Raw genomic sequence first — 57,671 nt, 5'->3', positions numbered from 1 at the left:
GTAAAGACCACCTGGAATTTTGTAGATAATAAAAAAAATTCGCTGTTACTTTTTGATGGAGTTTTAAATGGTATCAAAAACATAAACACCCCTGTAAGATTATCTTTTTTGCCCTACTTTTCTACTTATTTAAATAATTACAACCACAAAAATACAGCAAGTGTGAATGGTGGAATGGATGTAAAATATGGTCTTAATGACGCTTTTACGTTAGACACGACCTTAATACCTGATTTTGGACAAACCGCTTTTGACGATAATGTTTTAAATCTCGGACCTTTTGAACAGCAATTTTCTGAAAAAAGATCTTTTTTTACTGAAGGCACAGAATTATTCAGTAAAGGAAACTTATTTTATTCCAGGCGTGTGGGAGATTATCCTTCGAGAAATCCCAATTTAAGTAATAATGAAAGTGTAGTTGGAGGTATTCAAAAAGTAAAACTTTTAAATGCAACGAAAATCTCTGGAAGAACAAATAAAGGCTTGGGAATTGGTTTTTTTAATGGAATTACGAAAAAAACAGATGTGGATATCACTAACAATATTACTGGAGCAATCCGGACAGAAACTTTAGAACCGCTTGCAAATTACAACGTTATTGTTCTCGACCAACGTTTTAATGGAAATTCTTCAGTTTCTTTTATAAACACAAATGTAACGCGTGCGGGAAATTTTCGTGATGCGAATGCAACAGCGCTTTTAGTAAATTTAACAGATAAAAAAAATGAGTACAACGTTTATGGGGATTTAAAAGGCAGTTATGTGAAAGATGGCAGCAAAATATTTGGAACAGACATTTCTACAGGTGCGGGAAAAATATTTGGTAAAAGTCAATACTCATTTGATTTTGAGTCCATATCAAAAAATTATAATATTGATGATTTAGGCTATACCGGAGCTACCAATTTTTATAACTTTCATGGTTATTACGGTTATCACCTTTTGCAACCTAATAAAAGTTTTAATAACATCAACTGGAATAACAATATTAATTACTCAAGAAGAATAGATACAGATCTTTTTAAATCTCTGGATTATCAAAGTAATCTTAATTTACAGGATAAAAAATTTAGAAATTATACTTTTGGGCTTCACGTATATCCAATTGGTGCAAATGATCTTTATGAGCCTAGACAATTTGGAAAATATCTTTTTATTCCGGCAAATATAAATCCATATGTCTATTTTAATTCTGACAACCGCAAAAAATTGACGTATAATTTTGGAATAGATTACTATATGTACGACCAAACGGGAAGAAATAGGATGTATAATGAACTGGGTTTTAAATATCGTTTTTCAGACCATTTTTCACTCGGTTATCAAGGAACTTCAAACATCAGCAATCAAGAAAAAGGTTTTGCGGGAAATCAAAATTCTAACATTTATATAGGCACCAGAGATAGAAATACTTTTACAAACAGCCTTACTTCGCAATACACTTTAAATAACAAAATGTCTCTTAGTTTTACTTTGCGCCATTATTACACGGAGGTTAATTACAAAAGTTTTGGAATTTTACAGGATAATGGTCGCGTTTCTGAAATTGATAATTACACTAAAAATAACCAAACTTACAATTCCTGGAATATAGATCTTCGTTATTCATGGTATTTCGCACCGGGAAGCCAGCTTACTTTGCTTTATCAAAATGCAGTTCAAAATGATTTAGATTATTCTAGAATTAATCTTAGAAATAATTTTAAAGATTTATTTAATGAGCCGATCAATAATACTTTGAGTTTGAAAATTACTTATTATATTGATTATAATTCGGTTAAAAAGTTACTGAAAAAAGGTTGATCCCAATTTAAGACAAAATATTCCCGCGCTTAAAAATATTGTTACTGGCAATAGCAAAAAGAATTAATATTCAAAAAGAATACTTCCCCAAGTAAAACCGCTGCCAAAAGCTGATAAACAGACAAGATCGCCCCGCTTTACTTTTCCTTGTTCTATCGCCTCACTTAAAGCTAAAGGAATTGAAGCGGCAGTTGTGTTACCATATTTTTGAATATTATTAAATATTTTTTCTTCTGGTAGGTTTAATTTCTTCTGAACGAACTGAGCAATTCTAAGGTTTGCCTGATGTGGAATAAACATATCTAAATCTTCCAAAGTTTTTCCTGCTTTGCCTAAAACCTCCATAATTGTTTCTGGGAAGCGCGTTACGGCATGTTTGAAGACAAAGTTACCGTTCATTACAGGATAAATTTCTTCAGGAGTTATGACGCCAGGTTCCAATAGTGTTCTGTCACTCCATCCAAATTTTGAACCTGGGAATTTCGTACATAATTCTTCGGCGTATTTTCCTTCAGAATGTAAATTTGTAGCCAAAATTCCGTTCTTATTTTCGTCATTTGAAGCAGATAATATAACAGCGCCAGCTCCGTCGCCAAAAATAATAGAAACACCTCTGCCAGCATCAGAAAAATCCAGACCAAAAGAATGAACTTCGGCGCCTACAACCAATATATTTTTATATTCGCCTGCTTTTATAAAGGCATTTGCAACACTCATCGCATAAACAAACCCAGAACATTGGTTTCTAACATCTAACGCACCAATAGTATCACAACCCAACAATTCCTGAATTAAAACGCCACAACCGGGAAAAAAATAATCTGGACTTAAGGTTGCGAACACAATAAAATCTAAATCCTTTGCGGTTAAATTTGCATTTTTTAAAGCATTTTCTGCGGCTTTAAAACCTAGAAACGCCGTCGTTTCTTCGGAATCATTTCTGTTTTTGCGGTGGTGTCTTTGTTTTATTCCGGTTCTTTCTGTGATCCATTCATCATTTGTAGACATTAATTTTGACAAATCATCGTTGGTTACTATATTTTCTGGCACATAATGTCCGATCCCGGCTATAAGACTTTTAAGCATTCCTTTTCAATTTATAGCAAAATTAAGTTTTTTGGATTTACAATAAAAAATTTATGCCTTAAAAAAATAAAATTTTACCAAATTTTACATGTAAAAACTAGATTTATTAATAGCTGAAAACTACAGCCCGACCTGAGTGAAGCTCTTTTTGTAAGGAGGAACGGCGAACAAAAAAGCGGGAACGGAGGGCGGAAAAGCTGCCCAATAAAAAATAGATTTTAAATTAGGCAAATGTCGACTACAAAAAATTATACGAAAGCATTCTGCAAAGTCAAAAAACTACCTAAAAATAATTATTTTAAAGAAGACTTTTTATATTAAATTTGCGAAATGGCGATAGAAATTTTTCTCAAAAACGAACACTGTGAATGGATCGACGTTGTAGCACCAACTTCTGAGGATCTAAAATTTATCCACGAACGCTATTCAATAAACCACTTACTTTTAGAAGATACGATAGACGCCAATCATCTTCCAAAATTTGAAAAGGTAGATGATGTGATGTTTTATCTGATGCGTGAGAATACGGAACTTGAACGCACAAATCTCAACAGCATCAGCGACGTAAGTACTAAACTTGGTATGTTTATTTTTGAAAAAACAATTATCACCGTTCATAGGATGAAAAACCGAAGTGTGCAGGAAACGAAAGTGGAAGCCGGAAAAAGATCAGAGGCGATAAGGAAGGAAGATATTGCACTTCTCTTGGGTATGAAAGTCCTTAAATCTTATGATAATGAAGGCAGTCATTTGCTGGAAATTCTGGAGACAATGGAAGACCAAATTTTTCTTAGAAATTCCCACGACTCAAACCAGATCCGCAGACTTTATAAATTAAAAAGAAAAGCCGGACTCAATACCAGAATTCTAAATATTTCTGCTGACTGGGTTGATAAGTTTAAATTATTAGATCTGATGGATTCTGAAGTAGTTGATCTTAAAGACAAACACAAAGATGTGATTGCAGATTTTGATCATCTGAATGCGCAGGTTACCAATTTAATTTCAATGTTTATTGCACTTTCAGATCAAAAGGCCAATCAGGTTATGAAGCTTTTGGCAATATTTTCTGTGTATTTTTTACCCATCACCTTCATTGCGGGAGTTTATGGAATGAATTTTGAAATAATGCCGGAACTTCATCTAAAACATGGCTATTATTATGTTTTAGGACTAATGCTCACGATTGAGATCATCATTTTTATGTATATGCGAAGTAAAAAATGGTAATGTCAACGAATTACAAAGAATTATGTCGGTACTTGAAATCTTCTCAAATCTACTTCCTCCATCAATGGTTGAGCAATTTCAATAAAATTAAAGAGATCTTTTGCAAAATAATTTCCATTTAAAATCCCACGCGCACCCAAACCATTTAAAACGTACAGCGTTTTATATTTCTCATGTCTACCCAAGATCGGTCTTCTGTCTTCCACAGTTGCCCGAAAGGCGAAATTTATACCTGTCACTTCGTACTTATTTTCATAAAAGTCCTCGAGAGATTTTTTTAAATCATTTAATGAATCCTGATTGATTTTATTTTCGAGATGGTCGCGGTCATGCGTCCCGCCGTAATAATATTTACCTTTAGACATTGGGAAAAGAAAATACTTCTTCTTAAAAGTTTTATTACCCAAAGATTCTGATAGTTTAAGATTTAACTGATGACCTTTGTTAGGAATTAAAGGAATATCTTTAAAAAACGGATTATTTCTAACTGCGATTCCCTCAGCAAAAACGATTTGTTTAAATTTTATATTCTGATAAATATTGTCTTCTAAATTAACCTCTTCATACTTAAAAAATTCATTTATAAAAGAATTGGTAGATTTTAAATAAGAGAAAATATCTGAAAAAAAACCTTCAACATTTAATCTTCCCGATTGTAAAACTTCACCAGTTTTAAAAGGATTTTTTACAGTTTCTAAAGTGTCAAAATTAGGGCTAAGAAAAGGAATAAGATCTTCTCTTTTACTTTTATTTAACCAAACTTCCCGTTCCATCTCATCATGTAAAATTCTATGAATTGGTTCATTTATCCAATAATTTTTACCTGTGTAATTTTCAATTTCCTTTAAAGTTTCCTGCAAAGCATTAATCTGTTCCTGCGCCAACCAAAACCGCGTAAAACGTTTTAAAACCAAAGGATTTATTATACCCGCGGAAATGTGTGAGGCAGCCTTTTCACCGCCGGAGAAAAGCAAAAAAGTTTTCTTATTTCTTATGAGTTGATGCGCAAAGAACAAAGCAGCATAACCATCGCCGACGATTATGTAATCTATATTTCGTATAAGGGAATTATTACCGATTTCAAAAGTCATAAATGATGTACACTTGGTTTAGTTTAATAAAGTTTGCTAAGCGCTATTTTATACAAAGAAAAAAACCTGAGCAAATTTACTCAGGTTTTTTTTAAATAATTTTACTTGTTTTTAATAAGACCACATATCGTTCTCCATCTGTAAAATCTGGTTTTTGATACGGTCACTTTCATCCAATTGTGCCTGCGCATCCTTTGGAATATAATCTTTTATAACTCCATTTCCTAGACCATTATCAACTTTATAGATAATTGAGGAGAAACGGCGCGCATTCAGAATATCGTCATAGCTCACATTTGTAGACAAGTTTTTATTGTTGAACACTATGTTATTAGCTAAAACTTGACGTGCGGCGGGATAATATACCCAAAATAGATCAATCAATTCATCTTTGGAAGCTATAGGTTTACCATCAGGTCCGTATTGACCCATGGTAGAAGGATCCTGGCCCATAGCACAAATACCTAGAAGACGGTATTTCATTTCACCATCTCTTTTGTCTATGTACCACATTCCTTTAATTTTTAAAAGCTTTACATTTTCAGTTTTAGTTTCATAAATGTTGGTATTTTCTTTTAGCTGATCAGCAGTAAGTTTACCATTTTGATTAATTAAATCTGTTCCCGCATCGCTTAGCTGGGAATGACTGGTTCTCGCCTTAATTGCTTCTGCACTCAATCTTGTAGTGAAAAGCTCATCATCATAAACTTCTTTAATTGATCCATCATTTATGGCATCTAAAAGAATTTGATACAAAGATTTATTTTGAGATACTAAACCATCTTCATTATGATAAAAAGGTTGATTCAGTTTTTCATTTAAATCTAAAATCTCCCACGTAACCATACTTTTTAGAATGTCTTTGTCTTCAATGAAACCGTATTTTAACGGATCAATTTTTGTGGAAACCATCGAGTCCCCGCGTTTTATCATACCTAAATCTCTATACTTTCTGAAAGATTCCGGCGATTTTGCATTTAATATGGACATTGAATTGATGGGCTCATCCGGAACTACCGCCGCTGCGGGAGTTACATCAACATTAGCTGCAGCCTGAGCATTACCCGTATCTGCACTCATGTCAACTTTTGGCTGAACAGCCTTCGTAGTTTTTACCTTTCTCTTCGACGTTTTTTTTCTTTTTTGGGCATTTAACCCTAAAAAACTTAAAGCTAAAAGCAGAAATAATATCTTTCTCATTTTTTAGAAACTTATATTTTTATTTAAAACGCAATTACTGTACGTTTATTACAACAGGTGGAATTTGTTTTAATACTTGACTTCCCAAACCTGTAGCGGTTGCTGAAATATTATAAATATATGCAACGTCCCCATTTCTTAAATTCTTGGTTAAACCTGCTACTCCACTAAGTGAATTTCCATTCACCAATAAAGCTGCCCGACCAGGAACTTTAAACATAAAACTGTTCACTGTAAAACTCACCGGGAAATCAAAATCAGGCATCACTGCACTCACTTTTTGATTTGGGATTGAGCTCGCAGGCATCGAAACCACAGATTTACCCTGAACTTCACCAACTGGCGGCGGAATATTTTTAATTCTGAAAGGGAATGACTGCGATATAGTTTTGCCCTTAGAATCTTTACCAGAAATTGTAAGACTAACCGTTGAACCACCTCCTGGCGTTACCGTCCATTTCCCTTTTCCACCACTTACAGAAGCACCTGGCGCTGAAAGTGAAAGTCCAGATGTGTCAGCACCTAATATAGATCCAGTAATTGGATTTCCTAAACCTCTGTATAAGACATTCATCTTGTCAGCAGATAATAAGGCTCCTGCTTGTGCTTTTAATTCATTAACACCAGAAACCACATTATAAATTTGGCTGTAAGGCAGATTATGAATTACCCCTTTAACATCAGTAAATGAAATATTTCCGGAAAAATTTCTTTGTCCAATTTCTCCTGTTGGTAAATTTGTAACACCCTGACCATTCGTAACTGTTAAACCTGGCATTGATAAACCAGGAACAGAATTAGAATAATTACCTATAGACACTTTTGCAACTGCAGTTTCACCTTGTACTACTTGTGTTGGTGCTGAGACTATTGCTTGATAAGCATCAAATTTAATATCTGCATCAATTTTTTCCTGCAACATTAAAGATAATGCATCACCCTGAATACCTCTTACAGACGATTGAATCACTTCCATATTAGAGAGGGCAGCAATTAATGGCTGATTATAAAATTTATACTGAATCCAGTTTTTACCTTTAATTTTAGCAGGTAACACTGTTAACATTTGTGCATTAGCTCTCTGAACAACACTACTCATACTCTTATTACCACCGAAAGTTTGATTTACAAAAGTTCTAAAATCATTGATCTGATCCTGAACTTCTTTTGCTTTTTTCGAAGGAGAATTTTCATCACCATCTGAAAAAAACATCTTGGTAGAAGGTTCCGTATTGTTTAATGCTGTGAAATTCTCTTCCACCGTTTGATTTGGATCGGAATTAAATTCAGCATCTTTTTTTAACTCCAGTTTTATCCCCTCTAAATTACTCACTAATAAATCAGCTTTAGCTTTCAATTTAAGATAATTTTCCTGAGGAATCTGAAAATTTTCAGGAGAATTTTGAGCTTTTGCTTTTAAAGTTGTCTCAAAAATTTTATTATTATTCTGAGTTAAAGTTCTTGTATCTTGTAAAGACTGATTCGTATCCTGATAGGATCTGATGATTTCCTGATCGATTGTCATTGCTAACATTGCAATGAAAACCAAATACATCAGGTTGATCATCTTCTGACGAGGGGTTTGTTTTCCTTGAGCCATTTAAATAAAGATTATACGTTACTAATTAAAAATAAGGGAAAACTAAGCTTTCATTGCGTTTAACATACCGCCGTAAACTCTATTAAGATTGTTTAGATTAGAAGTAAGGCCTTGTAATTCAGTATTGAAGTTATCAGAATGCTGCGCAGACTTTTCCATATCTTCAATGTATTTTTTGCTATATTCAGACTGCGTTCTTCCGTGTTCTAATTGTAGTGCATAAAGGGCATTCATACTTTCCAAATGAGAAGAAGCTAAAACTAGTTGGTCATTGTATTTTTGAGTGGATGCAGAAACATCTACAGTTTCATTAATTTTCTGAACAGAATCTGAAAATTTATCTAAACCGGATTTTAATCTTTCAAATAATGAAACATCTAAATTAGCGTCGGCTAACATTTTATCTAATTTATCAGAAAGTGAAACATTCAAATCATTATCAGAATAGGCAACATTTTTACGAGGGGCGGCAGCTGCGTCAGCGTCCAATAATTCTGGATAAACATTTTCCCAAGCATATGACTCTTCAGAGCGTGGAGTATCAAATGCAAATACAACGAAAATAATGGCCTCAGTTATCAAACCAATTGCTAAAGTCACATTACCGGAAAGAGGACCTAAATGCCAGTGAGTCATCTTAAATAATGCACCAACAATAACGATTGCAGCCCCAATAGAGTAGATAAAGTTATATAAAGCTTCCTTTGTTTTGAACATATTCTAAAAAGTTTATTTAGTTATTTTAATTATTTGGTTTTCTTTCTATATTTAGCAGTTCCCTCGGGGATATCTTGTACCGTTCTAAATCCTATATAACTTCTTGCAGAATCTTTTCTTTCCCAATCTCTGTATCCTGTCATTAATAGATAAGAAACATCCTTCCACGATCCACCTCTTACTGATTTTTTAACATCTCTATACGCTTGATTGGATAAATAAGGATTTAGAGTTGAAGAAAACTGGTAGGTAGAATTGCTGTAAGGTGACTCTGTCCACTCGGAAACGTTTCCAGCCATATCGAACAAGCCGAAGTTATTTTTTGCAAACGATTTTACTGGCGCAGTGTAGGTATAACCTTTTGTTTTGCCATCTGTCGACTCTAAATAATCACCACGTTTCGGTTTAAAATTAGCTAAATAACAACCTCGATCATCCTGCAGATAAGGACCACCCCACGGATAAGTTGCATTTTCTATACCTCCTTTTGCGGCATATTCCCATTCAGCTTCTGTTGGTAATCGAAAAGCCATTGCTTTTTGTTTTTTCTTTTTTAAACTTTCGTTATAATCAGATTTCAATTTAGATTTAAAATTACAGAAAGCTCTTGCCTGATCCCAAGTAATACCAACTACCGGATAATTTTTATAAGCATTGTGCCAAAAATAACCATCATAAAGCGGTTCATTATAAGCGTAGTTGAAGTCTTTCACCCACACAGTTGTATCTGGGTAAATTGCAATACTTTCTTTCTTTAAATATTTGGTCCCACGGCCCTTATCTTTAATGGCAGCTTCTACATCTTCCCACTGATAAGCATATTTAAGTTTACTGGCATCAATAACTCTTTCGTTATTTACTCTTTTTGCCAGTGGCAAATACATTGACTCCATTACCTCGGCATATTTAGCATCCGGGTAACTTGATGTATTGTAAGTTAGAGGCACGCTCCAATCTAGTCTCTTAGATTCATTATAACCATCTCTACCACCTTGAGATTCCAAAAATTCTTGATAAGGTGTAGCTGTATTACCAACTTTCTTTGCTAAATAAGCATAATCACCAATACCCGTTCCATTTCCGGTTCCACCACCATCACCAGCAGCTTCAGCTAGTAAACTGCGTGCAATAGAATCCTTCACATAGTTTATAAACACCCGGTATTCAGAATTTGTGATCTCCGTCTCATCCATAAAAAAGGAAGATACTGTTACGGTTTTTAAAGGGGCTTTTTCTGGTGAGTTGGTAAAATCTTGATCAGCCATACCCATCACGAATGAACCTGCTGGAATTGCGACCATTCCATAGGGTCTTTCTGCAACGAAACTTTTAGATTTTTCACGCGATACAAGTTCACCCTTAGTTTTGGAACCAGGTTTGCCGGCACGGGAGTTTCCGCCTTTGCCGCACGAAATTATTATCGTTGTAGTTAATAGTAAAAGAAATATTCTTTTCATGCTATTCTTTGAAATTAAGCGGTAAATATATAATTTTTTTAAAAACAATTTAGAATTTTTAAAAGGAACGAAAAAAACAAATTAATATTTTGTAATTCGCTTGTTTTTTATTCAACTGTGACAGATTTTGCTAAATTTCTTGGTTGATCAACATTTGCACCACGATAAACTGCAATATAATACGCGAGCAATTGTAACGGAACCGAAGCAATAATTGGCGAAAAACATTCTGATGTTTCTGGAAACTCTATTACATAATCTGCCATTCGTGCTACCTGCACATCACCTTTATTTACTAAAGCAATTACTTTGCCTTTTCTTGCTTTTATTTCTTGTACATTGCTAACCACCTTGTCATAATGACCCGGTTTAGGTGCAATAATCACAATCGGCATGTTTTCATCAATCAAAGCGATGGGCCCATGTTTCATTTCTGCTGCGGGATAGCCCTCTGCATGAATGTATGAGATTTCCTTTAATTTTAATGCGCCCTCTAATGCTGCAGGAAAATTATACCCTCTTCCAAGATACAAGAAATTTTGAGCTTTTACGAAATCTTTCGCAATTTCTTTTACTAAATCATTCGTTGTGCTTAGCACTTCTTCTACTTTTTTAGGTAGCGCATCAAGCTCAGTAATTAGTCGCATAAATTCAACATTGCTCAAATTGCCATTATGCTTGCCTAATTTTAAAGCAATTAAGGAAAGAATAGTAAGCTGGGAAGTGAAGGCTTTTGTGGAAGCTACACCAATTTCTGGACCTGCGTGCGTATAAGCACCGGCATCCGTAAATCTCGAGATAGAAGAATCCACAACGTTGCAAATTCCAAAAACGAAAGCGCCTTTTTCTTTTGCCAATTTTATTGCGGCCATCGTATCAGCAGTCTCACCTGATTGTGAGATGGCAATAACCACATCTTTACTAGTTATGATCGGGTTTCTATATCTAAATTCTGACGCATACTCTACCTCAACAGGGATTCTTGCGAATTCTTCAATTAAATATTCACCAATTAAACCGGCATGCCAAGAAGTGCCGCAGGCAATAATAATAATTCTTTCTGCTTTATTTAATCTTTCTAAATTATCCCATATTCCAGCCATTTTTATAATACCTTCATCAACAAGCAATCTACCACGTAAAGTATCATGAATTGATTTTGGTTGTTCAAAAATTTCTTTTAGCATGAAATGTTCATAGCCTCCTTTTTCGATTTGCTCTAAACTTAATTTTAATTCCTGAATTGCCGGTGTGATCTTAACGTTGTCTTTAATATTTCTAATGTCAACACCGTTTTCTAAAGAAATAATGGCCATATGACCCTCTTCTAAATAAACAGCTTCTTTTGTAAATTCAACAAATGGGGAGGCATCAGATGCTATAAAATATTCACCATCACCTAAACCAATAGCTAAAGGAGAACCAAGTCTTCCGACAACTAAAACACCTGGATAATCTTCATGCATTACAGTAATTGCATAAGCCCCGTAAACTTCGTTGAGAGCATATCTTACCGCTGTAGGAAAATCTAAAGAGCTATCATTATTCATGAAATACTCAATTAAATTAACCAAAATTTCAGTATCAGTTTCAGATTTAAAAGTAAAGCCTTTTCCCGATAGCATTGTTTTTATAGTATCATAATTCTCAATAATACCATTATGAACTAGGGCTATTTTATTATTGTTGGAATTGTGTGGATGAGAATTTCTATCACTCGGCACACCATGTGTGGCCCATCTGGTATGTCCCATACCTGTATGTGAAACTCCTTTTAAATTACCAGAAATTTTAACTAAATCTTCTACTTTTCCTTTAGTTTTAGATGTGTGAAGTTTGTGTTGATCATCTTCCACAACTATTCCAGCACTGTCGTATCCTCTATATTCTAGTCGGCGCAAACCATTAATTACTATATTATAAGAATCCTGAAATCCTGTGTATCCTACAATTCCACACATATTATTCTGTTTTTATTGTTTTTTTGCGTAAATTATTCTTAACTGCGCACGTTTATCTGATGAAGGATCGGTTCCTACCAAAACTACTGCGTTTGGCGTATAAGAGCGGCCGTTAAAATTTTGACCAAAGTTTGCAATTATGGGAGATAATCCTAAATAAGCACCAGTCGGATCTATGGTATAATTTCCCACATTTATCACGATATCTTTATTTGCTGCCTCTGTTTCAATCATATCCTTCACTGTTTTCGTGAGATCTATGTCATAATACGAGGGATTTGTATAAAGATTATTAATTGTTATTAAGTTATAACTCGGATTAGTATTATAAGAACTAAATTCTTTTAAAAAAGTACCAACATCTTTTTGCTGTACTAAAAAAGAACCTGGTTTTTTAAAATTATTCATCCATGACGCATCAGTGTATAATCTAATTTTAGCAGATAATATACCAGCTTTTTGGTTTTTATATAGATCTCTTAATGTAGCCAAGGTTACTCCGGAAATTTTTAAACCTACGCCGGGACCACCCATTCCCTGAGGATATAATTTCATATCACCTATTACAGAATTAGAAATTGCTAAACCAGATTCAGCAGTTGTTCCCGCTCTATTATAATCAATTTTTTGATAGTGAACATTGTTTGTTCCCAAGTCAAACATCAAAATAGTTTGTGGTCTTGTGGTAACTCCACTTGCTACAACATCATTTTTATAATATAAAAGTAGCGAGACATCATTTGGTTTGAACTTAAATATGTAACCATCATTTTCTGCTACTGAAATTTTTAATCCTTTAAAATAACGTATAAACGTAGAAACATCACTTAACTCAGGCATTCCTGCTTTTGCAATTATTTTACTTTGAAAAAATGCCCCGTCTAAAGGAATTCTAATATTCGCATCTCTATTAAATAGTTCGCTATTATCGCCATTTTTTTTGATATTCACCGAAGTGATATTGCCATTAAATGTCTTTGATCCCAGTAAAGCACCTTGAGCAAAATCTTGATTAGAATATAATTTGGTAACTGTAGAACCCATGAAGTCATTCACTTCATTCACATTTATGGTCAAACTTGTCTTGCTTCCTATTTTTGTTCTGCCATATTTATAAATAATTGGATAGGAATTTACAACTTTTGTTGAAGCTATATTTCCATCAGGATAGATAAAATTGCTATTGGTAGTTGTTTGTATAGAGTCGGTAGCAAATCTTGGTTTAATGACGATTACGGCAGAATCTGCAACAGCATTTATACCGAAATCCGGCGCATAAGAATTAAGTCTGATCTGTGTAAAATAGGAAGCTTTTTGCAAACCAAACTGTGGCACATTAAATGCCCCGATCGCAGCAGAGTCAAGCTTCGCACCATCTGTTCTGATCGTATCACTGTGTGAAATGTTATAAGCAACTAAATCTTTTAAAACTAAACCGTCTTGCGCTGCATTAGCCTGAAAAAATTGTGATCCCAGATTATCTGCATTAGATTCACAATTTATTAGCAATAGACTGCCCATGGTCGCAAAAAACATAATTTGCAACAGTCTTTGAATTTTTTTTGTCATTTATATAAATTCTAGTAGTAAATTTTATTGAAAGATTCAGAATCTAAATATTCTGATTTTTGAATAGTTGTAGAGTTAAATTTTTTGTCTAAATCTCCTTCCAGAAATTCATCACCTTTTAAAACAAAGTCAACAAAGTCAACACTTTCCAGCAGAAAGGCTTCCGAACTGGGATCTTGCAGTGACGTAAAATTAGAAATATTATCAAATTTTAATTTTTCTTCTATATTGTTAGCAAAAGGAACTTTTTCCTCATTATAAATAGACATTACAATTTTTGTGTCATTAAAATAAGAATCTTTTTTGTAAAAAGTTTTTAAATAAATTGGTATAAAAGCAGACATCCAGCCATTTAGGTGGATAACGTCTGGCACCCAATTTAATTTCTTAATAGTTTCAATTACTCCTCTAGCAAAAAATATTGCCCGTTCATCATTGTCATCAAAAAACTGTGTTTCCTCATCACCGTAGTAATGTTTCCTTTTAAAATACTCATCATTATCGATGAAGTATACTTGCAATCTCTCGCCAGGCAAAGATGCTACTTTAATAATGAGGGGTTGATCTAAATCGTTAATGATAATATTCATCCCAGAAAGCCTAATAACTTCATGAAGTTGAAATTTTCTCTCACTGATACTTCCAAAGCGTGGCATAAAAACACGCACGTCATTTCCACTCTGGTGCATTTTTAACGCCATTTTATTTACCATAGTGCCCATATTGCTGTCTTCCTGATAAGGGTGCAACTCCGTGGTGACGTATAGTATCTTCTTATTCTGCATATTAATTTTATAGTTACTTCATAGCTAGAGAGTCCTCCTGCTTTAGTTTGCAAAATTACGAAAATTTAGAATAATAAATTTTATTTAACATTTATTTAATACATAAGGGGTTTAGCGGCTTTTTACCAATTATAAACACTTAAAATATCACACAAATTATCCTATTTTTATTTATTAATTTTTTTTAAATTTACAAAAAACAAAAATTCATGGAGATTTTAAAAAACAAAAGCACGCTTCAGAATTATATTGAAAGGCAGAAAGAAATGGGTAAAAAAATTGGCTTCGCACCAACAATGGGCGCATTACACGAAGGTCACTTATCTATTTATAAAGTTGCGAAAGACGAGAATGACTTAGTAGTTTCATCCATCTTTGTAAACCCCACGCAGTTTAATAACTCTAATGATTTGGCAAAATATCCCCGAACATTAGATTTTGATATTAAAAAACTTGAAGATTGTGGCAACGTCGATGCGCTTTACATACCGCAGATCAAAGATATTTATCCTGAACAAACTGAAAGCAAACATTATGACTTTGATGGTCTTGAGGTTGAAATGGAAGGGAAATTTCGCGCTGGGCATTTTGATGGAGTTGCAACCGTTGTAGAAGAACTTTTTAAGCAAGTAAGACCGGACCAAGCTTATTTTGGGGAAAAAGATTTTCAGCAACTGGCTATCATTAAAAAATTGGTAGAAAAATTGAAATCACCTATAAAAATTCACGGTGTTCCTATTTTTAGAAATGATAAAGGTCTAGCATTAAGTTCCCGCAATGAAAGGTTAACTTCCCATCAAAAATTAGAAGCAACCCTTTTGCACGATACTTTGGTGAAAGTGAATAATTGGTTTAGAATAGTAGATGTGCAAGAAATTTATAAAAGAGTTGAAGAAATATTTAAAGAAGCGGGCGGTATGGAGCTGGAATATTTTATCATTGCGAATGAAGAAACATTGAAAGAAACTGATTTTTTTTATAAAGATAATTCTTACCGGGCATTTTTGGTGGTCAATCTAGGCGAAGTAAGATTGATTGATAATATTCATTTGTATTAATTTATATTTATAAAATTCAAAAGCTTTCCTTATTGGGGAAAGCTTTTAATAACCAAATCACTAAATATTAATATGAAAATTCACCTATGGTAAATTTGTGACCCGGCTGGGATTCGAACCCAGGACCCATACATTAAAAGTGTATTGCTCTACCAGCTGAGCTACCGAGTCGGTCTAAAAAAAAATAATGTCAAATTTGTAATAATTAATACCGTTATCACTCATAAATCAATTACTCGTTGCTAATGTTCTGCGTGCCTGCGACTGGACTCGAACCAGCACATCCTTTAGGAAACCACCCCCTCAAGATGGCGTGTCTACCAATTTCACCACACAGGCAAAAAAAAACCGTATTGTCTACGGAACTTTTTTGTAATTGTGACCCGGCTGGGATTCGAACCCAGGACCCATACATTAAAAGTGTATTGCTCTACCAGCTGAGCTACCGAGTCTTTATCGTCTGGCATTAGATGCCCTTAATAAAGTGGTGCAAAGATAAGAGTTTTTTTAAAATCTCAAAATTTTTTAAGTAATTTGTGCAAAATAAAAATATGATTATTTCCCTACTTGGTTACATGGGCTCTGGTAAAACGCACATTGCCAAAAATTTAAGTCAAAAAATCAATTATAAATTTATTGATTTAGACAGCGAAATTGTGCAAAAAAATCAAAAAAGTATTGCAGAAATCTTCTCAAAAAAGGGTGAAATCTACTTTCGGAAGCAAGAAAAAGAAATTTTAACACAAATTTTGGCCTTACCCGATAATATTATTTTAGGTCTGGGTGGCGGCACGCCTGCTTATTACAATAATATCGAAATGATCAATCAAAAATCCAGAAGTATTTTTCTGCGCACAAACATCTCAACTTTAACCAAAAGATTACTTTCGGAAAAAGGTAGCCGGCCATTAATTGCAAAAATTCCCGAAAATGATTTACCAGAATATATTGCAAAACATTTATTTGAAAGAAATTATTTTTACAATCAAGCAGAGTTTACCATCAGCACGGATAATAAATCTGCCGCTGAAATTACACTTGAAATTAAAAAATTAATTTTCTTCTGAACCCTTAATTTTGAAAAACTGATCCCAATCATCCTCTGGTACATCATCAGTTTCTAAATAGTCTTCCATATCACGGCGGTCTCTTTTAGTTGGACGTCCTTCCCCCTTATTTCGATAATAATTTTGAGTTTCTTGTCTTACCGTTAATAACTCAAGTTGCTCTTTCGCTGTAATATCTTTAATGTGAAGTGAAACTAATTTTGCCCCCATCCTACTTTTCGGGATTTCCAAAACCTTAATTTTATAGTCAATCTGGTTCTTTCGAATTGTGATTTCGTCACCAATTTTTACTTCTTTAGAAGTTTTCACCTTCTGTTCACCTATAGAAACACGATTTTTCTTTATTTCTTCCGACGCTAAAGTGCGGGTTTTGTAAAATCTAATGCTCCATAAAAATTTATCTATTCTCATATCTTTTTTTTACTTTTGCTGAATTAAAATAATTAAGCAATTTAAGTATTAAATTAAAATGAAAAAAATAATATTCGGTTTTGCAATTCTTAGTTTAGCACTGTCATCCTGCAAAAATAATTCAACAGATACCGTACCTGTCGCAATAGTCTATGACGCAGCTACTCAGAATAAGTATGATGACCAAGCTGCCGTGCAATTTTTAAACGATAATTTTTTGGATGCCCGTGGCAATATAAAACCATTTACAGCAACTGATGTCCCTAGCGCGACTAATGTTAAACTAGCAAGTTTAAATCCTGTAACATTACCTTCCGGCGTAATTTATATTACAAGAACTGGTGCCCAACCGAGTCCAGGAAATACTATAGGAAGCACCGATGTCATTAGATTAATGTCTAATACAATGTATTACCATGCTACAAACACTAATAATTTAGTTTCATTTACTACTCCGCAGTCATTTAGAAATGGTGTCTCAGGAACAGGTGTGCCAGAAATAGATCCTGGTTATTATTACACGAAACAGTCTGTTATTGATGCAGATCTTACTAAAACCCGAAGTTATTATCAGATAGAAGGTTTTGCAGAAGGATTACAATATTTTAAAGCTTTTAATATTCCAGATTCTGATAATTATAATCTTCAAGGGATTATAATTGTACCATCTAGAGCCGCATTTGGAAAAGATCCTCATTTTAATTATACTGGCTTCAGCTTAAACGATAAATGTTTTGTATTTAATTTCCAAGTTTATAAAACAAGTGTAAGACCAACACCTTAAAATTATTGGAAAATTTCTTTTACGATTTCTAAAGAAATAGGAATTTTGAAATTTTCGAAGTGGTATTGAAAATAAACAAGCAGAGAATTTAACAATTCTCTGTTTTTATTTTTAGGAAATTTAAAATTATAGTTATCATTGTTTTCCAAAATATTTTTCCAAATTTGAGAGATATCTTCTGTAAAAAGCTGATGGGAAATCTGATCTGAAAAATCACCTTTTTCTAAATCTAAAAATTTTCCATTGCCCGTGAGGGGAGCAAAACCTAAGAGTTCTATAATTTTAAATATAAAAACAAGATGTGCCTGTAGATTTCCAGCTTTCAACTGGATAATAAAAAACTCTATTTCCGAATAAATTTTACTTTGAGTATTTTCACTTTTCAAAACCTGATGAAGAAAGTCTGCAATAAAAAATAGGACCGAACTTGTTTTTACATCAAAATTGTGATTTTCTACATCAGCGCTTTCTATATTATTGAGCAGCGGAAGTGCCGATGATCTTCTTTTTAAATTTACATCCAAAAGAATCTCAGACAAGGGGGTTAGTAAGGCTTTTTTTTTATTTTTCGCAGCATAAATACCGCGAATATAAAAACTCTCAAAACCTTCATCATTTGTGAAACAATGCAGAATTGCATCGTTATCGCCATATTTTAAATAAGATAAAAGAAAACCTTTCTTTTTTGTCATACGCGATTAATTCACCACTGCAATCTTTGCTGTAGCAGTATCAGTTCCGTCCTCATTCGTCATTAAAACAAAATAAATACCAGAAGCCACTCTTCGACCGCGTTGGTTGCTTAGATCCCATTCATAAAATCCACCTCTTGCAATATCTTGATGTACTAAGTTACCGGCTGCATCTGTAATTCTAATATTTGTTTTTTGTGCTAAACCTTTTATTTTTACATTGCCCTTATAATTAGCATATACCACGGGATTCGGATAAACCAAAACATCTCCAAAATTTGAAGTTACGTTGGCTGACATCTCCCGAGATAGACTAACTTCATCCGAAGTACGAATAAACTTTACCGGTTTTTCTCATCAACTTTGATATCGGGAATATTATTGGTTGGAATTGGTGAATTGGCTTTTGTAAATGCTCAATCGTTCTTGCTCGTCTGTACTTAAATAATAAGCTGTATCATCATTCAACAGAAACCCATTTTTGGTTTCCAGATCGATAGGAATTCTGTAAATTCGCACGATCTCTGAAAAGTTCTTCAGGCAATCCATTTTGAACAATTACAATATTTTTAGTCTGTGGTGATGTTGCAGAGATTACATCTATCTCAGGATTCTTGAATAGTTCTGAGTCCTTTTTCAGAACCCATCCATAAAAAATCATCCTTATTGAATGCCTGAGAAATTACCTGCTTGTGAAGGGATATTATTTTTTGTGTAAAACATTATAGCTATCATCGCTCAATGAACTTGGGGTGTTATTATAATTATAAAGCAAAATTCCCCCACCGGTTCGTGGTGAAAAAACATACAAAATTCCAGAATTTGCAAATGGTTTCTGAACATGAAATCCATTAACCACTAAAACTTGAGTAAAAGTATCATTTGCGGAATTAAAATAATAAAATCCAAATTTGCTGACATCAGTTGCAGAAGCAAAAAGCTGATTATTTTCGTCAAAAGTTAAACCAGCGATTCGATTGTAATAGGTTCCTGTACTGGCGTACTGTTTTGCAAACACATTGGATTCCATCCTATAGATTCCCATATTACCATCTGTGTAGGTAAAATTATTAAAAAATATTTCATCTGGTTTTGAAGGATTTATAACCGCATCCATCACATTTAACTCTCCAACAAATGTTTTAAAAAATTCAGGATATTTCCACTGTGTTCCATCAAAATGATAATATCCCAGATTTCGAATTATTGGATTATTGTAAGATGTTCTGCCCCCAGTAGAAATTAAAATTTGTTTTCCTGATATGTCAATTTTAGAAGAGACGTTAGAATAGGGTCCATTTCTGGTCTTGTAAGGTTTGTAAACTTTCATCAAAAATTCCCGATAAATTTGTACCTGTGTAAATTTGATTTTTAAATTGTAAAGCCGTATTAATATTCTGGCCAATATTTATATTTTTTTGGAGCGTTCCACTAGGATCGAAACGAGAGACGTTTTGGGTATCCGCGACTAAAACCGGTAAGAATTATTTTTGTGATAATATCTTTTATGCCAGTGAATCCAGTTTTAAAAGAAGAGAATGCCGCACCACTTCCTTTGAATACTTCCGTAGACGTTCCTGCGTAGATAAAATCATTAGAAGAAATTTGTGTGAAATTACCTTCAACTGACTTCGCCCAACTACTATAGATGGGAAATGAAACATTCATCTCATGAGATCTTACACCATCAGCTGTTGCGGTATAAACAATGTTATCTTTTATGACAGATTCATTTGCCGCGGTGTAAGCTCCATCTGTTTTAAAAAAAGCTGTATCACCAAATTCTTTTTTATCTAATTTAAATATTGAAACGCCATATCCTACAGAAATTACCGCATTGTTACCAGAAATAGAGATATGATTAATCTTTTTACTTCCAGTATAACCTGTAGCAATCGGAATATCTACAACTAAGATTATTCCATCCGGAGTAATGACATCTAACGCACCTGAAATATACCCGATTAAACCGACCTTTGTAACTGGATCATAATCGAATGCGGAAATTTTCACATCATGTAAACCGTTAGCTTTAGACAATTTAGTAATCTCTCCCGTTGAGGGCGTATAATAGAAGATACCATTTTCCGTAGCCGCAATAATCCTATCCGTATCCGCACGTAAAACCAAAACATTATTGTAGGAAAATAAATCACTCCATTTTCCGGAAGCAATATTTTGACTTTTAAAAGAACTAAATCCGAAGATCAAGAAAAAAAGGATTAATTTTTTATTCATAAATTTTATACCAAAATCCGTTCATCTATAACTTGGTTATTCCAAGCGATATTCTGTATTTTACTGTTTTCATCAAAAAAATAATCTAATCTTCCCAAAAGCAAACCCGCCCAACCAACTTGGTTGACAAGCACATTTTTACCATTTTTGTTTTTAAAAATTTCTGGTTCTTTAAAAAAAGTGTGCGTGTGACCGCCTAATATTAAATCTATGTTTTCAGTTTGTCCCACTAATTTTTTATCACAAATTTTATCTGCATCATTTTCATATTCATAACCAATGTGCGAAAGACAAATTACCAAATCGCATTTTTTTTCCTTCTTTAAAAAATCCGCGTAATGATTAGAAATTTCTACGGGATCTAAATATTTGGTTTCGCCATAATTTTTTTTACCAACCAAACCTTCCAGTTCTACCCCCAAACCGAAAAGACCTACTTTAACTCCGTTTTTATCTAAAATTTTGTACGGCATTGTTTGTCCATCTAAAATGGTATTTTTAAAATCATAATTAGAGCAGATAAACGGAAATTTTGCGTTAGGCTGCACTTTTAAAAACCCTTCTAAACCATTGTCAAAATCGTGATTTCCCAAAGTAGAAGCTTCATAACCCATCATCGTCATTAAACGAAACTCTATTTCTCCCCCAAAGAAATTAAAATAAGGCGTTCCCTGAAATGTATCTCCAGAATCTACTAAAAGAACATTGCTTTCTTTATTTCTGATACTTTGTATTAAACTGGCACGTCTCGCAAAACCGCCTTGGTTAGGATTTTTCGTGTAAGAAGCATCAAACGGTTCTATTCTGCTATGTTGATCGTTGGTGTGCAGAATAGTTAATTTTTTAGCAGATTTCACTGCGGCAGTTTTATAACTTTCAGCAAATAAAATATTCGGTGTGAGAGCGGCTGCTAAGGTTCCGCCAGAAAGTGCTTTTAAAAAAGTTTTTCTATTCATTTCCTACTGCTTTTTTATTTTTAAACAAAATTCTCACATCATCTGGCGCAGAAACTTCTGGTTTTGCTTTAAATTTTTCTATAAATAAATCCCTTAATTTTATTCCCGTGGAAATCATTTCTCCTTTTTTAAAAAAATTCATATTGTCGCCACCTAAAGCCAGATAATCTGAAGTCGCAATATAATAATCTCTCGTAAGATCTATTTTTTCACTGTTAATAGTTTCCTTAGTTAATTTTCCACCATCTGTTTCTACATAAAGATGAGAAACCGGATTATTTTTTTGAGTTGTTGCATAATAATTAAATAATCCCTGTAAATCTGAACCTTTCAATTTTACGATCATCACCTCATTTTCAAAAGGCATCACTTCATAAACATGTCGCAACAAAACATTTCCTTTTCCAATTGTAGAACGAATTCCACCAATATTTATTACTGCTGCATCAACTACAGATTTATTATTTTTTTTCGCCCATTCCGAAGCACCTTCAAATGTGTAATCTGCCAATAAATTCCCGAGATTGCTATTATCACCATTTTTTGTGAGATCTACGTTTGTGTGTGAAATTACAGAATTCATTGTTTCTGCTAATTTTTCTTTGTAGGGCTTTATAACTTTGTCGAATGCGGGATCATCTTTTAATTCAGAAGAAATCACCTGATTTGTTTCTGAGTGCACTTTTGCAACTTTCAATCTTGAAGTACAAGCGCTAAAAAGTAAAGCTGAGAAAAAAATTATAAAAATTTTGGACTTCATTTTTTAAAATTAATTTAAAAGCAAATATAAAATAAGTTGAACAAATAAATGTAATCCGAATCTTTTGATTAAAAGTAATTATTTAAAAATAAAAATTGAAGAATAATGGTGAATTATAAAAATTGACTAATTTTGAGAAAATTTTTAAATAAAATGAATACTTTAAAAGGTTTGGGTGTAGCGCTTATAACACCATTCAATGAGGATTTATCCGTTGATTTTAATTCATTGACAAAATTAATCAACTTTAATATAGAAAACGGCACAAATTATCTGGTAGTTTTAGGCACAACAGCAGAAGCCGCAACTTTAAATCCTGAAGAAAAAACCGCAGTAATTACCCATATCATTAAAATTAACGACAAGAGAATTCCTTTAGTTTTAGGAATTGGCGGTAATAACACGATGGAAGTAAAACACCAAATTGAGACTGCTGATCTATCTCATTTTGATGCCGTTCTTTCTGTTTCACCTTATTATAACAAACCCAATCAGGAAGGGCTTTATCAGCATTATAAAATGCTTGCGAGTACAGGAAAAAATATAATTATTTATAATGTTCCCGGTAGAACAGGTCAAAATGTGGAAGCTTCAACTACTTTAAGATTGGCAAAAGAATTCAAAAATTTGATTATGATAAAAGAAGCGGCGCCAAATATCTTGCAGTATTTTGATATTTTAAGACAAAAAGATTCTAAATTTAATTTAGTTTCTGGTGATGATGAATACACACTTCCTGTCACTTTAGCTGGCGGAAATGGTGTAATCTCAGTAATTGGCCAGGCTTATCCAAAAGAATTTTCATCAATGGTTCAGTTGGCATTTGAAAGAAAAGTGGATGAAGCTTATAAAATCCATAATTCTTTGGTAGAAATTACCCGTTTAATTTTTGCAGAAGGAAATCCTTGCGGCGTGAAAACTATTTTAGCAGAAAAAGGAATTATCAAAAATTATTTAAGATTACCATTGGTAAAAGCTTCTGAAGGATTACAAGATAAAATTAAATCAGAAATGAAAAAATTAAAATAAAAATCAGATTTTGTTCAGCATAAAAAAAGCATCTCAATGAGATGCTTTTTTAAATTTTAAAACCTTTACACCGTCACTTCTTCAATTGAATCAATCGGTTTGCTTTTTTCATCCTTTTTGTTGCTAAACATTAAACCGATCATCATAATTACAGTTGTCATTAAAATCACCTGGATGATAATCGACTGATTGATAAAGGGAATTTTATCCTCAGGGATAATTGCTAGAAAAAGTAAAATGGTAATCAAACCACGAGGCGCAATAAAAACCAAGGGTGTAATTTCCATTTTTGTAATTTTAAGTAAAATAAAACGCACAACAAAAATTAATCCCACGATTGCCAGAGACCATTGAAGAGAATTCACATTAATGATATCATCAGTCTCTAAGACAAATCCTAAAACTAAAAAGAAAAGCGACCGAACCACAAAAGTAGCTTCTATCACAACATCTTTAAATAAACTTACTTCCTTATTTAACTTCGTGAAACGGACATTTTTTAAAAATTTCACACCCCGCAACTCATCTATATTTCCTAAAACCAATCCGAAAAACAAGATAAAAATCAATGCGGGAAGATGATAAATTTTTGAAATTTCGTAGATTAGAATAATTGAAATAATGATTGGGCCGTATTTAATATGGTGGTCAATTTTTCCTAGTAAAATAGCTAAAACTAAAGATGCAACTACCGAGATAACAATCATTAATGCGAACTGGCCTATAAAATGAACTCCGCCAGAAATTGTAATTGCTGTCCCAAAAGTAACGAAATTGAAAAATATTACACCGATAATATCGGAAATACTGCTTTCATAAATTATAAATTCTCGCTTGGCACTTGTTAAATTTATTGCGCTCGGAATAGCTATTGAACTGCTGATTATGCAAAAGGGTGTAACATTTATCAAGCCTTCACGAAAACTGATTCCCCACTCATAATTTAGCCACGCCGCAGAAGCGAAAGTCATAATCAAAACTGAGGCAGTAGAAATAAGTAAAGTTCTGATTACAAGACTTTTCTTCGATCGGTTTAGCTCAAGTTCAAGCGAACCTTCAAGCACGATCAATATCAAACCAACTGTTCCTAAAATAGGTAAAATAGCATTTAAGTCGGGGATATTGAAACCAGAAAGTCCGCTGATCTGGTTTAACAACCAGCCAATGGCTAAGAGTAAAATTACGGACGGAATTTTTGTGAATTTAGACGTGATATCAAAAAAATAAGATATCAATAAAAGTACGCAAATAGAGATGATTACTGTTTCTGCCATAGCGCAAATATAAACAAAAAGAACCTTTTAATTATACCGGAATTTTTAAAAATTTTCACTTGAGAATGGCATTTGCAGCTTATCTTTTTCAGATAGAATAATATCTTGTAATGGCAATTTCCAGTCGATTGCTAAACCTTCATCATTATATAAAACGCCACCTTCTGACTCTTTAAAATAAAAATTATCACATTTGTAAGAAAAAACTGCAGTTTCACTTAAAACGGAAAAGCCGTGACCAAATCCACGCGGAACATAAAACTGTAATTTATTTTCAGCAGAAAGTTCTACTCCAAACCATTGACCAAAAGTAGTCGAAGTTTTTCGCAAATCTACGGCCACATCCCAAACCTTTCCTTCTAAACAGGAAACTAATTTTGCCTGCGCATCATGTCCCTTTTGCAAATGAAGGCCGCGTAAAACGCCGTAACTGGATTTAGAAATATTATCCTGTACAAAGTGTCCATTCATTCCAGTTGAGTCTTCAAAAGTTTTTTCATTATATTTTTCAAAAAAATAGCCGCGGTCGTCTTCAAAAATCGTCGGTTCTAAGATATAGCAGTCTTTTAAAGGTGTTTCTTTTATTTTCATTTTTAATTTATCTTAATTATCATAAATATTCTCGATCATTTTTATAACCTCAATACTTTCATATGGTGTAATTTGAGCAGTTTTTCCATAATGCATCACATCCACGATGTTTTCATATAAATAATGGTGGTTTTGCGCGGAGCCTTTAAAACCTCCATAATCGTTCGCACTATTTGTTGCGGGTAAAATTGGTAATTGATAATCTTTTATGATACATTTTTCAACTTCGTTCATATATTGACCGCCAATTTTGATAGAGCCATTTTCAGCAATAATAGTAAGTGAGCTTTCTAAATTTTCATTCCATACAGAAGTAGAAAAATTGAAACTTCCTATACCTCCTGAAACAAAATCGAAAGTAACGATCCCGCTGTCTTCAAATTCCGTTAAATCTTTATGGTTAAAATCCGCAAATTTAGATTTAATGTTGGTAATGTCACCAAAAAGCCAGAACATAATATCTAAGTAATGAGAGAACTGCGTGAATAAAGTGCCTCCGTCAAGTTTTTTAGTACCGCGCCAAGAATCTTTAATATAATACTGCTCACTACGGTTCCAATAGCAAGAAATCTGAACCATAAAAATTTTACCTAAAACAGCAGAGTCTATTATGTTTTTCAGCCATATAGAAGGGGGCGAAAAGCGGTTTTGCATAACTGGGAAAATCATTAATTTTTTTTCCAAGGCGAGTTTTTCTAACAATGCCGCATCATCTGAATTTAAAGCAATAGGTTTCTCAATGATAACATTGATACCATTTTCTATGATGATTTTTGCTTGCTCAAAATGTAAACCGTTTGGGGTACAAACTGCAATAATGTCTGCCGACAAACCATTATCTAAAAAAATTTGCAAAGAGGAAAAAAGAGGGACCGATCTGTCATCATTAAAATCAGCGGATGAAAATTTCGTATCGATTAATGCAACGAGTTCACATTCTTTATTTTGAATGATTATCTCGGCATGTTTTCTACCAATATGTCCGTAACCTAATACCGCAATTTTTATTTTATTTTCCATCAAAAACCTTAAGAAATAATAGATAGAAAATTTGAGAAGAAAATAGACATTTGGATTTTAAAAGTTAAAGATATTAATTTTTATTTAATTTTCACCTCTACCAGTAAACTTTCTACAACTTCTTTTATTCTATTTCTGTCTTCATCTGTAAGATTGGAGCCTGAGGGAAGACAAAGTCCATTAATAAATAGATTTTCTGCTACCTTATTTCCATAATATTCGCAATCTGCAAAAACAGGCTGTAAGTGCATAGGTTTCCAAAGTGGACGGGATTCTATATTTTCTTTTTCTAATTTCAAACGTAAATCTTCTCTGCTGAAACCGGCAACATCGCTATCAATTGTAATAGCAGAAAGCCAATGATTTGAAAAATAGTCTTCAGAAGGTTCTGTAAAAACTTCTACACCTTCAACGTTTTTGAAAAGTTCCTCATAAAAGCGATTATTTTCTCTGCGCGCCGCAATACGATCATCTAAAACTTCCATCTGTCCACGACCAATTCCTGCAGAAATATTACTCATTCTATAATTGTACCCTATTTCAGAATGTTGGTAATGTGGTGCATCATCTCTTGCTTGTGTGGAAAGAAAAACCGCTTTATCTTTTTCGTGTTTTGTTTTACAAACCAACGCGCCACCTCCGGAGGTGGTAATTATTTTATTTCCATTAAAACTCAGGATTGACATTTCACCAAAAGTGCCACAATTTTGCCCTTTATATGTTGAACCTAGAGCTTCGGCCGCATCTTCTATAAGTGGAATTTCATAGCGATTAGCAATTTCCACGATTTCGTTCATTTTTGCAGGCATTCCATAAAGATGAACAACAATAATTGCCTTTGGCTTTTTACCTTTCGCAATTCTATCTTTGATGGCTTCTTCAAGTGCAATTGGACACATATTCCAGGTTTCCGGTTCACTGTCTATAAAAACCGGTTTTGCGCCTAGATAAGCAATCGGATTTGCTGAGGCAGAAAAAGTGAATGTTTGGCAAATAACTTCATCGTCAATTTTTACACCTAAAATTATTAAAGCTAAATGTAAAGCGGCAGTACCAGAAGATAATGCACCAACTTCAACATTTTGATTTAAATATTTTTTTAAATCTTCTTCAAAATTATTAACGTTGGGACCAAGTGGTGCTACCCAATTTTCGGCGAAAGCTTCATGAATATAATTTAATTCAGTTCCACCCATATGTGGGGAAGAAAGCCAGATTTTTGACATAGTCATAATTTAATTTTAGTTGTTGCAAATTTAAGCAAAAGATCGTTTACAGATTTTAAATCAGAAAAAATATTCTCGGAAAATTGTTTTGAAGATAATTTTAATATCCAGCCATAAAGTCCTCTTATAATAGTAATCTAAATTCATTTTCACCTTATCTGGAAATATCACAGTATCATTATAAACTAATGGATTTTCCTGCTTTGCCAAGAATTCTTCTTCTTCTGCATATTTTAATGAGGCTTCAGAAGTTAGCCCAGGTTTTAAATTTAAGATTTTACGATTCTCACCTTCTAATTTATCATAATATCCAGAAATATCTGGTCTTGGACCCACGAAACTCATCTTACCACTTAGTATATTTAGAAGTTGTGGAAGTTCATCAAGTTTTGATTTCTTTAAAAATGAACCAATTTTTGAAACTTTGTAAGATTTAGAATCGATGCTTTGTAATTTATAAATAGTAAAAAGTTCACCAAACTGCCCAATCCTAATTTGTTGAAAAATTCCTTTTGAAGAAGTGTTTATGGCCGATATAAGAATTAAAACTAAAATAATGGGACTTAATAAAAAGAGTCCAACTAAAGAAAATACTATGTCAAAAAAACGCTTAATTAACATTTCTATAATCTTTTCTTTGACCTGTAATAATCTATACAGATTTTCGGATACCTTTCTATTTCCATTTGGTTTATAACCTTATCAATATCGTGAACGAAATTTTTAAGTTCAACTGTTTTTTTATCCGTATCAACTTTAAGGTAACAAGATAAATTAATTAAACTTCTATTTTGCCCGATGCTGCCTGTGTTATAAATTTCGAATAAATCTTTTGTTTTTCTAAATTGCTGGTGTGAGTGTCCAATGATATAATTTTGATCAATTTTTAAATCTTCGATGTCCGTATCTTCAAAAATGTATTGATCCCCGATTGTGTGTTGGATTGTAAAATTTGGTATTTTAGTTTTATCTTCATAATCTGAAAGTTTACTAAGTAAATCTGGATTAAATTTCTCATAGCAAAAATTAAAAAACGCATTTGCGACTTCATTCTTCCCTTCATAATGACCTTTAATATAAAAACTTTCGTGATTTCCTTTTAAAAGTTTGATATTTTGAACAGAATCTAAAAGCAGAACACACTCGTTTGACCAAGGTCCATAATTTACAACATCACCGTGGGAAATAAAAAGGTCCGTATCTTGCGTTTCAATTTTTAAAAGTTTTTCGAGTGCGAAAATATTCCCGTGTACATCACCAAAAATAGTTATAATCATAAATCAATCAATTTTTCAATCCCAGCAGATATATTAATAAATCGTGAGGTATCAATTATATTATTTAACTTATCTACATTAATTAAAGCTCTGTTTTCAATAAAGTTCTCATCTTCGTGGTTTACCACTTCTATGTCTTTTCCAACTTTTGACGAAATGATATTCGCAAGTTCAAGAAGTGACAATTCATTTCCAGAAGCTGCATTTAAAGTTCCCTCAAAATCGCTACCGATTAAAGCCAAAATTAATTGCGCGGCATCGTCAACATGAATAAAATCTGCAGAAACCTTTGAACCATTTTTTAATGTAATTCTTTTGTCATTTTTTGCTTGATTAATAAAATGATGAATAATACCTTCTTTTGGCATTTCTTCCCCATAAAGTGCAGAAAATCTCACTTGGCAAATTTTGATTTCTTTTTCATTTGAAAAAGTTTTAAAAATGAGTTCTTGCGTCAATTTTGAACTGCAGTACAAAACATGATTACCAATTGGATAAGTTTTTTCAGTTTCTGTTAAATTTAGTGGCCAAGGTTTATCAACGACCACTAAAGTTGAGCAGTTTATAATTTTTTTTATTTTAGATTGCCCCTTGATCCATTTGCATATATTCTGCGTGCCCAAAATATTTGTATTAAATATTTTTTTAAGATAATCGTTGTCTAAATAATTTCCACCAGGCAAAACAGTCGCACAATTGATAACAGTATCAAAAAAATCAACAGGTAATTTTGAAAATTGCTCATAATAACTGATATCAACTTGCCAATTCGATTTTTTGTCTGAACGGGAAACCGTGTAAAATTCAAGACCTTTCCTCCTAAAAAGACTTGTAATAGATTTACCTAAAAAACCGGTTGCACCAATAATCAATATTTTCATTCTATCAATTATTGGTAAGTTTAAAATTAAAAATATGTGCTTTAGGATCTTCTAAAACACCATTTGTATTTAGTTTTTTGAATTGGTCTTCGTCAACAAATATATCCGACCAAACTCTCATTACGATACCGTTTTTTAGTTCAGGTTTTTTAATGTTTTCACCATAGAGATAAAATTTCAACAGAGCTTCCACTTCATTAAAACCAAAAAAATGTCTCAACGGGGTAGTCCCACTAAATCTGCCATTTATTTCAAATATAACAGGTTTGTCATCTAAAATTCTAAACTGAAAATTTACAGGACCATCTGCGTTAAGTTTTTCTGCGATAGGGATAATGAACTCATCATATTTTGAAGTTTCAGAATCTCTATAAGCCCTGTAAGTATTACCGTCCCTCAAATCTCTTTTTAATGTTACAATCGCTACACATTTACCTTTTACAACTAGACATCCACAGGTAAATTCACCTTCGTCTTCAGGTAAAAATTGTTGTACTACTAAGTTGGAATTTGGATCATAAATCTCCATCAATTCCTTATGATTAGAAATTTTTTTGATTCCTAAAGAGCGTGCGCCATCGAATGGCTTTGCAAACAAGGGGAATCCCAATCTGTCTTCAATTTCAATCAATTTATGTTCATCGTTCGCCATCACGGAAAACGGAAAGGGAAAATTATTTTTTTCAAGAAATTCAGCGGTTAAAAATTTATCGTTTGCAATATTTATGACCGTTTCGTCACTCACTATAATTTTACAATTATATTTAGATGTAAATTCCTCCTTATATTTTGCGAGTATCGGCAACTCTACATCTGTACCTACTAATACCGCATCAATTTTAAAATCTGTCACAATTTTTCTAATTGCTTCGATGTAGTTTTCATCAGTGGCTTTCGGTATCGTAACAGCATAATCACCCAACCAATGACCTGTTGATCTAGGATCCGGATCTGCAGTATAAATTTTCTTAGCGAAATTAGAAATCTGCAATAGTCTTAAAATACCTTGTCCTAAAAGCGCTCCTGCTCCTGTTACTAATATATTTTTTTTCATGAAATTTTATCTTGTTATTATTTAAAAAGTTCATCAAAACGAGGCATAGTTGCATGACCATCGGATGCAATATTTTCTGTTTTTAAAATTTTTTTTATGGTAAGAAAAAAAATTTTTAAATCTAAAAAAAAATTGCAATGATCTACATACCATACATCAAGTTGAAATTTTTTCTCCCAAGGAATTGCATTTCTACCATTTACTTGTGCCCATCCAGTTATTCCAGGTTTTACTTCGTTTCTTCTTTTTTGAAAATCATTATAATATTTCACGTATTCTGGAAGAAGAGGTCTTGGTCCGATCAAAGACATCTCCCCCTTCATTACGTTAAATAATTGTGGCAACTCATCTAATGAAGTTTTTCTCACAAATGAACCTATTATAGTTAATCTTTCAGCATCAGGCAGAAGATTTCCGTCATTATCTTTCTTATCATTCATAGTTTTAAATTTGATAATACTAAAAATTTTTCCATTCTTACCAGGTCTTCGCTGAAAAAAAAAAGGTTTTCTTTGGTTGGCAAAGAAAAGGCCAATTGTTAATATAAGCAAAAGAGGACTTAAAATTAACAATCCTAAAAAAGAGATTGTAAAATCTAAAAACCTCTTAAAAATATTTGTATACATTAGTGAATTTTCATTTTAAAATAATTGCAAATTTAATAAAATAAGCTGTTTATAATTAATTTCAATTTATTCCTATTAAAAGTTTTAAAAAAACTTATTCATAATTTTTTTATAAGAATCAGAAACTAAGAAATTTTCATCTAAGTATTTTCGTGCATTTTTTCGAAATTTTTCAAATTCTTCATCGTTAAGCGAACAGAAATTATTTATAGCATTATTCATTTCAGCTAAATTACCTGCCAATACGGAAAGTCCACAATTATAATTTTCAACTTCAGTACCGATATCTGTGTTCGGGTCTGCAGCCACTAAAACAGGAAGTTTAAATTCAAGATAAGATAATAGCCGTGAAGGGAAGTTAGGTATAGTGAAATTTTTATCAAGAAAAATCATCCCGATATCGCATGCTTTCATTAAATCATCATATTCTTTTTTAGGTAGACCTGAAATTAGTTTTGCGTTTTGAGGTTGCTTTTTGTTAAACCAATTTCTTATTTTTTCAAATTCTGTACCTGAACCAACGATCAAGAAAAAAATTTTTGCGTTTTCTTTTGAAGTTTCAATTGTTTCTAATAAAAAATCTAAACCTTGCGGAATCCCTAAATTCCCCCCATATATAAATATCTTTTTATCCACTGGTAGATTATTTTTTAACCTAATATTTTCTTTTTCTTCGTTCGATAATTCTACGAAAGGGACCGGTTCGATGGAATTCGGATTTACTTCTACTTTTTTTGGATCGATTGTAGAATTATGATGAAGAACGTATTGCCTGTTTGCTTCAGACATACAACCAATAGTTTCTGAAACTTTGTATAATTTTTTTTCTTTACTTCTAAAAAAACGGTAAATCAATCCGTTTTTTAGCATCATTTTCATGTCCACTGCATTCTGGGGGAAAATATCTTTCAGCAAAAGATAGGATTTCGCTCCATCTTTCTTTTTAATATAATTGATAACTTTCGTAAATGTAATAGGCGGCGTAGAGTAAATAACCAGATCAAATTTAACATCATTAAAATATTTTTTAACTCCTCTTAAAAAAATATGTTCAATACTTAGCGTTGCAAATCCTTTTTCTACTATATTTGTCTTCTGCACATTTAAAGTCCTCAAATTAAGAAAATACACATTTCCTTCAGAACTTAAACAGGAAGGTTTTTTTTCCCGTCTTTCCGTAGGACTTATAATATAAATTTTATGCTCATGATTTGCAAATTCACGCATTAAATCATGATAAATTCCTCTAGTTTTTAAGGTGTCAATTTTAAGTAAAGTAAGAAATAATATATTCATTTTTTAATTTAATATTTACTCCAAACTACTCTATTAACATAGTCGGTATAGCTTAAAATTATGCGTACAACTTTTTGCGAAACATTCGGCATGGAATAATCTGAAACCGGTCTATAATTTCTTTCGTCGGAAGTCCTCTGCTCTTGTACTTGTACCAAAGCCTGCAATATTCGTTCAGGTGAAAGGCCAACCATCATCACGCTTGCTTCTTCCATTGCTTCGGGTCTTTCATGAGCATCCCGAATATTTAAAGCCCGAAAATTTAATATTGATGATTCTTCGGAAATAGTACCAGAATCTGATAAAACGGCATAACTCCGCATTTGAAGTGCGTTGTAATCGTGAAAACCTAGAGGTTTCAAGAGTTGAATGTTTTTATGCAATTGAATGTTCATTTTCTCCATCATGTTCCTAGTTCTGGGATGGGTAGAAATAATGACTGGAAATTGATATTCTTCAGCAATGGTATTTAAACTTTCCATTAAACCTAAAAAATTCTTTTCAGAATTGATGTTTTCTTCGCGATGAGCTGAAACAATAAAATATTTTCTTTCTTCTAAGTTTAATCTTGAAAGAACATCCGATTTTTTTATTTGGGGCAAATAATGATTTAAAACCTCAAACATAGGTGAACCAGTTTTGATGATTCTATCTGCTGGAAGACCTTCTCTTAAAAGATATTCTCGCGCAATATCGCTGTAAGTCAAATTAATATCAGAAGTGTGATCTACAATTTTTCGATTGGTTTCTTCAGGAACTCTTTGGTCAAAACATCTGTTTCCGGCTTCCATATGAAAAATAGGGATTTGTCTTTTTTTCGCTGGAATGGCGCAAAGACAAGAATTGGTATCACCTAAAACTAAGAATGCTTCGGGTTTTAATTCCTCTAAAAGCGGATCGATTTTAATTAAAATATTTCCAATGGTTTCTGTGGCAGTTATTCCCGCTGCATCTAAGAAATAATCTGGTTTACGAATACCTAAGTCTTCAAAAAATATTTGGTTTAATTCGTAATCGTAGTTTTGACCTGTGTGAACAATAATATGTTCTACTGCATCAGATTCATCAAGCGCAGAAAGAACTCTTGCTAATCTGATGATTTCCGGACGTGTTCCTACGACCGTCATTACTTTAAGTTTCTTCATTTATTTTAATAATTTACAAAAATAAGACTTTTCGTTCACTTTAAAAGACATTTTCTTTAAGTTAAAAAGCGAATTTTTATATAAATCGTAATCTGTCATATGTTTTAAACTTCCACAAAATAAGTGTCAGCATTTGCTGCATTGTAAGGCTCATTAATCCAAAAAATTGTTACTAATTCTTCTTCTCCGATATTTTTAATATTATGCGTGTACCAAATCGGCATATCGACATAAGCCGGTTCTGTTCCATCTAGATAAAAATCAAGGATTTCATTACTATCAATTTTTCTTAACTGAATTAAGGCTTTTCCTCTAATAACAGCAAATCTTTCAATTTTTCTCGTGTGAAAATGGTTTCCGCGTGTAATTCCGGGAACGGTGGTTGAAAAAGAACATTGACCGCCAATTCCTAATCTGATCACTTCTACGAAAGCGCCTCGAGAATCAATATTTTGTGTGAATTTTACGGGATAAAACGTTTTTATATCAAAATAACATCGAAATGTATTAAAAAGTTGATAGTCAAAATTAGATTTCAATTCTGGAATTTCTCCACCTTCAAAATACAATTTTTTGTAATTTTCCAATTTAGATAAAACTTCTGAAACCTTGATTTCAGTGGTAAAGGGAACCGTAAACTGTTCAATAGTTTCTCCCGAATTTATTTTCTTGATGATTTCCTGAACTAATTCTCCTACGTAAATTAAACGAACTTCGCCATCAACATCGATGATTGGATATTCACCATGGGTTAACTTGTGGCAAAAAGTTGCGATGAAGGAATTATAATCTGGTTTACCAAAAGGTCCGAAGACATTTGGAATAATCATCCCCGTAAATTCGCCACCATTGGTTTTCGCCCAATTTGCTAAAAGTGATCGCCCTTCTTTTTTAGATTTTCCGTATAAATTGTCTCTTTCTTCCTGAGAAGAAGAAGAAAATAAAATATGCGCTTTGGACTTGGTTCTTTCTAAAGATGCGACCAGATTTTTAACCAATTCAACATTTTTATGATAAATTACTTCCGGATCTGGATGGCGGTTCATTGCAGCAAGATGGACAATCACGTCGCATTGTTTTACAAAATCATCAAGTTTATCGGCATCTTTAAAATAATCTTTTTGGAAATCGATTCGTTTAAATTGTTCTGGATTTAATCCTAAAGTGTTATATAAACTAGAACCAACAAAACCGTTTTGTCCGGTAATTCCTACTGTTTTCATATATGATTTATTTTTCTATAAAAAATAATTAAGTGCAAATCTATATTCATCGTTAATTTCTCCTAACTGATAATCTGCAAACAGTAATAATTTCGAATTTACTTCTAAAGACTGTATTGAACTTATATAGCCACCTGGAATGTGTAAAATATCCAGTTCATCAGATTGTAAAATAAATTCAAAGGAGGGAAGGTTTTTGGAAGGATTTTCCCAATTATCAATTTTTATTAAAATAATTTTAAAAGAACCTGCAACCGCAGAAAACCACCTTTACTCAATCTTATGACCTTGCCACGCGCGAATAAACTCTGTAGAATTATTTTCAATTGTATAGATTCTCTTTATCCCAAGTGCATTAAAATTAATAATTCCGCGTTCATCCTGAAATTCACCTCCTTTAATAAGACTAGGTTTCATATGATAAGTTAGTATGGATATTGCATGACGTCTTCTCCAAAAATTTCTTTACGAATTAAGGGAAGCGTGGAAATTAATTTTTTTAAACCTTCGATACCCTCTTGTTTTGTATTATGAGAATGATAATCTTCGATTTTAGAAATATCCTGTTCTCCTTCGGAGAAATATTTCGCGTAGTTTAAATCTCTATTGTCCGCGGGGATTCGATAGAAATCACCCATATCTTCTGCTTTCATCATCTCTTCTCTTGTGCAAAGAGTTTCGTACAATTTTTCTCCATGTCTTGTCCCAATTACTTTCACATTTGTTTCCTTGCCTGAAAGTTCTATCAGTGCTTTTGCCAAATCGCCAATACTGCCTGCTGGTGCTTTGTTTACAAATAAATCGCCTGCATTTCCGTTTTCAAAAGCAAATAATACTAGATCTACGGCGTCGTCTAAGGACATAAAAAAACGCGACATATTTGGATCTGTAATTGTGATATCTTCACCTTTATAAATTTGGTTTAAAAACAAAGGAATTACAGAACCTCGCGAAGCCATAACATTCCCATAACGCGTTAGACAGACTACTGTTTCACTCATATTTCTAGATTCAGCTACTGCCACTTTTTCCATCATTGCTTTAGATATTCCCATCGCATTAATCGGATAAGCTGCCTTATCGGTCGAAAGACAAATTACTTTTTTAACTTTATTTTGTGCTGCAGCTCTAATTAAATTTTGAGTACCCTCGACATTTGTTTTCACGGCCTGCATGGGAAAAAATTCACATGATGGCACTTGCTTTAAAGCTGCTGCATGGAACACATAATCAACGCCGCGGGTTGCCGGTTCTACACTTGTAAAATCTCTTACATCACCGATGTAATATTTAATCTTATCATCTTTGTAAAGGGTTCGCATATCATCTTGCTTTTTCTCATCGCGGGAGAAAATTCTGATTTCTTTGAAGTGAGCTGTTTTTAGAAAACGGTTTAGAACAGCAGTTCCGAATGAACCGGTTCCACCTGTAATGAGAAGGACTTTATCTTTGATTTCCATGTTACACGTAACTTTTTATTTTCATTAGTAAATTACTGAAGTCGCACTTAATTTGTAAATCTATAGTAGCTAAGTGGCGAAATAAGTAACAATTTTTTAAGCATCGCAAAAATACAATTTTTTAAGCTATATTTATACCAATAAATGACTGTTATTATGAAAAAACCATTAATTTTTGTGTCCCTTAATCTGGGTCTATTTTTTCAATCTCAAGTTATTAATTTAAAAACTTACATAATGGATGAAGGAAGCAATACTTTAAAAAAAGCAATTTCAGATATTAAAAGAGATTATTCAAGCCAAAAAAAACATGTGGTGCTTTTTATTCCAGCAGGAACTTATACACTATCCGAACCTATCGTTTTGAATAAATACATTAGTTTAGAAGGTGAAGCAGAAAATTCCACCGTTTTGCAAGTGAAAAATCCTAATCAAGAAGCAATCATTTTAGAAGATAATAAAAATGAAATAGATATCAATAATACTTATAATACTATTCGAAATTTAACAATAACGGGACCTGACTTTAATAAAAATCCATTTGAGTGGAAAGATTTGAAGCAAAATAATACCAGAAGCGTGGGAATAAAAATACTGGGACTGCGCAACCGAATTAATAATTGCACTATTGCAGGTTTTCTATGGAGCGGCATTGAGATTTCTTCCAGTTATTATAATTTTATCACCTATAGTTTTATTAAAAATAATAGGATTGGGATTACTATTGATAAGAATTCTACAAGTACTTATTTTAATAATAATGAACTTCGAACGAATGCGATAGGAATTTTGATTCAAAATAATTCTTACGCCAATTTTATCAATAATAATATGATTGAAAATAATATCGGCAATATGCTAGCAATTTCCGAAAATGATGATGATCCCACAATTTTAACAAAAGGTAATGGCATCATCATTAACAATGCTATGAATAATTTTATTCAAAATAATTACTTTGAGCAACAAGTCAATAATATTTTTCTGAACAACGCGAATGATAACGAAATATCATCTAACTTTTTTGCATTGAACATTTTGGATAATAAAGCCCAGAATATTTTGAAGATAGCTGGAAATTCTAAAAATAACAGTATAACACGAAACAGTACAATGGGTTCAAAACCCGAAGTAGATGTTACCAAAATGATTTTTTTGGGGAAAAATGATTACTCTACAAATACAATTGATTTTGGTAAAGAAAAAAACGAAGAAATTAAAGGCAAATTGCGAAATAATAAAAATCTAAAACGAATGCCCGATTTACCTTAAATAATTTGCAATTAAAACAAATTTATTATATGATCAATGTGCTTATCAGCAGTGAAATTATTCAAATAATAATTTATACCGGCTTCAGAATGCTTGGCATATTCTAGCGGATTATCTATCATTTTATTAATAACTGCTGCAATTTCTTCGGGAGATTTCGCATTTACAAAAAAGCCATTTTCATTATTTACCATATCGGGAATTAGTCGGTATTTGGTAACGACTGGGACACAACCGTAAGCCAGAGCCTCTATAATGGAAACAGGTTGTCCTTCATTAATATAATAACTTGGTAATAGGAAAAAGTATGATTCCCGAAATGCTTTCGCTTTATTTTCACCAAAAAGTCCTTCGAAATATTCTATTTTACTCGTAAGTTTATTTTCTTCTATAAACTTAAAAAATTCTTTTCGAGCGAGTTCAGGTGAGGCGAAAGTTTGGTCATCTACACCACCCAAAAATTTGCCAGAAAATATGGCTTCAATATTTCTCTTATCCCTATTTACCAAAAGATTAAATGCTTCTAAAACATCCCAATAACCCTTAGATTCTATAAGATTGCTGAGATAAATGATTTTCAATGGTTTCAGTAGATCTATTTTCTTAGCTACAATATTTTGGCTATCCACTTTTTCTGGAAGACCGTTTGGTATTGATATTACTTTTTCTCGATAATCTTTTAAAAAACTAAAATGATTTTTCGTGAAATCGCCTTCCACAATAATTTTCTCAAATTTCTCAAAAGTATTTATTATTTTTTTTTGAAAAGAAGGCGTTTGTGAATTAAAAAATTTATCATAGTTTGAACCAAACTGATGTGCAACCACTTTCCTACCAAAAAATTTAGCAATTTTAATAAAGATATAATCTCTCACAAAACCCACTTTTGATTGCGAAGTTGTCATGTATATTGGTGTTCCGAAATTGGTAAGTAAAACAAATACATATCTAAAAACTAGTAGAAAATTATCAATTAATTTTGTATAACTAAACTCACCTGAAACTCTTTTATTAGTAGGATCTTGTCTTATTGACTTACCAAAATCCACAATAACAGCTTTAATTTGTTTTTCCTTGAGTTTATCCACAAAAAGCTGAAACATCATAGATTGTCCATTCACCATTTTATTATTCTGCGTTGTACAGCCAACCAAAATCAATTTTTTAATCATTTTTAATTTCTTTTATCCATTCCCAAACTTCTTTCAGACCTTCCTCTACTTCAATTTTTGGTTTCCAATTTAGGTCATTTTTAATGTGTTCGAAACTCAAAACATTATACTCACAATCGAAATTTCGGGACAATTTTCGAGTCGTGACTACATCCCTACCTGCAACTTTTCCTATTTTAAAAATCATTTCTTTAATGCTAAATGGTTTTCCGTTGCCGACATTATAAATATGGGTTTTGGAAGGTTTTTGTGGTGCATTTATACATTTTAAAACGGCTTCTGCAACGTCGGTTACAAATACAAAATCTCTTATTACCTTACCATCATCATACAGATCTATAGCTGTATTATTAATTAAAGATTTGAAAGCAAAACCGATAATGCCTTGTGGCTTATTTAAGTTTTGATACTTGCCATAAACATTAGAAGGCCTCAAAATATAACTTTCATAATTTGAAGATTGGGTGATAAACTGTATATAATTTTCGGTTACTAATTTAGAAAGTCCATATTCTGAAATAGGATTTTTAGAATGGTTTTCATCTAAAGGTATAAGTTCTGAAGTATCCCCATATACGGTTCCGCCAGAAGATAAATAAACAAATTTCTTAAGCACAGAATTATTCGTTTTTTCGAGAAATGCAATTACCGGTTTTATGTTCGTTTCAAAATCTGCTTGCAAAGAGGCTTCATGAGAACCCGGAATAAGTGAACTTGCTAACCAAATTACGATTTCTGCATCTTTTACTGCCTCGATAATAGATTTGGTATTTTGAATATCTGCAATAATTGATTGTACAGAGTTTGGAAAATTATCGTTTCCAGAATTTTTACCGACTAAAATTATAGTAAAGTCAAAATTCAGAAAAAATTCAGTAAAATTTTTACCGATGAAACCATGACCTCCTATAATTGCTATTTTTTTCAATGTTGTATATTATTTTTTAAAAATATTTTTAATTTGAAGCACTTCATTTTTAAATTTATTAAGTCTGTTTTGGTCTTTTAGGATTTTCGCTACAAAGATTTTAAATTTATATTCTGCAAGGTAATTATTAATGATTCTTTTTTCATTAAAATTAAATTTTTGTAGGTAATATTTCAGTGATTTTATTTCACTACCAAAAGCTTTTTCAGACCAATCTGTTCTATTTCCCACTAAATGAAGATAGGTTTTTGAATTATCATAACAAACCGTATATTTTTTTTCTCTAATTCTCTTCGCAATATCGGGTTCTTCGAAATACATAAAAATATTTTCATCAAAAAAACCAATTTCCATAAATTTGTTTCGGTCTATAAAGAAAAAAGCACCTGAGAGATAAAAATACTTTTGTGAAAATACATCAATTTTATTTGTGATTTTTGTGATAAAACCTGTGAAACTATTTCGGTATTCAGGTTTCAGATAGAAAGAAAAATCAAAACCACCTTTTTGTTTATAGCCCAATAAAGCGAGATTTTTATTTTTAAATTTTTCAAAAACATCTTTTAACAACGAACTTTCAAACCTCACATCTGGATTCATTATAGCGATAATTGATCCTCTTGAGTTTTCAATGCCGATATTATTTCCAGATCCGTAACCTACATTTACACTTTTCACGAAAATTATTTTACTTCTGAAATGCTCCTCCAGAAGCACATGCATTTTTCTACCCTCCTCTTCACTACTGTTATCAACTACAATTATTTCTAATTCATTTACAGGGATGTCTGTATATTTATAAATAGATTTGATGCAGTCTATTATAAGATCTCGCGAATTATAAGTTACAATAATTAGTGATATTTTTATATTATTCATAAAATATACTTAAATATAGGATTAGAAAGAAACATATTATGAATGACTTCTAACCAGTCATTTGGTTTAATTAATTGCGGAAGTAAATAAAAATAGAATAAATTAAACACAAATAATAATATGAATATCGTAATTGAAATTCTTTTCTCATTTGAAGGTAATTTGTTGATTAACATAAAGAAGGCAATTATTGGAAATAAAATACCTGTTACAATAAGCCGGTGGCCAATCACCTGAATAAAAAACGCAATATATAAATAACAAAAAGGGAAAATCGACATTTTCAATAAGAAATTAAAAAGGGTTTGGTCTTTCTCATCGATAAGATATTTATATTTAGAAATCCAAAATTTAAAAATAACTATATTAATTATGAAAATCGCGAAGTAGAAAATCCCACCAGAAAATGAGGCAATAAATTCAGAGTCGAAGTATGTTTTAAAACCACCTAATATAGTAGCACTAAAAATGTAAATCACTAGAAATAAAATTGCATTAAAAGCGGCTGAATACACGAAAAATTTCTTCAAAGGAATCTTGTCAATAGATTTTATAAATAAAATCGGAATGAATAGTATGACCCCACTATGGGCAAGAGAGGCAATTACAAAAAAAATAAGCGCCAGATAAATTCTCTTTTTTACGAAATATTGATATAATGCAATAACTGCTATTGGATAGGCTAAAAAATAGCGAATTTGTGTAACATAAAAGATATATAATATTGAGAAATACAAAAGAGCGATAATCAAAGTGTTTTTTTTAAAAAGACTTATAAAATAAACAAAGAAAAAAGTTATCAAAAAACTGTAAAAAATAATGAAACTTTCAAATGATAAATTATTTGTTTTGAAGAAAACTGCAAGAATATTGAAGATATAATCTTTTTTGACATCCTTATCAAAGAAGTATTGATAGGAATCCCAATCATTAGTTTTAGTAACAAAAGCACTTGACACAAATAATATAGCAAATGCTAAAAAAAAAAGAAAAGTTCTACCAAAAGGAAATTTTGACAAGGGTAGACTAGTCAATATTAAAAAAATAAAAAAAATTATTAAAAAAATCATCTTCTAATGCTTTCCCATGTGAAATTAGTAAAATTATATCGTTTAATTATTTTTAGAGGATTTCCCGAACAAATTGTAAATTCTTCTAGGTCTCTAAAAACAACTGAATTTGCACCTATCACAGAACCTCTTCCAATTTTAACATTAGGTAAAACAATTACACCGTCACCAATCCAAACATTTTCCTCAATAATAACCGGACGAGAAGAAAATAATGGTCTTTTACTAGGATTACCTAAAGGATTGCATTGATTATCTTCAGAATATTTACCGTGATTATGATCAATAATTAATATTCTAGACCCAAGAAGAACATTATCCCCTATTGTAATTTTATTTATAGCGCCAATATGAACATTTTCACCAAAAGAAACATTTTTTCCGATAACAATCTTCTCCTCATTTTCCATACCAAATGCTTCCATCCTTAAAAATCTATTACTACCAAAATTTTCGCCTAGAATTATATTTTGAGCACCAATTATCTTACAGAATTTATCTAAATAAAAAATTTTGGGTGCTTTTAAAAAAAGCCATTTGTACCTTAAATAATTGAATATAAATGTAAAATATTGAGTCATTACTTACTTATAAAAATATTTTTGAAATGCAAGAAATCCTTTTTGAAAAAAAATATAAAAAAAACTATGTAGGCTCCAAAAAATATAGTACGTAAAACCAGACAAAAAATAAAATATCCCATTTTAAAAAGCCTATCTCCAAGATAATCATAATTGAAAACCCCAAACATTAAGAAGAAAACTATAACTAAATAACTTGTCAATTTGTTTTGTTTTTAAAAAATAAGCTTTTCATTAATAATAATTTATCTCTAAAAAAGAAAAAATAGAATGAGCTATAAATTATCGCAAATATAATTATTTTGAAAAATGTGTTAATCAATACTGTAGAGGAAAAATTTGGTAGAACAGACATTACAGCATACAAAAATATAACAAAAATAGTATGTTTAAATAATATTTTTGTTTGGGTAATAAATGTTTTTTTTAAAAAAATATTTACGAAGAGAGATGAAATTATAAATTGTAATATACTTTGAAGAAGTAAACCCAATGTTAGAATTTTAAGATCTTTATAAATTATTGAAACAAACAAGATTATCACTCCCGTAATTTTCGTTAAAACTTCTACCAATAAAAACAGATTACCATTTCCTTTAGCTTGAAAAATCATCATATTATTATTGATCAGAGGAAATGATATATACGAAAGTGCCAATATGCGTAAAATAGGAACCAATTCGATCCATTTTTCGGATAATAAAAGTATAACTATATCTTTTGAAAAAATTGCTATAAAGATAAATAACGGAAAAAAGAGTAGCATTGTAATTTCACTGTACAAAATATTTGTCTTGTGAATTTTTTCATCATCATCCTTATGTCTAGCCATATAAGGAAATAACACCCTTTGTATAGTGCCTGTGATTACTGATGAAGGCATTAAAGTAAATTGATTTCCTTTTGAAAATAAACCTAAATCTTTAATTGGTAATTGTTTACCAATAACCAAAGTATATAGATTGATATATAAAGATTGAACAATTGCTGCTAAGGTTAATTTTGAGCCGAAGTTAAAAAATTCTTTGAAGATATATTTGTCAAATCCAAAAGAAGGTTTCCATTTTACAGCGATGAAATAAAGAATAACACTTATTACATTTTGAATTAAAAATTGAAGTACCAAAGCCCAAACGCCATAGCCGTTTTCAGCTAAATATATTGCAACTATACCCGATATAATTAATGAAATTACTGAGATTTTTGCAACTGTCTTAAAATTAAGATCTAACTGCAAAACAGCTTTTTGAACTACCATAAAAGCATTCAAGATCACCGAGATGCCAATCACTCTGATTGTTACAGTTAAAATTGGTATGTCGTAAAAATCTGCGATATAAGGTGCTCCGAAAAATAAGAGCAGATACATAAAAATTGAAAGCACAAGGTTTGTGTAAAAAACTGTATTGAATACAATTTTAGCTCTACTTTGCTTATGAATCAGAGCATTAATAAATCCACCGTCTGCTATAGCTTGTGCAAGACTAATTCCTACTAATAAAATTCCAAATACGCCGTAATCTTTTGGAAGTAAGATTCTTGCAATAATTATCTCTAAAACTATCTGCACTACGATAACTCCTATTTTATCTACAGCACTCCATAAAAAACCATTTAGCATGGCTTTTTTATCATATTTCATTTAAAATTAATTTTTTATTTAAGAGCACAAAAAGATTTATTTGTTTTTCTTTAAAAGCATGGTTAACTCGTCTCACCGTTGGGAACACCATAAATCCAGTTTGTTCGTACTATTTCAAGCGTAAGTTGGTATTAATTGTTATAAAACAAAAGGTTTGCACGTGGATCTAAAATCTTGGATAGATTTATAATCTTTATTTTCATCTTTTTTGTATATAAATTATATAAATATTCATCATGCGCACTTTTCTCAAACATCTACTAATTTTTAAAAGAATTTTTAATTAAATTCAAAATAAAGCAACTTCAACATGACATTTAAAAAAAACCAATATGTCGATTTTTAATTAAATTTTAAACATCATTACTAAATTTTCCACGTTTTAAAGTATAACATTTATAAATTATGAATTGCTAAAATTTATCCTTAAGCTTTTGCAGAAAACTTTTATCTTCTTGCGTATAACCATAACCATACTTATTGCCGTAGGCAAAGTTTCCTTTATTTACATCATTTAAAACAAATCCAACATTTTTGATTTTACTACTTCCTATGATTTTATTAGCGAATTCTATGAGAGATTTCTCAGTGTAAAGTGATCTTGTAACATATAAGGTACAATCTGCTGAATTCCCAATTAAAAATGTATCCGTCACGAGCATCAGTGGCGCAGTATCAACAACTATATAATCATATTTTTTCCTTAATTTTTCTATAAGATCTTCAAATCTACCATTGGAAAGTAAATCTGTAGGATTTGGCGGAATATCACCAGAATAAATGACATCACAGTGTGGATTTATTGAAGAGGCATGTATAATAGAATCAATAGTCCTATTTGAATCATATAAATATTCTGTAAGACCGTCGAGACCCTTTCGCGAAGTATTGTATCGCTGAAGTTGCGGATTTCTTATATCTGCACCAATAATAATCACCTTTTTTGTGGGGCTAGCTAAGGTTAAAACTAGATTTACAGAAACAAAAGTTTTACCCTCTCCTTTGGCGGCAGATGTCACGTAGATTACGCTGCATTGAGAACTATAAGGTAAAATAAAATTAGTGTTAGTTATCAAAATCCTAAAAGCTTCTGCTAAAGGTGAAGAATCATTCATTTGAACAATATCTTCCTGGCCCTTTAAAACTGTAGGAATTTCTGCAAGTACTGGGAACGGTGATAATGTTTCTAAATCGTGTCTACTTTTAATTGTATTATTGAATAATTCAGAAATATATACTAAAACGAACGGTATAAGAATACCTAAAATAAGCGCCGCTAATAAAACGATAATCTTCTTTGGAGATACCGGCTTTACATCACTATATGCATAATCTACAATTCGGGCTTTATTTGCAGTAACCGCTAAAGATATCGCGGTTTCTTCCCTTTTCTGTAGCAAAAGCAAATAAAGATTTTCTTTGATCTGCTGCTGTCTTTCAATGCTGCGAAACATTTTCTCCTGCTCTGGGATTTTGGTGATTTTTCCGGAAATTTTTGACTGCTCACCTAAGTACTGGTTTTTTGCAAGCTGCAAACCGGTTCTGTTTTTTTGTAAACTTTCCATTACAGAAGTTTTCATAGAAGATATCTGTTTTGTCAAATCTACAACAAGTGGATTTTTTGCAGTAGCATTTTCTAAAAGCCTATTTCTTTCCAAAACCAACTGATTATATGCAGAAATATTTGCTGCTGCCGTCGAGTTATTAAGGCCAACATTAGAAGGTAGTACATCTGAAATACCTTGCTTTTCCATGGAACTTATCAAATAATTAGAAAGTTCTAGTTGCGATTCTAATTGTAATTGATTTTGACGTGCCTCTGCGGAAGCCTGAAGGTTGATTTTAGCCTCAGTTTCAATATCTGTTATTTTATTAGTAGACTTAAAATTTTCCTTTTGATTCTCAACATTACTTAACTCTTTTGAAATAAGAGTTATACGGTTATCAATAAAATCTTTGGTTTTTTTGGACTCAGAATTTTTATCTGTAATAGCATCTTCATTATAAACACGCACTAAATTGTTTAAAATATCCTTTGCTTTTTCAACATTCGGATAATTCATTGATAGTCCAATTACGGTAGCATCTTTATTTACCAATGAAACAGTAAGAGCTGCCTGAAATTTATCAACAGCCAAAGCAATGGGCATATATGAAAAGGATAGTTCTTCCTGCTTTTCTACCTTCAGTTTATTAAACAAAGAATTATGCAATATCATAAAGTTTGCATAAGGCAAACTGATGGTTTTATTAAATTCAGTTTTAATATCTTTCGTAAACTCTGATGATGATAATGTGATTTGATTACCAGAAATTTTAATTTTTACCGGCTCTTTTTGTTCTTTACTAAATGGTTTTTCATTTATAATTTGTATGGTTATTGGGGAGGTATCTGTATAAAGTTCATCCTGCTTAAACCTTTCTTTGCTATAAATAGTAGTTTGAAGGTGAAGTTTATTAACCACATCAACCATTATTTTTTTTGATTTGAAAATCTCAATTTCATTATCAACCCCATTTGTGGATAAACCACCCAAACCAGAAAGATCAGTCAATACGCTTAAATCACCCGCCGCAGAGGGTAATTTCTTCGCATCTTTTATAAGAACAGTTGATTGTACTTTGAAGATATTAGTTTGAAATTTTAGATACAAAAATGCAAATATGAGACATACAGGGACAGAAATTACAAACCAAAGCCATTTTCGTAGGTATGGTTTAATTATTGCCCGAAGATCTATTTCGGAATCCTGCTTTTCTAAGTTTGAAGTTTGGTCCATGGATTATAATGAAGTATTATTTTTTAAATACAAGTGCGAGAATTGTAACAACAATACCTGCTACAGAAACATATATTGGTGTATTAGGATCGAGTCTCGAAGTTTTTTCCTTTGTCTTATTAGCAGAGACATAAATTACGTCGCCCTGCTTTAGATGATAGTAGGGTGAACTGATAAAATTATCATCCAAAAGACTAATCCTATTTTTAGTAACTACGCCATCAACTGAACGAACAATTAAAACATCATCTCTTTTTCCATAGATAGTGGTATCTCCCGCTAAACCTAATGCGGTAAAGATCGTACCTTGACCATTTGGAATATTATATTCTCCTTGTCTGTTAACTTCGCCTAAAACAGTGACCTGAAAGTTAGCTAATTTTACATTTACAGTTGGTTTTTTTACATATTGTGATATTTTATCACTTAATTCATCCTTAAATTCTACTAAAGTTTTACCTACTGTATTTAAGTTGCCAATTACAGGGAAGTCTATATTGCCTGCCGTATCTACAATGTAAGTTGGTCCAGAGAAAATTGTTGATCCATTATTTGGCATGTTTCCGCCTGGTAAGTTTGGCTGAACAAGTTGAGCTGAAGAATAATTTTGATTGAAAGGTTTTACAACATCCTGATCTTTAGCAGAAATTAAAATTACAAGTTGATCTCCTTTTTGAATTGTAGAATTCTGGGCTTTCAATGCCTGCTCCGTCGCCGCTTTGTCAACATTCTGCATATAATCCAATTCACTCACATGATTTATCTTACATGATATAAGAAACAGACTTATAAAAAATATATATAAAAGATTATTTTTCATTTTTTGTTTTTAGAAGTGCAAAGATAACATTATTGCGCAGAATAGCAATTATAGGTTTTTTTCAATCTGATTTTTTTATAATTAATTTTAAATTTAAAAATTTAAAGACTTAAAATATTTTTATCGCTTTTTAAAATCCCATTTACATCATAGATAAATCCCTTTTCAGTCTTTAAATTTAAAAAATCTAAATTTAAAAATTCCCGATGTGCAACACCTAAAATTATTACATCAAATTTATCTTTTGGTAGTTGCGAAAAGCTATCGATTCCATATTCATGTTTTACTTCAATAGGATTTGCCCAAGGATCATATGTTGTAATTTCTGTTCCATAATCTTTTAATGCGCTAATAACGTCTATAATTTTTGTATTTCTGACGTCGGGACAATTTTCCTTAAAAGTAATACCCAGCATCAAAATTTTTGCGTGATTAACTGGAATATCCTTCTTAATCATTGATTTCACAATTTGTGCAGCAATATAATCCCCCATTGAATCATTCAGCCTCCGGCCAGCTAAAATAATTTCTGGGTGATAACCATGCTCTTGCGCTTTCTGAGCAAGATAGTAAGGGTCAACACCAATACAATGCCCACCGACAAGACCTGGTTTAAAAGAAAGGAAATTCCATTTTGTTCCGGCGGCAGCTAAAACATCACTTGTTTTTATACCCATTAAATTAAAGATTTTTGCGAGCTCATTGACAAAAGCAATATTAATATCTCTTTGAGAATTTTCGATTACTTTAGCAGCTTCGGCCACCTTTATTGTAGGGGCTAAATGTGTTCCCGCGGTAATAACAGATTTATATAAATCATCAACCACCTTACCGATCTCAGGCGTTGATCCAGATGTTAACAACCTTATCATTTCTCGACTGATGTTCTCTCGCCGGGTTTATTCTTTCGCAGTAAATGATACCAAAAAGATAACATTGAATTTTAAGCCAAGATTTTTTCCACAATCGGTGAACAGTCCTCCTCAGTCGCCGCGATGAACTGTAGATTGATAATCACGATATCTCCTTTTATTACCCGGCCCCACAGTTTCGCTTGCTTTAATGAGAGGCTTTTAGCACAGCAATTATTTTTATGACATATGATTATATTAATGATATAGAGTATTAAAATTTTGATATCTTCTAATTTTGAAGCTACAAAGTAATACCATTTCTTCACCTAAAAATTGTTATACTTCAAAACATTTAACAATTTCTCTGCAACTTCAAGTGCTATCGTCCACTCCTCTGTTAAGATCATTAACTCGTCTTTTCATTATAGAATCCCACCACAGGATACTTGGTCGCGAATAATCTTGCTAATCGTGACCGACATATCCTGACCTACAACTGCTATTTTATGTTTCATGATTTATTTAATTTACCCAATACCATTTTACAGCCTCTTAAAACCTTTTGAATATAAATACGATATAATCATATTTTTTTCCTTGCTCTATGCTTGCCAGAGAATGTCTCAGTCACCCTTTCGATAATCCCCATACTTAACTTCTACATCCAGAAATTTATCGATTAGAATTCGGAACAATAATCTTTGAGATAAAATGCAGTATCGTTGAAAGTCATTATCAGCCATATGCATATGTTTCTAAATGTTATTGAGCTCATCATTTTCGCTAGTAGCGAAAAGATCATTAAAGCAACGTTATGATGTAGCGTGAAATACCATGATATTCTCCTCCTCCCATTAATATTCAGTGATTTCATGTGCCATCAAGTTGCATCACGAATTTTGGAATTACAGCTGCATGAACCGTGAGGATCCTGTCTATACCATGAGTGTTAGAGTGTCGCAGAGCCAATGGTATTAAACCATAGATTTTTAAAGTGTAGCGTACATTAGTTAACATATTTTGTAATGGCGTAAGGCGAAAGTAGTTTGCCAATACTATTTTCTTATTTTTGGCAAAAGTTGAGAATACACATAGTGAGAAACTGCAGCATAGATAATTACTGTTTTATTCTGTGGCATCTTTCGCCGCCACTAACATATTTAAAGTCCACCAACATTTACCTTATTACTCATAATCGATCAATTAATAGAGCATTGGTACAGATCCTAGAGCCGCTACATGCAAAAACGTGATCCTGATTTTCACAAGTTTACAGGTTTCTAAATTTCGATATCACCTTCAATTAATTTGACGACGAATTTTCAAAAAATGCTCGAATGTTTTCTTTTTTCCGGTAAAAAATATGTTGAACAGTTACAATTGAACCATGGAGAGAAATGCTCCACAAAGATTCGACCCAAATAATACGCGCCACCAGTGACTTGAGTTTTTTTAATCGCAATCAATGAAATTCATGTTATCATTATTTACTGGTAAACTGCTCATAATTTTTGAGAATGATCTATTAATAATAATATATGATTCTAGAAGAATTAGTCTTCACAGTAGGCATAGATTCCTGATAGACAGAGTTCTGACTATAAATTACGGAACAATTTTCTTAAATAATTACCAAGGTAAGCTTTTATATCTTGCGCAGGAGCAGCTTTAGTTACCATGTTAGTCAGATTTATAATTTCATGGAGATCAGGTGCAGGATCCCGAGAATCATAATGCTTTTATGAATGTATTTCCAACTGTTTTGGTATCATCACTCAGCAATTCCTCATAAAGCTTCTCTCCAGGTCTCAATCCCGTATAAACAATATCAATATCTGCACCTGGTTGTAAACCTGAAAGTCTTATCATTTTTTTAGCTAATTCTACTATTTTTACAGGTTCTCCCATATCGAAAACAAAGATTTCACCACCTCTTCCCATTGTTCCAGCCTGTAAAACCAATTCACATGCTTCCTGGATGGTCATAAAATATCTAACAATATCTTTGTGCGTGACGGTTATTGGGCCTCCAGCCTCAATCTGCCTTTTAAAATGTGGAATAACAGAGCCATTTGAGCCCAAAACGTTACCAAAACGAGTCGTAATAAATTTTGTCACATTTCCTTCAATATTTTGCAGTGACTGCACATAAAGTTCTGCCGCTCTTTTAGAAGCACCCATTACATTTGTGGGGTTGACAGCTTTATCAGTCGAGATCATCACAAACCGATTTACTTTATACTTGCTGGATAAATTGGAAAGATTTTTAGTGCCTAAAATATTTACTAAAATGGCCTCGTGAGGATTTTTTTCTACTAATGGAACGTGTTTGTAAGCGGCAGCGTGATACACCATTGAAAAATTGTAATTCTGAAAAACTGACTCCAAGCGGTGTCTGTTAGAAATATCTGCCAATATAAATTCAAATCTAATATTTGGAAATGTTGCATTCATTTCTAATTCTATTTCATACAACGGCGTTTCAGCTTGATCTAAAACTACAATCAGATCCGGATTAAATTTTGCAACCTGCCGCACAATTTCAGAACCAATAGACCCGGCGCCACCCGTTACTAATATAGTTTTATTAGAATGTCTTGGCTCTATCTCGCCATTGTCGATTTTGATAGGTTTTCTGTTCAATAGATCTTCAATCTGCAAAGATCTTATGGATTGTGCTAAATCACCGGATCGAAATTTCTGCAAAGACGGTGATTTAAAAATCTTCAGGTCTTTTTCTAAAAATAAAGAGACCCAACTTTCAAGTTCTGCTGGCGAAATTAATTCTTTTATAATGATCACACCATCAAGACCAAGTTGTTCTTTTGAACTTTTTTCAAGCATCTGTTTTGTGTAAATTCTTTTACCAAGCAATCTAGCTCTGACACAATCTTTTCGAGAAGTTACAAAACCTTTTAAATTGTATGGTACGTTTGGGTTTGCAATAATGGCGCGGGCGATTGCTACCGAACTTTCTCCAATTTCAAGAATTAAAACATTAGTGCGCTGTCTGGCATTTTTAACCTCCCGAATAATTTGAAAGAATTCTTTTACCACTAATCTAAACACGAAAAGAGAGGTAAAAGACAGTGCGAAATAAATAAAAAGGATAGGTATAAAAAATAATTTATGTCCGGAAGACCACAGCGAAATGTAACTTGCTAATGTTAAAAATGCGACTGTAAAGAAGCAGGTTAAGAAAATTTTCCATAAATCTACGAAGGTAGAGTGTCTGATAATCCCAGAGTAGGTACGAAACCAAAACATAAAAGCTAGATTTACTGATAATATTATAAAGAATTTTTGGTAAAGACCCAGATATGTGGCAAAATTTACATTTAATTTGCCAACTACGAAATAAGTTATAAAAAGAGAGAAAGTAATGAGAATTACATCGATTAAAATTACAATCCACCGCGGCAGGTAGCGCACATCAGATAATTTTAAAAAATTATCACCATCGTATATTTTGTTGGTTATCGTTTTAAAATTTGCATTTGCTTGTATTAAAGTACTGTAAATTCTAAGTGAATTAGTTTCTACAAAAATATGCAAATTCAGACTAAATATATTATCGGAATAGTTTCTTTTAAGAAGAATTAGGATATATCTAAACTAATTAGTGGTATCCAGGTCAATTTTTAAAATGATGAAAATGCCAGTCTTTAAAAAGAAGTTTTGCAGTGTTGGTTCGTTACAAATAAAATTTCCTGAAGTCAATTAATACCACTAAACAGTAAAAAACTTTCCTTCTGAAAAATCATTAAATTTACGTCTATACCTTTATGAAAATAACCAGAAATGCCATATTTAAAATATTGCCCGAAAAGGCAATATGAACAAATGAAAAGCATTCTTTTCAACATAATTGTTTATAAATGTTCTGTTTAAAAGTATATATAATCAATGATGCCAAAAGTAGTAAATAATTATCCTAACTCAGATCTTGCGTAAGTCTTAGCAAAATTTCATATTCATACCCTTTGTTCATTAAAAATTTAATTGTTTTTTGCCTTTTAAAGTACACCTTATTTTCTTTTTGAATTTGATAATGCTGACCGAATAATTTTAGCACACTCTTCTCGTAATCTTCTTCATTGATCTCATTCATTGAATTTTGAATTAATTTCTGAGAAATACCTTTAAATTTAAGGCTGTTGATGATCTTATTTCGACCCCAATTTTTCTGATAGAATTTGCCCCGGATATAGCTCCGCGTAAACCTTTCTTCATTGAGGTAATTTTCCTTCAGCAGATAAAGTAGTATCTCATCTTTTGCCTCCTGAATCAATAAAAAATCCCAAAATTTCTGATCTACTTCTTTGTGACAGCGATCCTGATAAACGCAATAATTTACCATTTTTTGTTTTATCTCTTCAAAAGTATAAGATTTTTTTTGGTCGATGGTCTTTGGTTTTTACCTAATAATTAAACAAAGCTTTCCCTTCCATCAATTGATTAACGTCCTTTTTTACTTTTTTTAAAACAGTTTCATTAGTCAAATCAGAAATACATTCTGAAATTAATCCGGCAATAGTTATCATGTCATTCTCTTTCAAACCGCGTGTTGTAATTGCTGACGTTCCCAGGCGAATTCCAGAAGTTGTGAAAGGTGATTTATCATCAAAAGGAACCATATTTTTATTACAAGTGATATCTGCTTTTACCAAAGCTTTTTCGGTCTCCTTGCCATTTACATTTTTATTTCGCAGGTCAACTAACATTAAATGATTATCAGTCCCGCCACTTACAATGTTGAAACCATTATCTACCATTGCTTTTGATAATGCTCTTGAATTTGCAACGACTTGTTTTTGATACGTCAAGAATTTCTCATCCAAGGCTTCACCAAAAGCCACCGCTTTTCCAGCAATCACATGTTCCAATGGACCCCCTTGGATTCCTGGAAATATGGCACCATCTAAAACCTGACTCATTATTTTCGTTTCGCCTTTTGGTGTTTTGTGTCCGTAAGTATTTTCGAAATCTTTGCCCATCATGATCATTCCGCCTCTTGGACCGCGCAAAGTTTTATGGGTCGTCGTTGTTACAACGTGACAATGTTCAAAAGGAGAATTAAGCAGTCCTTTCGCAACTAAACCTGCGGGATGTGCAATGTCCGCCCACAAGGTAGCGCCAACTTCATCAGCGATTTCACGGTATTTTTTATAATCTAAATCTCTGGAATATGCAGAAAATCCAGCGATCAACATTTTAGGTTTTGTTGCTAAGGCCACCTGTCTCATTTGATCATAATCAATCAAACCACTTTCCCGGTTTACACCGTAAAAATGTGCTTTATATTGAATACCAGAAAAATTAACAAAACTTCCGTGTGTTAAATGTCCGCCCATTGATAAGTCTAAGCCCAGAATGGAATCGCCTGGTTTTAAACAAGCCAGATAAATCGCGGCATTTGCTTGCGAACCTGAATGTGGCTGAACATTGGCGTAATCTACACTAAATAATTCTTTGGCCCGGTCAATGGCTAATTGCTCTACTTGATCAACAACTTCACACCCGCCATAGTATCGTTTTCCCGGATAACCTTCAGCGTATTTATTGGTTAAAACACTTCCTACGGCTTTCATTACGTTTTCAGAAACAAAATTTTCGGAAGCTATTAATTCTATGCCATGTGTTTGCCTGGCGCGTTCCTGCTCGATTAAACTAAATATGGGATCGTTATTCATTTATATAAAATTGAGGTTTCAGATTAAAATTTTAAAGTTCAAATTTAGTTAAATTTTAGATTGTAGAAAAGATCTTTTTATTTAATGAAAATATAGTATTTTTGTGACGCAAATTAAAAAGAAGTACAATTGCTGGGAATTTTTACTTTTGTCGGTCAACTGGGAGCAAAAATATAATTATGAGTAAGAAAAAATATAAAAAAGAACTTTTAAAATCTTTGAAAACCTTATTAAAAATGGAGCACAAGGTTTTAGAACAAATGACTAATCTGATGCTTTTAGGCGAATTAAAAAACGACGATATCGAATTTAAAGAAGGTGATACTTTTACCTTTAAAGATTCAATTTTCAATTACAGTTCCGATGCTAACATCCGGAAAATGGCAAAATTGCGCGTCAAAATGCTTAAAACAATGAGTAAATTGGTTGACAAAAACGATCTTAAAGACAAAGATTTAGAATTTCTAGCCTAAATCTAAAATAATGTTCAAGAAATTTTCCACCCTTTAGCGTCGGGAAAAAGAAAATTTCGTTCTTCAAAAATTTAACACAGAATTTTAGAGAGAAGCTTTTGCAAAAAGGCCTCTCTTTTTATTTGGAATAACCAGCCATCCAATCCTAATTATACTTATTAAATAAATCATTTAATGACTTAGCTAACAGAGGCGTTAAAAAAATTAAAATAAATTCGTGTACTCCTAAATCCTATTTAAAACATTGAACTTATGAGTAAAATCATATACAAAATGCACCAAATAGATTAAATTTGTTCAAATCAAAAATCCGATATGACAATCATAATATTTATAATCGTTCTCTGGTATTCTGGCCTGTTTTTCCAGACATTTTTCCTGCACCGTTACGCGGCGCATCAAAGTTTTAAAATGTCAAAATTTGGCGAAAAACTTTGTTTTATTTTAACTTGGGTCACGCAAGGATCCAACTATCTTTCTGCCTACGGCTATGGCGTAATGCACAGAATGCACCACGCTTTTGCCGATACGGAAGAAGATCCACACTCGCCAAAATATGATCCCAATTTATTTGCCATGATGTGGCGGACTAAAAATATCTACGCCGATATCAACAATTACAAAATTAAAATTGAAGAAAAATTCACCAAAAATGTTCCGCAATGGAAAGCCTTTGACCGTTTCGCCAGTTCGTGGGCTTCCAGAATTGGTTGGGGTGTTTTTTACACCGTATTTTTTGCCATTTTCGCCAACCATTGGTGGGAATGGTTGTTGCTTCCTGTCGCTTATTTAATGGCGCCGATCCATGGCGTAATAATCAATTGGTTTGCCCATATTTACGGGTACACCAACTTTAAAGTGAGTGACACTTCTAAAAATCTTTTACGTTTTGATTGGTTAATGATGGGTGAAGCCTACCACAATAACCACCACAAACACGGCGGAAGACCAAATTTCGGTGGCATCAGATGGCACGAAATTGATCCTACTTACATCATTATGTTGGGTTTAGAAAAAATGGGACTCATTAAACTCAATCGGATAAAAGTAAATACGCAACGGGAAAAATAAATAAAATTAATTGGTTTTCTAGCGGTCAAAAAAGAACATTATTTTTCTGTTTGGTGTAGTTATTTTATAGTTTATTCAGTATTATTAAATATATTTGTATCGATATCTTAGTATTTAATTATTAATCTGTATAGTTATTTCAGGACGGGTCATAAAAACAACTACCAAATTTCTGGTCAATAGTTCACCCGTAGATACTCCATAGATAAGGCATGGATAAAGCATGTATAGTGCATGAAAAAGGCACTTCAAAAAACACCAAAAAACGTTTAAATTTCCGCCTAAAATGATCCCAAAAATTTCCGAAAAATTCATTGAAGTAATGTTCAAATAAATTTTATTTCGCTTTTTATGTCTAATTGTCAGAAAAACCAATTTGGTTATAGTTTTGACATTGTTGTAATTCAAATAAAATTTATGGAATTAAAATATCTCATTCGGGAACCGGAAAATATTTCCTCAAAAACTACGCTCTTAGTTCTGCTTCACGGCTATGGAAGTAATGAAGAAGACCTTTTCAGCTTTGTTCCAACACTTCCAAAGGATTGGCTTATTGTCAGTTTTCGTGCGCCTTTTGATACGGATTTTGGTGGGTATTCCTGGTTTGATATTGATTTAATGAATGCTGAAAATCCTATAGATGTTGCACAGGCCAAAAATGCCGAAAAAGAAATTTTAGAATCTATTTTAACTATATCAAACCAGTACGGTTTAACGGAAAACGAAACACACCTAGCAGGTTTTAGCCAAGGTGGCATTTTAACCTATGCACTGGCTTTAAATCAGCCACAATTTTTCTCTAAAATTGCTATTTTAAGTTCATATCCTGATGAAAAATTATTAGTAAACAACTCGAAAGACAAAAAACAATTAGAAAAACTTAGATTTTTCATTTCGCATGGTGCAGATGATGCTGTGATTCCTTTGGAATGGGGGCGAAAAGCGGCAGATTACCTTTATCATAAAGGCTGCTTTTTTAGTTTTCGCGAGTATATGAATGGACATGGTATAAATCAAAAAAATTATATGGATCTAATGGAATTTTTTAATAAATAATAATCATTCTAAAAATACAGTTGTTGTATTTTTAACTTCTTCTATTACGAAAGAGCTCTCTGTACTGGATATATGTTCCATTGACGTTAATTTAGATACCATAAATTCTCTGTATTCTTGAATGTTTTCAAGCGCAATCTTTAATATGTAATCGGAATCGCCACTCACGTGAAAACATTCTAAAATTTCTGGAAACTTCTTGATTTCTTTTTCAAATTGAGAAATATACTCCTTTTTGTGCTGAATTAATTTCACCTGGCACAATACTATAAAATCTCTTTTCAATTGCTTTTTATCAACCAAAGCAATATACTTTTTGATAACTTTTTGTTTTTCAAGTTTTTTAATTCGTTCAAAAACTGCGGTCACGGAGAGATTGAGTTCACCCGCTAAAAATTTATTGGTTTTATCAGCATCTTCTTGCAGTAAAAATAGAAGCTTTTTGTCTTTTTCATCAAAGTTCATCAGAAAAAAAATTTGTTATAGTAAAGTATTTTCAAAGTTAAACAATTTTGAAACTATTAATTAATAGATTAATAGATTAATATTCTAAATATTTTGATAATGATTGTTTAAAAGTTTTAACATCCTTAGTTTTACCAAAAAAAAATAACCTACTATGGAAACTTTTGATGCAGCAAGCAATATTCAGGATTTACAATATTTTGGCGAATTTGGTGGTGTAAATCCATCTATATCAGATAGTTCAACTTATACTTTTCTTTCAGCTAAAGCTATGTTTGACACTTTTGAAGGAAATACCGAAGGTTGCTATCTTTATTCCCGTCATTCTTCGCCGAGCAATATATATTT

Annotated in this window: 54 protein-coding genes, 3 tRNA genes and 1 pseudogene (1 of these 58 running past the window's edge); 11 read left to right on the top strand and 47 right to left on the bottom strand. The window is 32.3% G+C overall.

The annotated features are described in order from the left end of the window. Positions 1-1,803 carry the 3' portion of a DUF5916 domain-containing protein gene (locus tag ACVBED_RS07295; protein ID WP_447121215.1) on the top strand. 612 nt of this gene lie to the left of the window's left edge, so 1,803 of the gene's 2,415 nt are visible here — the last part of the coding sequence; its start codon lies beyond the left edge, outside the window; it ends in the stop codon at positions 1,801-1,803. Between the two features lie 63 nt (positions 1,804-1,866). On the opposite strand, the gene ACVBED_RS07290 is transcribed toward ACVBED_RS07295, so the two are convergent. Beyond that, complete coding sequence (locus ACVBED_RS07290; protein WP_447121214.1) at positions 1,867-2,889, bottom strand: 3-oxoacyl-ACP synthase III family protein; 1,023 nt, start codon at positions 2,887-2,889, stop codon at positions 1,867-1,869. Between the two features lie 330 nt (positions 2,890-3,219). On the opposite strand from ACVBED_RS07290, the gene ACVBED_RS07285 reads away from it, so the two are divergent. After that, complete coding sequence (locus ACVBED_RS07285) at positions 3,220-4,119, top strand: CorA family divalent cation transporter (RefSeq protein WP_447121212.1); 900 nt, start codon at positions 3,220-3,222, stop codon at positions 4,117-4,119. 20 nt (positions 4,120-4,139) lie between these two features. On the opposite strand, the gene ACVBED_RS07280 is transcribed toward ACVBED_RS07285, so the two are convergent. From ACVBED_RS07280 to ACVBED_RS07245, 8 genes are all read right to left on the bottom strand, one after another. Then, a complete protein-coding gene (locus ACVBED_RS07280) occupies positions 4,140-5,210 on the bottom strand; it encodes an NAD(P)/FAD-dependent oxidoreductase (RefSeq protein WP_447121211.1) in 1,071 nt (356 codons plus the stop codon). A gap of 111 nt (positions 5,211-5,321) precedes the next feature. Continuing rightward, the gene (porN, locus tag ACVBED_RS07275) at positions 5,322-6,200 is read right to left on the bottom strand and encodes a type IX secretion system ring subunit PorN/GldN (protein WP_447121247.1); all 879 of its coding nucleotides are present in this window, start codon (positions 6,198-6,200) and stop codon (positions 5,322-5,324) included. 244 nt (positions 6,201-6,444) lie between these two features. Continuing rightward, positions 6,445-8,010 (bottom strand): type IX secretion system motor protein PorM/GldM, encoded by a 1,566-nt coding sequence (gene porM / locus ACVBED_RS07270; protein WP_447121210.1) that lies wholly within the window; start codon positions 8,008-8,010, stop codon positions 6,445-6,447. Between the two features lie 42 nt (positions 8,011-8,052). Continuing rightward, the gene (gene porL / locus ACVBED_RS07265; protein WP_447121209.1) at positions 8,053-8,727 is read right to left on the bottom strand and encodes a type IX secretion system motor protein PorL/GldL; all 675 of its coding nucleotides are present in this window, start codon (positions 8,725-8,727) and stop codon (positions 8,053-8,055) included. A gap of 29 nt (positions 8,728-8,756) precedes the next feature. Next, positions 8,757-10,184 (bottom strand): T9SS ring complex lipoprotein PorK/GldK, encoded by a 1,428-nt coding sequence (porK, locus tag ACVBED_RS07260; RefSeq protein WP_447121208.1) that lies wholly within the window; start codon positions 10,182-10,184, stop codon positions 8,757-8,759. A gap of 107 nt (positions 10,185-10,291) precedes the next feature. Next, on the bottom strand, positions 10,292-12,145 hold the full coding sequence (gene glmS, locus ACVBED_RS07255; protein WP_447121207.1) for a glutamine--fructose-6-phosphate transaminase (isomerizing): 1,854 nt from the start codon (positions 12,143-12,145) through the stop codon (positions 10,292-10,294). Between the two features lie 12 nt (positions 12,146-12,157). After that, positions 12,158-13,714, bottom strand: a complete 1,557-nt coding sequence (locus tag ACVBED_RS07250; RefSeq protein ID WP_447121206.1) for a DUF4270 family protein — start codon at positions 13,712-13,714, stop codon at positions 12,158-12,160. 11 nt (positions 13,715-13,725) lie between these two features. Beyond that, the gene (locus tag ACVBED_RS07245) at positions 13,726-14,499 is read right to left on the bottom strand and encodes a glycogen/starch synthase (protein WP_447121205.1); all 774 of its coding nucleotides are present in this window, start codon (positions 14,497-14,499) and stop codon (positions 13,726-13,728) included. Positions 14,500-14,708: 209 nt separating this feature from the next. Here ACVBED_RS07245 and panC point away from each other — a divergent pair, with 209 nt between their 5' ends. Then, positions 14,709-15,557 carry a pantoate--beta-alanine ligase gene (gene panC / locus ACVBED_RS07240; RefSeq protein ID WP_447121204.1) on the top strand — a complete coding sequence of 283 codons (849 nt, stop codon included), beginning with the start codon at positions 14,709-14,711 and terminating at the stop codon, positions 15,555-15,557. 98 nt (positions 15,558-15,655) lie between these two features. On the opposite strand, the gene ACVBED_RS07235 is transcribed toward panC, so the two are convergent. The 3 genes from ACVBED_RS07235 to ACVBED_RS07225 form a co-directional block, all read right to left on the bottom strand. After that, a tRNA-Lys gene (locus ACVBED_RS07235) sits at positions 15,656-15,728 on the bottom strand. Between the two features lie 84 nt (positions 15,729-15,812). Continuing rightward, positions 15,813-15,896, bottom strand: a tRNA-Leu gene (locus ACVBED_RS07230). A 40-nt stretch (positions 15,897-15,936) separates the two neighbouring features. After that, positions 15,937-16,009 (bottom strand) — tRNA-Lys (locus ACVBED_RS07225). 99 nt (positions 16,010-16,108) lie between these two features. On the opposite strand from ACVBED_RS07225, the gene ACVBED_RS07220 reads away from it, so the two are divergent. Then, a complete protein-coding gene (locus ACVBED_RS07220) occupies positions 16,109-16,624 on the top strand; it encodes a shikimate kinase (RefSeq protein ID WP_447121203.1) in 516 nt (171 codons plus the stop codon). On the opposite strand, the gene ACVBED_RS07215 is transcribed toward ACVBED_RS07220, so the two are convergent. Further along, entirely contained in the window at positions 16,610-17,035 is a 426-nt protein-coding gene (locus ACVBED_RS07215; protein WP_473094772.1) for an RNA-binding S4 domain-containing protein, read from the bottom strand. The genes ACVBED_RS07220 and ACVBED_RS07215 overlap by 15 nt on opposite strands. Positions 17,036-17,093: 58 nt before the next feature. On the opposite strand from ACVBED_RS07215, the gene ACVBED_RS07210 reads away from it, so the two are divergent. Continuing rightward, positions 17,094-17,819 (top strand): hypothetical protein, encoded by a 726-nt coding sequence (locus ACVBED_RS07210; RefSeq protein WP_473094771.1) that lies wholly within the window; start codon positions 17,094-17,096, stop codon positions 17,817-17,819. 2 nt (positions 17,820-17,821) lie between these two features. Here ACVBED_RS07210 and recO read toward each other — a convergent pair whose 3' ends face one another. The 7 genes from recO to ACVBED_RS07175 form a co-directional block, all read right to left on the bottom strand. Then, positions 17,822-18,511 carry a DNA repair protein RecO gene (gene recO / locus ACVBED_RS07205; RefSeq protein WP_473094770.1) on the bottom strand — a complete coding sequence of 230 codons (690 nt, stop codon included), beginning with the start codon at positions 18,509-18,511 and terminating at the stop codon, positions 17,822-17,824. A 6-nt stretch (positions 18,512-18,517) separates the two neighbouring features. Next, a complete protein-coding gene (locus ACVBED_RS07200) occupies positions 18,518-18,811 on the bottom strand; it encodes a T9SS type A sorting domain-containing protein (RefSeq protein ID WP_473094769.1) in 294 nt (97 codons plus the stop codon). A gap of 78 nt (positions 18,812-18,889) precedes the next feature. Further along, positions 18,890-19,060, bottom strand: a complete 171-nt coding sequence (locus tag ACVBED_RS07195; RefSeq protein WP_473094768.1) for a hypothetical protein — start codon at positions 19,058-19,060, stop codon at positions 18,890-18,892. A 154-nt stretch (positions 19,061-19,214) separates the two neighbouring features. Further along, the gene (locus ACVBED_RS07190) at positions 19,215-19,841 is read right to left on the bottom strand and encodes a hypothetical protein (protein WP_473094767.1); all 627 of its coding nucleotides are present in this window, start codon (positions 19,839-19,841) and stop codon (positions 19,215-19,217) included. A gap of 101 nt (positions 19,842-19,942) precedes the next feature. Beyond that, a complete protein-coding gene (locus ACVBED_RS07185) occupies positions 19,943-20,749 on the bottom strand; it encodes a PorZ beta-propeller-like domain-containing protein (protein WP_473094766.1) in 807 nt (268 codons plus the stop codon). Between the two features lie 5 nt (positions 20,750-20,754). Next, positions 20,755-21,705 (bottom strand): bifunctional metallophosphatase/5'-nucleotidase, encoded by a 951-nt coding sequence (locus tag ACVBED_RS07180; RefSeq protein ID WP_473094765.1) that lies wholly within the window; start codon positions 21,703-21,705, stop codon positions 20,755-20,757. Continuing rightward, on the bottom strand, positions 21,698-22,465 hold the full coding sequence (locus tag ACVBED_RS07175; protein WP_473094764.1) for a 5'-nucleotidase C-terminal domain-containing protein: 768 nt from the start codon (positions 22,463-22,465) through the stop codon (positions 21,698-21,700). Before ACVBED_RS07175 ends, ACVBED_RS07180 begins: the two co-directional genes overlap by 8 nt. 153 nt (positions 22,466-22,618) lie before the next feature. Here ACVBED_RS07175 and dapA point away from each other — a divergent pair, with 153 nt between their 5' ends. Next, a complete protein-coding gene (gene dapA / locus ACVBED_RS07170) occupies positions 22,619-23,494 on the top strand; it encodes a 4-hydroxy-tetrahydrodipicolinate synthase (RefSeq protein WP_473094763.1) in 876 nt (291 codons plus the stop codon). Positions 23,495-23,559: 65 nt separating this feature from the next. On the opposite strand, the gene ACVBED_RS07165 is transcribed toward dapA, so the two are convergent. From ACVBED_RS07165 to ACVBED_RS07100, 14 genes are all read right to left on the bottom strand, one after another. Continuing rightward, positions 23,560-24,768 carry a cation:proton antiporter gene (locus tag ACVBED_RS07165; protein ID WP_473094762.1) on the bottom strand — a complete coding sequence of 403 codons (1,209 nt, stop codon included), beginning with the start codon at positions 24,766-24,768 and terminating at the stop codon, positions 23,560-23,562. Between the two features lie 45 nt (positions 24,769-24,813). Then, positions 24,814-25,359 carry a dTDP-4-dehydrorhamnose 3,5-epimerase gene (gene rfbC, locus ACVBED_RS07160; RefSeq protein WP_447121191.1) on the bottom strand — a complete coding sequence of 182 codons (546 nt, stop codon included), beginning with the start codon at positions 25,357-25,359 and terminating at the stop codon, positions 24,814-24,816. A gap of 12 nt (positions 25,360-25,371) precedes the next feature. Next, a complete protein-coding gene (locus ACVBED_RS07155; RefSeq protein ID WP_447121190.1) occupies positions 25,372-26,379 on the bottom strand; it encodes a Gfo/Idh/MocA family protein in 1,008 nt (335 codons plus the stop codon). 80 nt (positions 26,380-26,459) lie between these two features. Then, positions 26,460-27,605 (bottom strand): DegT/DnrJ/EryC1/StrS family aminotransferase, encoded by a 1,146-nt coding sequence (locus tag ACVBED_RS07150; protein ID WP_447121189.1) that lies wholly within the window; start codon positions 27,603-27,605, stop codon positions 26,460-26,462. Positions 27,606-27,665: 60 nt separating this feature from the next. Then, a complete protein-coding gene (locus tag ACVBED_RS07145) occupies positions 27,666-28,226 on the bottom strand; it encodes a sugar transferase (protein ID WP_447121188.1) in 561 nt (186 codons plus the stop codon). A 2-nt stretch (positions 28,227-28,228) separates the two neighbouring features. Beyond that, positions 28,229-28,882: a metallophosphoesterase family protein gene (locus ACVBED_RS07140; protein WP_447121187.1), complete on the bottom strand. Its 654-nt coding sequence runs from the start codon at positions 28,880-28,882 to the stop codon at positions 28,229-28,231. Continuing rightward, positions 28,879-29,763 carry an NAD-dependent epimerase/dehydratase family protein gene (locus ACVBED_RS07135; protein ID WP_473094761.1) on the bottom strand — a complete coding sequence of 295 codons (885 nt, stop codon included), beginning with the start codon at positions 29,761-29,763 and terminating at the stop codon, positions 28,879-28,881. The genes ACVBED_RS07140 and ACVBED_RS07135 overlap by 4 nt, the downstream gene beginning before the upstream one ends. 4 nt (positions 29,764-29,767) lie before the next feature. Continuing rightward, positions 29,768-30,817 carry an ATP-grasp domain-containing protein gene (locus tag ACVBED_RS07130; protein ID WP_473094760.1) on the bottom strand — a complete coding sequence of 350 codons (1,050 nt, stop codon included), beginning with the start codon at positions 30,815-30,817 and terminating at the stop codon, positions 29,768-29,770. Positions 30,818-30,834: 17 nt separating this feature from the next. Further along, positions 30,835-31,443, bottom strand: coding sequence for a sugar transferase (locus ACVBED_RS07125; RefSeq protein WP_473094759.1), 609 nt, complete (start codon positions 31,441-31,443; stop codon positions 30,835-30,837). Between the two features lie 84 nt (positions 31,444-31,527). Continuing rightward, positions 31,528-32,739 (bottom strand): glycosyltransferase family 4 protein, encoded by a 1,212-nt coding sequence (locus tag ACVBED_RS07120; RefSeq protein WP_473094758.1) that lies wholly within the window; start codon positions 32,737-32,739, stop codon positions 31,528-31,530. A gap of 8 nt (positions 32,740-32,747) precedes the next feature. Beyond that, positions 32,748-33,884: a non-hydrolyzing UDP-N-acetylglucosamine 2-epimerase gene (gene wecB / locus ACVBED_RS07115; protein WP_447121182.1), complete on the bottom strand. Its 1,137-nt coding sequence runs from the start codon at positions 33,882-33,884 to the stop codon at positions 32,748-32,750. 104 nt (positions 33,885-33,988) lie between these two features. Then, the gene (locus ACVBED_RS07110; RefSeq protein WP_473094757.1) at positions 33,989-35,107 is read right to left on the bottom strand and encodes a polysaccharide biosynthesis C-terminal domain-containing protein; all 1,119 of its coding nucleotides are present in this window, start codon (positions 35,105-35,107) and stop codon (positions 33,989-33,991) included. 270 nt (positions 35,108-35,377) lie between these two features. Then, positions 35,378-35,524, bottom strand: a complete 147-nt coding sequence (locus ACVBED_RS07105) for a hypothetical protein (protein WP_447121181.1) — start codon at positions 35,522-35,524, stop codon at positions 35,378-35,380. An 8-nt stretch (positions 35,525-35,532) separates the two neighbouring features. Next, a complete protein-coding gene (locus ACVBED_RS07100) occupies positions 35,533-36,567 on the bottom strand; it encodes a polysaccharide biosynthesis protein (RefSeq protein ID WP_473094756.1) in 1,035 nt (344 codons plus the stop codon). A gap of 156 nt (positions 36,568-36,723) precedes the next feature. Here ACVBED_RS07100 and ACVBED_RS07095 point away from each other — a divergent pair, with 156 nt between their 5' ends. After that, the gene (locus tag ACVBED_RS07095; protein ID WP_447121180.1) at positions 36,724-37,839 is read left to right on the top strand and encodes a glycosyl hydrolase family 28-related protein; all 1,116 of its coding nucleotides are present in this window, start codon (positions 36,724-36,726) and stop codon (positions 37,837-37,839) included. A gap of 11 nt (positions 37,840-37,850) precedes the next feature. On the opposite strand, the gene ACVBED_RS07090 is transcribed toward ACVBED_RS07095, so the two are convergent. The 12 genes from ACVBED_RS07090 to glyA all read right to left on the bottom strand — a co-directional run bounded on the left by ACVBED_RS07090 (position 37,851) and on the right by glyA (position 54,258). Beyond that, positions 37,851-39,011 (bottom strand): glycosyltransferase family 4 protein, encoded by a 1,161-nt coding sequence (locus tag ACVBED_RS07090; RefSeq protein ID WP_447121179.1) that lies wholly within the window; start codon positions 39,009-39,011, stop codon positions 37,851-37,853. Further along, entirely contained in the window at positions 39,004-39,939 is a 936-nt protein-coding gene (locus ACVBED_RS07085) for an NAD-dependent epimerase/dehydratase family protein (RefSeq protein ID WP_447121178.1), read from the bottom strand. The genes ACVBED_RS07090 and ACVBED_RS07085 overlap by 8 nt, the downstream gene beginning before the upstream one ends. A 9-nt stretch (positions 39,940-39,948) precedes the next feature. Next, positions 39,949-40,818: a glycosyltransferase family 2 protein gene (locus tag ACVBED_RS07080; RefSeq protein ID WP_447121177.1), complete on the bottom strand. Its 870-nt coding sequence runs from the start codon at positions 40,816-40,818 to the stop codon at positions 39,949-39,951. Beyond that, complete coding sequence (locus ACVBED_RS07075; protein ID WP_473094755.1) at positions 40,815-41,837, bottom strand: EpsG family protein; 1,023 nt, start codon at positions 41,835-41,837, stop codon at positions 40,815-40,817. Before ACVBED_RS07075 ends, ACVBED_RS07080 begins: the two co-directional genes overlap by 4 nt. 47 nt (positions 41,838-41,884) lie before the next feature. Then, positions 41,885-42,469 (bottom strand): acyltransferase, encoded by a 585-nt coding sequence (locus ACVBED_RS07070; protein ID WP_447121176.1) that lies wholly within the window; start codon positions 42,467-42,469, stop codon positions 41,885-41,887. Positions 42,470-42,668: 199 nt separating this feature from the next. Next, on the bottom strand, positions 42,669-44,111 hold the full coding sequence (locus tag ACVBED_RS07065; RefSeq protein ID WP_447121175.1) for a lipopolysaccharide biosynthesis protein: 1,443 nt from the start codon (positions 44,109-44,111) through the stop codon (positions 42,669-42,671). Between the two features lie 413 nt (positions 44,112-44,524). Continuing rightward, complete coding sequence (locus ACVBED_RS07060; protein WP_473094754.1) at positions 44,525-46,891, bottom strand: GumC family protein; 2,367 nt, start codon at positions 46,889-46,891, stop codon at positions 44,525-44,527. A 16-nt stretch (positions 46,892-46,907) separates the two neighbouring features. Then, positions 46,908-47,711 (bottom strand): polysaccharide biosynthesis/export family protein, encoded by an 804-nt coding sequence (locus tag ACVBED_RS07055; RefSeq protein WP_473094753.1) that lies wholly within the window; start codon positions 47,709-47,711, stop codon positions 46,908-46,910. 101 nt (positions 47,712-47,812) lie between these two features. Beyond that, positions 47,813-48,583: a nucleotide sugar dehydrogenase gene (locus ACVBED_RS07050; RefSeq protein ID WP_473094752.1), complete on the bottom strand. Its 771-nt coding sequence runs from the start codon at positions 48,581-48,583 to the stop codon at positions 47,813-47,815. A 1,710-nt stretch (positions 48,584-50,293) separates the two neighbouring features. Next, entirely contained in the window at positions 50,294-51,832 is a 1,539-nt protein-coding gene (locus ACVBED_RS07045) for a polysaccharide biosynthesis protein (protein WP_473094751.1), read from the bottom strand. Positions 51,833-52,499: 667 nt separating this feature from the next. After that, a complete protein-coding gene (locus ACVBED_RS07040; protein ID WP_473094750.1) occupies positions 52,500-52,925 on the bottom strand; it encodes a regulatory protein RecX in 426 nt (141 codons plus the stop codon). A gap of 61 nt (positions 52,926-52,986) precedes the next feature. Continuing rightward, positions 52,987-54,258 (bottom strand): serine hydroxymethyltransferase, encoded by a 1,272-nt coding sequence (gene glyA / locus ACVBED_RS07035; RefSeq protein WP_473094749.1) that lies wholly within the window; start codon positions 54,256-54,258, stop codon positions 52,987-52,989. 179 nt (positions 54,259-54,437) lie between these two features. Between glyA and ACVBED_RS07030 the strand changes: the two genes are divergently transcribed. From ACVBED_RS07030 to ACVBED_RS07020, 3 genes are all read left to right on the top strand, one after another. After that, positions 54,438-54,731: a hypothetical protein gene (locus ACVBED_RS07030; protein WP_447121169.1), complete on the top strand. Its 294-nt coding sequence runs from the start codon at positions 54,438-54,440 to the stop codon at positions 54,729-54,731. Between the two features lie 315 nt (positions 54,732-55,046). Then, positions 55,047-55,802: an acyl-CoA desaturase gene (locus ACVBED_RS07025; protein ID WP_447121168.1), complete on the top strand. Its 756-nt coding sequence runs from the start codon at positions 55,047-55,049 to the stop codon at positions 55,800-55,802. A 417-nt stretch (positions 55,803-56,219) separates the two neighbouring features. Continuing rightward, complete coding sequence (locus ACVBED_RS07020; protein WP_473094788.1) at positions 56,220-56,858, top strand: alpha/beta hydrolase; 639 nt, start codon at positions 56,220-56,222, stop codon at positions 56,856-56,858. 3 nt (positions 56,859-56,861) lie between these two features. On the opposite strand, the gene ACVBED_RS07015 is transcribed toward ACVBED_RS07020, so the two are convergent. Further along, on the bottom strand, positions 56,862-57,323 hold the full coding sequence (locus tag ACVBED_RS07015; protein WP_473094748.1) for an Lrp/AsnC family transcriptional regulator: 462 nt from the start codon (positions 57,321-57,323) through the stop codon (positions 56,862-56,864). 154 nt (positions 57,324-57,477) lie between these two features. On the opposite strand from ACVBED_RS07015, the pseudogene ACVBED_RS07010 reads away from it, so the two are divergent. After that, positions 57,478-57,671: pseudogene (locus ACVBED_RS07010) on the top strand (cystathionine beta-lyase); the annotation flags it as partial.

Source organism: Halpernia sp. GG3 (assembly GCF_052976925.2).
This window is presented reverse-complemented; position numbering and strand designations above follow the sequence as displayed.

Excerpts from the sequence above, each read along its gene's own strand:
- ACVBED_RS07290 (WP_447121214.1), bottom strand. The coding sequence starts at position 2,889 with ATGCTTAAAAGTCTTATAGCCGGGATCGGACATTATGTGCCAGAAAAT.
- ACVBED_RS07285 (WP_447121212.1), top strand. The coding sequence starts at position 3,220 with ATGGCGATAGAAATTTTTCTCAAAAACGAACACTGTGAATGGATCGAC.
- ACVBED_RS07280 (WP_447121211.1), bottom strand. The coding sequence starts at position 5,210 with ATGACTTTTGAAATCGGTAATAATTCCCTTATACGAAATATAGATTAC.
- porN (WP_447121247.1), bottom strand. The coding sequence starts at position 6,200 with ATGTCCATATTAAATGCAAAATCGCCGGAATCTTTCAGAAAGTATAGA.
- porM (WP_447121210.1), bottom strand. The coding sequence starts at position 8,010 with ATGGCTCAAGGAAAACAAACCCCTCGTCAGAAGATGATCAACCTGATG.
- porL (WP_447121209.1), bottom strand. The coding sequence starts at position 8,727 with ATGTTCAAAACAAAGGAAGCTTTATATAACTTTATCTACTCTATTGGG.
- porK (WP_447121208.1), bottom strand. The coding sequence starts at position 10,184 with ATGAAAAGAATATTTCTTTTACTATTAACTACAACGATAATAATTTCG.
- glmS (WP_447121207.1), bottom strand. The coding sequence starts at position 12,145 with ATGTGTGGAATTGTAGGATACACAGGATTTCAGGATTCTTATAATATA.
- ACVBED_RS07250 (WP_447121206.1), bottom strand. The coding sequence starts at position 13,714 with ATGACAAAAAAAATTCAAAGACTGTTGCAAATTATGTTTTTTGCGACC.
- ACVBED_RS07245 (WP_447121205.1), bottom strand. The coding sequence starts at position 14,499 with ATGCAGAATAAGAAGATACTATACGTCACCACGGAGTTGCACCCTTAT.
- panC (WP_447121204.1), top strand. The coding sequence starts at position 14,709 with ATGGAGATTTTAAAAAACAAAAGCACGCTTCAGAATTATATTGAAAGG.
- ACVBED_RS07220 (WP_447121203.1), top strand. The coding sequence starts at position 16,109 with ATGATTATTTCCCTACTTGGTTACATGGGCTCTGGTAAAACGCACATT.
- ACVBED_RS07215 (WP_473094772.1), bottom strand. The coding sequence starts at position 17,035 with ATGAGAATAGATAAATTTTTATGGAGCATTAGATTTTACAAAACCCGC.
- ACVBED_RS07210 (WP_473094771.1), top strand. The coding sequence starts at position 17,094 with ATGAAAAAAATAATATTCGGTTTTGCAATTCTTAGTTTAGCACTGTCA.
- recO (WP_473094770.1), bottom strand. The coding sequence starts at position 18,511 with ATGACAAAAAAGAAAGGTTTTCTTTTATCTTATTTAAAATATGGCGAT.
- ACVBED_RS07200 (WP_473094769.1), bottom strand. The coding sequence starts at position 18,811 with ATGTCAGCCAACGTAACTTCAAATTTTGGAGATGTTTTGGTTTATCCG.
- ACVBED_RS07195 (WP_473094768.1), bottom strand. The coding sequence starts at position 19,060 with ATGGATTGCCTGAAGAACTTTTCAGAGATCGTGCGAATTTACAGAATT.
- ACVBED_RS07190 (WP_473094767.1), bottom strand. The coding sequence starts at position 19,841 with ATGAAAGTTTACAAACCTTACAAGACCAGAAATGGACCCTATTCTAAC.
- ACVBED_RS07185 (WP_473094766.1), bottom strand. The coding sequence starts at position 20,749 with ATGAATAAAAAATTAATCCTTTTTTTCTTGATCTTCGGATTTAGTTCT.
- ACVBED_RS07180 (WP_473094765.1), bottom strand. The coding sequence starts at position 21,705 with ATGAATAGAAAAACTTTTTTAAAAGCACTTTCTGGCGGAACCTTAGCA.
- ACVBED_RS07175 (WP_473094764.1), bottom strand. The coding sequence starts at position 22,465 with ATGAAGTCCAAAATTTTTATAATTTTTTTCTCAGCTTTACTTTTTAGC.
- dapA (WP_473094763.1), top strand. The coding sequence starts at position 22,619 with ATGAATACTTTAAAAGGTTTGGGTGTAGCGCTTATAACACCATTCAAT.
- ACVBED_RS07165 (WP_473094762.1), bottom strand. The coding sequence starts at position 24,768 with ATGGCAGAAACAGTAATCATCTCTATTTGCGTACTTTTATTGATATCT.
- rfbC (WP_447121191.1), bottom strand. The coding sequence starts at position 25,359 with ATGAAAATAAAAGAAACACCTTTAAAAGACTGCTATATCTTAGAACCG.
- ACVBED_RS07155 (WP_447121190.1), bottom strand. The coding sequence starts at position 26,379 with ATGGAAAATAAAATAAAAATTGCGGTATTAGGTTACGGACATATTGGT.
- ACVBED_RS07150 (WP_447121189.1), bottom strand. The coding sequence starts at position 27,605 with ATGTCAAAAATCTGGCTTTCTTCCCCACATATGGGTGGAACTGAATTA.
- ACVBED_RS07145 (WP_447121188.1), bottom strand. The coding sequence starts at position 28,226 with ATGTTAATTAAGCGTTTTTTTGACATAGTATTTTCTTTAGTTGGACTC.
- ACVBED_RS07140 (WP_447121187.1), bottom strand. The coding sequence starts at position 28,882 with ATGATTATAACTATTTTTGGTGATGTACACGGGAATATTTTCGCACTC.
- ACVBED_RS07135 (WP_473094761.1), bottom strand. The coding sequence starts at position 29,763 with ATGAAAATATTGATTATTGGTGCAACCGGTTTTTTAGGTAAATCTATT.
- ACVBED_RS07130 (WP_473094760.1), bottom strand. The coding sequence starts at position 30,817 with ATGAAAAAAAATATATTAGTAACAGGAGCAGGAGCGCTTTTAGGACAA.
- ACVBED_RS07125 (WP_473094759.1), bottom strand. The coding sequence starts at position 31,443 with ATGTATACAAATATTTTTAAGAGGTTTTTAGATTTTACAATCTCTTTT.
- ACVBED_RS07120 (WP_473094758.1), bottom strand. The coding sequence starts at position 32,739 with ATGAATATATTATTTCTTACTTTACTTAAAATTGACACCTTAAAAACT.
- wecB (WP_447121182.1), bottom strand. The coding sequence starts at position 33,884 with ATGAAGAAACTTAAAGTAATGACGGTCGTAGGAACACGTCCGGAAATC.
- ACVBED_RS07110 (WP_473094757.1), bottom strand. The coding sequence starts at position 35,107 with ATGAAAACAGTAGGAATTACCGGACAAAACGGTTTTGTTGGTTCTAGT.
- ACVBED_RS07105 (WP_447121181.1), bottom strand. The coding sequence starts at position 35,524 with ATGAAACCTAGTCTTATTAAAGGAGGTGAATTTCAGGATGAACGCGGA.
- ACVBED_RS07100 (WP_473094756.1), bottom strand. The coding sequence starts at position 36,567 with ATGGAAATCAAAGATAAAGTCCTTCTCATTACAGGTGGAACCGGTTCA.
- ACVBED_RS07095 (WP_447121180.1), top strand. The coding sequence starts at position 36,724 with ATGAAAAAACCATTAATTTTTGTGTCCCTTAATCTGGGTCTATTTTTT.
- ACVBED_RS07090 (WP_447121179.1), bottom strand. The coding sequence starts at position 39,011 with ATGATTAAAAAATTGATTTTGGTTGGCTGTACAACGCAGAATAATAAA.
- ACVBED_RS07080 (WP_447121177.1), bottom strand. The coding sequence starts at position 40,818 with ATGAATAATATAAAAATATCACTAATTATTGTAACTTATAATTCGCGA.
- ACVBED_RS07070 (WP_447121176.1), bottom strand. The coding sequence starts at position 42,469 with ATGACTCAATATTTTACATTTATATTCAATTATTTAAGGTACAAATGG.
- ACVBED_RS07065 (WP_447121175.1), bottom strand. The coding sequence starts at position 44,111 with ATGAAATATGATAAAAAAGCCATGCTAAATGGTTTTTTATGGAGTGCT.
- ACVBED_RS07060 (WP_473094754.1), bottom strand. The coding sequence starts at position 46,891 with ATGGACCAAACTTCAAACTTAGAAAAGCAGGATTCCGAAATAGATCTT.
- ACVBED_RS07055 (WP_473094753.1), bottom strand. The coding sequence starts at position 47,711 with ATGAAAAATAATCTTTTATATATATTTTTTATAAGTCTGTTTCTTATA.
- ACVBED_RS07050 (WP_473094752.1), bottom strand. The coding sequence starts at position 48,583 with ATGATAAGGTTGTTAACATCTGGATCAACGCCTGAGATCGGTAAGGTG.
- ACVBED_RS07045 (WP_473094751.1), bottom strand. The coding sequence starts at position 51,832 with ATGTTTTGGTTTCGTACCTACTCTGGGATTATCAGACACTCTACCTTC.
- ACVBED_RS07040 (WP_473094750.1), bottom strand. The coding sequence starts at position 52,925 with ATGGTAAATTATTGCGTTTATCAGGATCGCTGTCACAAAGAAGTAGAT.
- glyA (WP_473094749.1), bottom strand. The coding sequence starts at position 54,258 with ATGAATAACGATCCCATATTTAGTTTAATCGAGCAGGAACGCGCCAGG.
- ACVBED_RS07030 (WP_447121169.1), top strand. The coding sequence starts at position 54,438 with ATGAGTAAGAAAAAATATAAAAAAGAACTTTTAAAATCTTTGAAAACC.
- ACVBED_RS07025 (WP_447121168.1), top strand. The coding sequence starts at position 55,047 with ATGACAATCATAATATTTATAATCGTTCTCTGGTATTCTGGCCTGTTT.
- ACVBED_RS07020 (WP_473094788.1), top strand. The coding sequence starts at position 56,220 with ATGGAATTAAAATATCTCATTCGGGAACCGGAAAATATTTCCTCAAAA.
- ACVBED_RS07015 (WP_473094748.1), bottom strand. The coding sequence starts at position 57,323 with ATGAACTTTGATGAAAAAGACAAAAAGCTTCTATTTTTACTGCAAGAA.